This is a genomic window from Chloroflexus sp., from assembly GCF_034431535.1.
In the GTDB taxonomy this organism is placed as follows: domain Bacteria; phylum Chloroflexota; class Chloroflexia; order Chloroflexales; family Chloroflexaceae; genus Chloroflexus.
On the sequence record NZ_DAOUDC010000073.1, the window covers coordinates 57,672 to 98,180 of the forward strand.

36 protein-coding genes, 1 tRNA gene and 1 pseudogene (1 of these 38 cut by a window edge) are annotated in these 40,509 nt (G+C 59.7%); 13 read left to right on the plus strand and 25 right to left on the minus strand.

All coding sequences use genetic code 11. The features are described 5' to 3' along the window. From U9R61_RS18200 to U9R61_RS18220, 5 genes are all read right to left on the minus strand, one after another. Nucleotides 1–210 carry the start of a Calx-beta domain-containing protein gene (locus U9R61_RS18200; RefSeq protein WP_322490235.1) on the minus strand. Its footprint begins 1,212 nt before the window's first position, so the window shows 210 of its 1,422 coding nt (coding positions 1–210); it begins with the start codon at nucleotides 208–210; the stop codon falls past the left edge of the window. After that, nucleotides 176–2,929 (minus strand): sensor histidine kinase, encoded by a 2,754-nt coding sequence (locus tag U9R61_RS18205; RefSeq protein ID WP_322490236.1) that lies wholly within the window; start codon nucleotides 2,927–2,929, stop codon nucleotides 176–178. The genes U9R61_RS18200 and U9R61_RS18205 overlap by 35 nt, the downstream gene beginning before the upstream one ends. A 129-nt stretch (nucleotides 2,930–3,058) precedes the next feature. After that, nucleotides 3,059–5,230 carry a GAF domain-containing protein gene (locus U9R61_RS18210; RefSeq protein ID WP_322490237.1) on the minus strand — a complete coding sequence of 724 codons (2,172 nt, stop codon included), beginning with the start codon at nucleotides 5,228–5,230 and terminating at the stop codon, nucleotides 3,059–3,061. Further along, nucleotides 5,227–7,221 carry an adenylate/guanylate cyclase domain-containing protein gene (locus U9R61_RS18215; RefSeq protein ID WP_322490238.1) on the minus strand — a complete coding sequence of 665 codons (1,995 nt, stop codon included), beginning with the start codon at nucleotides 7,219–7,221 and terminating at the stop codon, nucleotides 5,227–5,229. Before U9R61_RS18215 ends, U9R61_RS18210 begins: the two co-directional genes overlap by 4 nt. A 136-nt stretch (nucleotides 7,222–7,357) precedes the next feature. After that, nucleotides 7,358–7,433, minus strand: a tRNA-Gly gene (locus tag U9R61_RS18220). Nucleotides 7,434–7,504: 71 nt separating this feature from the next. Between U9R61_RS18220 and U9R61_RS18225 the strand changes: the two genes are divergently transcribed. Continuing rightward, nucleotides 7,505–8,302: a hypothetical protein gene (locus U9R61_RS18225; RefSeq protein WP_322490239.1), complete on the plus strand. Its 798-nt coding sequence runs from the start codon at nucleotides 7,505–7,507 to the stop codon at nucleotides 8,300–8,302. Nucleotides 8,303–8,382: 80 nt separating this feature from the next. Here the strand turns inward: U9R61_RS18225 and groL are convergent, their stop codons facing one another. Together groL and groES are read right to left on the minus strand one after the other, a co-directional pair. Continuing rightward, nucleotides 8,383–10,023, minus strand: coding sequence for a chaperonin GroEL (gene groL, locus U9R61_RS18230; RefSeq protein ID WP_066783060.1), 1,641 nt, complete (start codon nucleotides 10,021–10,023; stop codon nucleotides 8,383–8,385). Between the two features lie 47 nt (nucleotides 10,024–10,070). Next, nucleotides 10,071–10,373, minus strand: coding sequence for a co-chaperone GroES (gene groES / locus U9R61_RS18235; protein ID WP_322490240.1), 303 nt, complete (start codon nucleotides 10,371–10,373; stop codon nucleotides 10,071–10,073). Between the two features lie 322 nt (nucleotides 10,374–10,695). On the opposite strand from groES, the gene U9R61_RS18240 reads away from it, so the two are divergent. Further along, a complete protein-coding gene (locus U9R61_RS18240; protein ID WP_322490241.1) occupies nucleotides 10,696–11,445 on the plus strand; it encodes a TIGR02206 family membrane protein in 750 nt (249 codons plus the stop codon). Here U9R61_RS18240 and U9R61_RS18245 read toward each other — a convergent pair. From U9R61_RS18245 to U9R61_RS19990, 7 genes and pseudogenes are all read right to left on the minus strand, one after another. Continuing rightward, nucleotides 11,406–12,899: a CHAD domain-containing protein gene (locus U9R61_RS18245; RefSeq protein ID WP_322490242.1), complete on the minus strand. Its 1,494-nt coding sequence runs from the start codon at nucleotides 12,897–12,899 to the stop codon at nucleotides 11,406–11,408. The two genes, U9R61_RS18240 and U9R61_RS18245, sit on opposite strands and share 40 nt — an antisense overlap. Before the next feature lie 100 nt (nucleotides 12,900–12,999). Beyond that, nucleotides 13,000–13,608, minus strand: coding sequence for an inorganic triphosphatase (locus U9R61_RS18250; RefSeq protein ID WP_322490243.1), 609 nt, complete (start codon nucleotides 13,606–13,608; stop codon nucleotides 13,000–13,002). 334 nt (nucleotides 13,609–13,942) lie between these two features. Beyond that, the gene (locus U9R61_RS18255; protein WP_322490244.1) at nucleotides 13,943–15,151 is read right to left on the minus strand and encodes a hypothetical protein; all 1,209 of its coding nucleotides are present in this window, start codon (nucleotides 15,149–15,151) and stop codon (nucleotides 13,943–13,945) included. Between the two features lie 126 nt (nucleotides 15,152–15,277). Next, nucleotides 15,278–15,481 (minus strand): hypothetical protein, encoded by a 204-nt coding sequence (locus tag U9R61_RS18260; RefSeq protein WP_322490245.1) that lies wholly within the window; start codon nucleotides 15,479–15,481, stop codon nucleotides 15,278–15,280. Further along, on the minus strand, nucleotides 15,447–16,040 hold the full coding sequence (locus U9R61_RS18265) for a hypothetical protein (protein ID WP_322490267.1): 594 nt from the start codon (nucleotides 16,038–16,040) through the stop codon (nucleotides 15,447–15,449). The genes U9R61_RS18260 and U9R61_RS18265 overlap by 35 nt, the downstream gene beginning before the upstream one ends. 60 nt (nucleotides 16,041–16,100) lie before the next feature. Continuing rightward, nucleotides 16,101–16,568 (minus strand): annotated as a pseudogene (locus tag U9R61_RS18270) (serine protease); the annotation flags it as partial. Beyond that, nucleotides 16,528–16,887: a trypsin-like serine protease gene (locus U9R61_RS19990; RefSeq protein WP_416208871.1), complete on the minus strand. Its 360-nt coding sequence runs from the start codon at nucleotides 16,885–16,887 to the stop codon at nucleotides 16,528–16,530. The gene U9R61_RS19990 and the pseudogene U9R61_RS18270, both read right to left, overlap by 41 nt. A gap of 214 nt (nucleotides 16,888–17,101) precedes the next feature. On the opposite strand from U9R61_RS19990, the gene U9R61_RS18275 reads away from it, so the two are divergent. Together U9R61_RS18275 and U9R61_RS18280 are read left to right on the plus strand one after the other, a co-directional pair. Further along, complete coding sequence (locus tag U9R61_RS18275) at nucleotides 17,102–17,320, plus strand: Franean1_4349 family RiPP (RefSeq protein ID WP_322490246.1); 219 nt, start codon at nucleotides 17,102–17,104, stop codon at nucleotides 17,318–17,320. Between the two features lie 35 nt (nucleotides 17,321–17,355). Beyond that, nucleotides 17,356–18,828, plus strand: a complete 1,473-nt coding sequence (locus tag U9R61_RS18280; protein ID WP_322490247.1) for a PP2C family protein-serine/threonine phosphatase — start codon at nucleotides 17,356–17,358, stop codon at nucleotides 18,826–18,828. A 778-nt stretch (nucleotides 18,829–19,606) separates the two neighbouring features. Here the strand turns inward: U9R61_RS18280 and U9R61_RS18285 are convergent. Beyond that, nucleotides 19,607–20,569: a CobW family GTP-binding protein gene (locus U9R61_RS18285; protein WP_322490248.1), complete on the minus strand. Its 963-nt coding sequence runs from the start codon at nucleotides 20,567–20,569 to the stop codon at nucleotides 19,607–19,609. Further along, nucleotides 20,553–21,683 carry a lipocalin-like domain-containing protein gene (locus U9R61_RS18290; protein ID WP_416208872.1) on the minus strand — a complete coding sequence of 377 codons (1,131 nt, stop codon included), beginning with the start codon at nucleotides 21,681–21,683 and terminating at the stop codon, nucleotides 20,553–20,555. Before U9R61_RS18290 ends, U9R61_RS18285 begins: the two co-directional genes overlap by 17 nt. A 305-nt stretch (nucleotides 21,684–21,988) precedes the next feature. On the opposite strand from U9R61_RS18290, the gene U9R61_RS18295 reads away from it, so the two are divergent. Next, nucleotides 21,989–22,453 (plus strand): hypothetical protein, encoded by a 465-nt coding sequence (locus U9R61_RS18295; RefSeq protein WP_322490250.1) that lies wholly within the window; start codon nucleotides 21,989–21,991, stop codon nucleotides 22,451–22,453. A 123-nt stretch (nucleotides 22,454–22,576) separates the two neighbouring features. Here U9R61_RS18295 and pyrC read toward each other — a convergent pair whose 3' ends face one another. Then, on the minus strand, nucleotides 22,577–23,572 hold the full coding sequence (pyrC, locus tag U9R61_RS18300) for a dihydroorotase (RefSeq protein WP_322490251.1): 996 nt from the start codon (nucleotides 23,570–23,572) through the stop codon (nucleotides 22,577–22,579). Then, nucleotides 23,569–24,501 carry a TerB family tellurite resistance protein gene (locus U9R61_RS18305; RefSeq protein ID WP_322490252.1) on the minus strand — a complete coding sequence of 311 codons (933 nt, stop codon included), beginning with the start codon at nucleotides 24,499–24,501 and terminating at the stop codon, nucleotides 23,569–23,571. Before U9R61_RS18305 ends, pyrC begins: the two co-directional genes overlap by 4 nt. 209 nt (nucleotides 24,502–24,710) lie before the next feature. Here U9R61_RS18305 and U9R61_RS18310 point away from each other — a divergent pair, with 209 nt between their 5' ends. Next, the gene (locus tag U9R61_RS18310) at nucleotides 24,711–24,941 is read left to right on the plus strand and encodes a hypothetical protein (protein WP_322490253.1); all 231 of its coding nucleotides are present in this window, start codon (nucleotides 24,711–24,713) and stop codon (nucleotides 24,939–24,941) included. Here the strand turns inward: U9R61_RS18310 and U9R61_RS18315 are convergent. Both U9R61_RS18315 and U9R61_RS18320 read right to left on the minus strand, forming a co-directional pair. Beyond that, a complete protein-coding gene (locus U9R61_RS18315) occupies nucleotides 24,906–27,665 on the minus strand; it encodes a TPM domain-containing protein (RefSeq protein ID WP_322490254.1) in 2,760 nt (919 codons plus the stop codon). The genes U9R61_RS18310 and U9R61_RS18315 overlap by 36 nt on opposite strands. 322 nt (nucleotides 27,666–27,987) lie before the next feature. Next, the gene (locus U9R61_RS18320; protein WP_322490255.1) at nucleotides 27,988–28,908 is read right to left on the minus strand and encodes a hypothetical protein; all 921 of its coding nucleotides are present in this window, start codon (nucleotides 28,906–28,908) and stop codon (nucleotides 27,988–27,990) included. Between the two features lie 269 nt (nucleotides 28,909–29,177). Here U9R61_RS18320 and U9R61_RS18325 point away from each other — a divergent pair, with 269 nt between their 5' ends. Beyond that, nucleotides 29,178–29,372: a hypothetical protein gene (locus U9R61_RS18325; RefSeq protein ID WP_066783033.1), complete on the plus strand. Its 195-nt coding sequence runs from the start codon at nucleotides 29,178–29,180 to the stop codon at nucleotides 29,370–29,372. Nucleotides 29,373–29,599: 227 nt separating this feature from the next. Here the strand turns inward: U9R61_RS18325 and U9R61_RS18330 are convergent, their stop codons facing one another. Both U9R61_RS18330 and U9R61_RS18335 read right to left on the minus strand, forming a co-directional pair. Beyond that, nucleotides 29,600–30,679, minus strand: coding sequence for an STAS domain-containing protein (locus U9R61_RS18330; RefSeq protein WP_322490256.1), 1,080 nt, complete (start codon nucleotides 30,677–30,679; stop codon nucleotides 29,600–29,602). An 83-nt stretch (nucleotides 30,680–30,762) separates the two neighbouring features. Continuing rightward, nucleotides 30,763–31,506, minus strand: coding sequence for an SDR family NAD(P)-dependent oxidoreductase (locus U9R61_RS18335; protein WP_322490257.1), 744 nt, complete (start codon nucleotides 31,504–31,506; stop codon nucleotides 30,763–30,765). A 601-nt stretch (nucleotides 31,507–32,107) separates the two neighbouring features. Between U9R61_RS18335 and U9R61_RS18340 the strand changes: the two genes are divergently transcribed. Further along, complete coding sequence (locus U9R61_RS18340) at nucleotides 32,108–33,160, plus strand: ParB/RepB/Spo0J family partition protein (RefSeq protein WP_322490258.1); 1,053 nt, start codon at nucleotides 32,108–32,110, stop codon at nucleotides 33,158–33,160. A gap of 686 nt (nucleotides 33,161–33,846) precedes the next feature. On the opposite strand, the gene U9R61_RS18345 is transcribed toward U9R61_RS18340, so the two are convergent. From U9R61_RS18345 to U9R61_RS18355, 3 genes are read right to left on the minus strand one after another with little or no spacing between them, the layout of a single operon-like run. Then, nucleotides 33,847–34,068: a hypothetical protein gene (locus U9R61_RS18345; RefSeq protein ID WP_322490259.1), complete on the minus strand. Its 222-nt coding sequence runs from the start codon at nucleotides 34,066–34,068 to the stop codon at nucleotides 33,847–33,849. Continuing rightward, entirely contained in the window at nucleotides 34,046–34,399 is a 354-nt protein-coding gene (locus U9R61_RS18350) for a hypothetical protein (protein WP_322490260.1), read from the minus strand. The genes U9R61_RS18345 and U9R61_RS18350 overlap by 23 nt, the downstream gene beginning before the upstream one ends. Nucleotides 34,400–34,435: 36 nt before the next feature. Then, nucleotides 34,436–34,597: a hypothetical protein gene (locus U9R61_RS18355; RefSeq protein WP_322490261.1), complete on the minus strand. Its 162-nt coding sequence runs from the start codon at nucleotides 34,595–34,597 to the stop codon at nucleotides 34,436–34,438. 161 nt (nucleotides 34,598–34,758) lie between these two features. Here U9R61_RS18355 and U9R61_RS18360 point away from each other — a divergent pair, with 161 nt between their 5' ends. From U9R61_RS18360 to U9R61_RS18380, 5 genes are all read left to right on the plus strand, one after another. After that, nucleotides 34,759–35,742 (plus strand): patatin-like phospholipase family protein, encoded by a 984-nt coding sequence (locus U9R61_RS18360; protein WP_322490262.1) that lies wholly within the window; start codon nucleotides 34,759–34,761, stop codon nucleotides 35,740–35,742. Between the two features lie 450 nt (nucleotides 35,743–36,192). Continuing rightward, the gene (locus U9R61_RS18365; protein ID WP_322490263.1) at nucleotides 36,193–37,713 is read left to right on the plus strand and encodes an MDR family MFS transporter; all 1,521 of its coding nucleotides are present in this window, start codon (nucleotides 36,193–36,195) and stop codon (nucleotides 37,711–37,713) included. 127 nt (nucleotides 37,714–37,840) lie between these two features. Then, the gene (galK, locus tag U9R61_RS18370) at nucleotides 37,841–39,013 is read left to right on the plus strand and encodes a galactokinase (protein ID WP_322490264.1); all 1,173 of its coding nucleotides are present in this window, start codon (nucleotides 37,841–37,843) and stop codon (nucleotides 39,011–39,013) included. A gap of 3 nt (nucleotides 39,014–39,016) precedes the next feature. After that, on the plus strand, nucleotides 39,017–39,967 hold the full coding sequence (locus tag U9R61_RS18375) for an alpha/beta hydrolase (protein ID WP_322490265.1): 951 nt from the start codon (nucleotides 39,017–39,019) through the stop codon (nucleotides 39,965–39,967). Nucleotides 39,968–40,102: 135 nt separating this feature from the next. Next, the gene (locus U9R61_RS18380) at nucleotides 40,103–40,321 is read left to right on the plus strand and encodes a hypothetical protein (RefSeq protein WP_322490266.1); all 219 of its coding nucleotides are present in this window, start codon (nucleotides 40,103–40,105) and stop codon (nucleotides 40,319–40,321) included. The last annotated feature ends 188 nt before the right edge of the window (nucleotides 40,322–40,509 follow it).

Here is a 40,509-nt window from a genome sequence, read left to right on the forward strand (position 1 = left end):
AAAGCTGAGATCAGCCGGAAATGGTTCGTAGGCGCTAAATGCACGAGCCGCGCTAATGCTCTTAAACGGCTCATTAGCCGGGGTGAGGAACCAAAAGACGAGTTGCACCTCGCACACGACCGGCAGCAGCGCGCATACCAACGCTGTCACCACCATCCAGCGCAAATAATCGCGTTTAGTTGGCCATTGGCTGTTGCCCAGCGACTGCACGGCTCTGCTCCTTTGCGCAACGCAACCGGATGGTAAAGGTGCTCCCCTGACCGGGGATGCTCGTCACAGCGATCGTTCCTCCTTGCAGCTCTATCAATTGACGCGCGATCGCAAGACCGAGTCCGCTGCCGCGCTGGGCTGAATTATTTCCGTCAACTCGTTGAAAGCGAGTGAACAGCCGCCCAATCACGTCTTCAGGAATACCGGGGCCAGTATCGCTAACTGCCACCCAAACGTCACTGCCTGCAATGCCGGCGCTGATCAACACACGACCTTGCGGCACATAGCGCCGCGCATTGTCGAGCAATTGGCTAAGCGCTTGCTTTAACAGTTCTCGATCTGCCAGTACCAATGGCAGATCTTCAGGCAAAGCAAGGGTGACTTGCACGCCACGCTCGCGAAACGCGGCATACAACGGGTGAAGCGCCGCTTCAACGATTGGCGCCAATTCAATCGCCTGCAGGTTGGTCTCGACTTGACCCGAATCGAGATTGGCCACCATAATTGCATTATTGACCAGATGGGTCATTTGGACGGTGCTCTGCCGGATCTGTTCTAACATCTCGCGCTGCTCGGCATCAGATGCTGGGATTGCTTGCCGCAGCAAGAGATCGGTATAACCACGCACGATGGTGAGCGGTGTGCGCAGTTCGTGGGAAATGGTCGCGATGAAATCGGTCTTCGCCCGATCGATCTGGATTGAAGCCGTGATATCGTGTAACACGATCACTTCGCCTGACAGTTTGTCATCGGCGAGGCGAACCGGTGACCTGCTGATCGTCAGAAAGCGGTCGCCTATCCTGATCATCTGATCAGGCTGACCAAACAATTCTGAGCGAGCTTCACTCCCATTGAGCGGTAATTGACGCAGGTGTAAGTGTAACTCACCGTTGACTGGCAACACCGGCTGCAACATCTGCTGAGCAGTAGGATTGAGTAATACAATCCGGCCCCGCGCATCACTGACAATCACCCCATCACTGATCGAGGCAAGAATGGCCCGTCGTTGTTCAGCATCGTATTGCGCCGATTCATACAACAGCGCATTCACCAATGCCACTGCGGTCATATTGGCGATCGCCTGCAAATGGGGCAATACTGATGTTGGGAAGGCGTCCGATTCGGGATGAGCAAAGATAAGCCCGCCGATCGTCGGCTGATCTTGCTGCAAGGAGATTGCCAACGCACTGGCAATCCCGATAGCCGTAAGGTTTGAGTCGGCGTAGGGCGTCAATAGAGCTTCACCCGGCATAGCCAATGTGGTGAGCCGGCGACTGGTCAGCGCCGCATAGCTCTTCGGTGCGTTAGGACGCAATCGGAATTGCCACCCGTCAGGCGCCGGCACGACCGCGATCGCTTCGATCTGAGGCAGCAGATCGGCGGCGCTGGCGGTAGCAATCTGCAAGATCGACTCGATGCGTAGTTCGCGATTGAGCTGCCGGCTCGTCTGATACAAATGCAACAAGTGGGCCGTCATCTGGTTAAAGGCCAACGACAGCCGTCCCAATTCATTCTCTTCGGCAATGACGCTCCGGCGGTCGAGCTGACCAGCGCTCACCGCATCAGCTACCGCCACCAGTTCATCCAGCGGACGGGTAATACGACGCGCCACCCAATATCCGACCAACACCGCAGCCAACGCTAAGGTCGCTGTCACTCCCAATACTGCGTTGCGGCTACTGGCCCACGCGCTCAAAATAAAATCACGTGACAGGCCGACGGCAAAATAGCCACTCTGCGCGCCGCGGATGATCAGCGGTGCATACACCAGTTGGTATTCGTAATCACCCACACGAGCGGTCGTCAGCAAAGAGCAAGCCGGCAAGTTGGCTCGTTCAACCGGCGTCACCACCCGACCGCTCAGATTGCCAATATCAAGGCACGTCCCGCGTTCATTAATCTCGGCTAACAGCGCGAGTTGGGCCGGATCAAGCCGCAACACCGGCAGAAAACTCACGGGGGCTGTCGTTGCCAACAGTGTGCCATCGCTATTCAACAAGACCGTTAATGCGGTTTGACTACGTTCTTGGAGGAAGGCCAGCGTGCGATCGAGCCGTTGCGCTACCAATAGACCACCGAGCAACTGGGGCGGTTGGTTATTATTGGAGCGTGCATAGATTGGAGCAACAGTAAAAAAGTGTAGCACATCGCTGCCATCAGGCTGGTGAAATGCAATCAACCCGCTGTATTTGTCACCAAGCACATCACCAGCGCCGATCGGCGTCTGCACGCCGCGCAGCACATTCTCGATCAGCGGCGAGCCAGCAAGGTTCGTGCCCACATAACGGACGGGGGCATCACTACCCGGCGCGCGTTCCCAATCGAGCAAGGCCAATCCGGTGGGGTCAAAGATGATGAGGCGATCCGGAGCGACGTTCTCATTGCTCTGGCCCAACGTCCACAAGCCGCGCAACGTCAAAGCCAGCCCATCTTCATCGCGCTGCGCTATCGCGTCAACCACAGCCGGGGCGCCGGTATCAGCATTGGCGGCGGTAAAGGCAATCTGGCCGAGGTAAGCAATATTGCTAATTTCGCGCAACGCGAAGGTTTCGGCAAAGTTACGTGCAACCTGCCCAAGCTGATTATTGAAGCGCTCTTGCCAACTACCGGCTACCAATGTCATAGCAATGCCGGATCCCACCAGCATGACGATGATCATCAGCAAGAGGTAGGGCAGGATGATAGTATATTGAATGCGTGAGCGCAGGATACGTATCACTTGCCGCACGGCATCCCCCCCCTGTTGAGCCATTGATTAGGTGTGCGGCGATGACTCATTGCCAGTATAGCCGATGATGGTCACATGGCTTATTAACAGTTTCGTCATCTCTCGTAGGATGAAGCGGGATCACTGCGCAACCGGTAACGCGAAAGCAAACGTGCTGCCCATTCCTTCCCGGCTGCGCAGCCAGATCTGGCCATGATGGGCCTCGACCGCTAATTTGCAAAAGGTCAGGCCAAGACCGGTACCATGCACTTTGTGCTGCTGCACTTGGCCAAATTTCTCGAAGATACGGGCATGGTATTGAGGCGGAATGCCCGGCCCCTCGTCGCGCACCCAATAGATCAGCCACTCACCGGCTGGTAACGCTGGCAATGATAAGGGGATCTGCGGATGCATCCCACCATTGATACTGACCGGCAGGGAAAGATGGCGCGCGCCAACCGTGACGCTGCCCCCAAAAGGCGAAAATTTGACCGCGTTATCGATCAGGTTCTGCAACACCCGCACGATCTTCTCACGGTCAGCTGCGATCGGCGGCAAGCCGGCGGTCAGGTCTTGGAACAAGGAAACCTGGCGCTGTTGCGCGTAGGCTTGCAACCGTTCGATCGCTTCATCAACGACTGCATAGGGCGACAGCGGCTCAAGATTCAGTGTCATCCGTCCCTGCTCCATCTTGCTGATATCGAGCAGGGTATTGACCATCTCGAGCATGGTTTGGCTACCTTGATAGGCAATGCTTAACAATTCTTGTTGTTGGGATGAAACCGGCCCGCCCAAACCGCGCTGCACCATCATAATCCCATTCATAATTGCGGTCAGCGGCGCGCGTAAATCGTGAATAAGCATGCCAGTATAATCTTCGCGCAGCCGGGCCAGCTCGCGGTCTTTTTCAATATTCTCAAACAGCGCCAGTTGGCCGATTTGCATCCCACCGGCATCGCGCACCGGTAGAATGGTATGGCGCAAATAGCGCACCGGCCCTTCCGCCAATTCGATCTCCACCACCCGGTGCGGCGCGCCATCATTCAGCCAGGCCGGCTCTTCGACTACCTGCGCTCGCGCCATCAATTCGGCGATCACGTCATCGATCCGGCGACCAATCAACTCGTCCCGCGAACGGTAGAACAGGCGCGCAGCCGCCAGATTGCTGGCCACGATCACACCGCGCATATCGGCCATTAAAATGCCGTCGCTGGTCGAATTGACAATCGCCTCGAAGCGGTCACGCACAGTGCTGACCTGTTGAAACAGGCGTGCATTCTCGAGTGCGATCCCGATCGTCGTTGCCATTCGGTTGAGCCGGATCGCTTCTTCCTCGGTGAAATGGCCGGTACGCTTATTGAGCAACTCGATCGCGCCAATAGTGCGACCTTTGACGACAATCGGCACACAGAGGATCGACTTCACATCATAGCCGATCCTATCGCTGACTGCACGGTAAAAGCGCGGATCGTTTTCAGGGTCATGCACAATTTCATACTGCTGGGTACGCGCCACATAGCCCACGATCCCCAACCCCGGCGGGACGCGCATCCCAACCAACTTCTCTTGCCCCTCTTCCAACGTCATCACAAACACCAGTTCTCCGGTCTCTTCGTCGAGCATCAGCAATGAACCGGCATCAACGCGGAAGAACTGGTTGATCTTTTCCATCACTAAATGGTAAATCTCACGCGGATCGAGCAACGAGTTGACCGCCGCCGCAATATCATTCAGGGTCGCCAACTCGGCGTTGCGGTGTTCCGCTTCTTCGATAGTGCGGAAAGCGGTGATGGCCGCCGCCAATTGGCTGCTCATCAGGCGCGCAATGCTCACCTCTTGCTCATCAAACCGGCGCGGTTGCTGAAGGGTCGCGAAGGCTAATGCGCCAATCACCCGATCTTGCGCCACTAGTGGAATGATTAAGAGTGAGCGCACCTGCGCCTCCAGCAGCGTCTGCAGCAAGCTGATCGCAGTTGGCGAGCGATTCCCCTGCTGCAAAATCTCAGCAATATCTGTAATCTGCAACGACTGGCGATGTTGCAAGGCATGTTGCATCAGCGGCAAATCGCGCAGCGGGATTGGCGGCGGCAACGAAACGCGCGGCGGAAAGGTGCTGACCAGCACTATTGTCTCGCCGCTAGCATCAAGCTGCAACACGCCGCAGAGCGATACGCCTAACCCTTGCACAAACTCGTTCAGCGCGAGCATCAGCAGCTCATCAAGAGTCGCCGCTGTCTCAATCGCGGTCGCGATGCGCAACAAGCCTTGCGTGCTCAACTCTGATTGTCCAATGGCAGGCAACCGCTCGTTCATAGTGATGATGAATAACTGGCCAGCCGGTAAATAGGCATCGGTTCATCACCGTTCTGCAAACTGACCGGCGTTAACGGATCGAGGGTAAATTGCCCAGAATGCGTCGTTTTCAACACAGCAGCAGCGACGACAATCTCATCGTTGCGTGCCAATTGGCACAACCGGCGCGCTTCGCGCATGGCCGCGCCCGTCCAGGCCATAGTTGTCGGTTGATCGCCGCCGATCACACCCACAGCCAATTGGCCGGTGGTAACACCACCAGCGATCACGAGATCGGCGCCAAACTGCTGGCGCCACTGCCCGCGCAGGCGCGCGATCGCGGCCTGCACCTGCTGTGCGGCCTGCAACGCCCTTGATGCATCGTCAAACCGTGGTTGCGGAAAACCGAAGACAGCACAAAAGCTCCGTTCATCAATTGCGACATACGCACCTTGGTGCTGATAGACAATAGCCCGGCATTCGGTGTGGAACGGGTTGGCAATATGTTCGATCAATTGATGCACCGTTAAATCAGTGAGGCGATCCACGCCGCGCAGACAAGCATAGAACAGGGTCGCATTGATAACATGTGGTTGTAGCGCCTGCATCGCTTTCGCTTGCTGCGCAAGCAGATCACGGATCACCTCCGGCGCAAGGTACATGCCTAGTAATTGGCGTGCCTGCATGATTTCCGGCGGCTCGATAATTCCTTCATAGCGATAGCGCACCATCATTGCTACGGCATGGGCTGCTAAGGCGGCAACGAGGGCTAAGGAACGCTGGCCGTAGCGATAAGGAGTTGGGTCAGCCAGAGTCAACACCCCTAACGGACGGTCGCCGTGAAACAGCGGCATTGCTAACGCCGAGCGCATCAATTCTAACCCCGGCGTGGGAATCCAGCGCGTATCACGCTCAATATCATCAATAATGGCACCGCGGCGCGTGCGCAAGACCCAGCCGGCCAACCCATGCTTGAGGATCGGCGCCGATGCGAGATTCAGCGGCAACACATCACCGCCGCTCAAAGTAATGCGGGCACGGATGGTGAACGACTCGGCATCAATCAGCAGCAACGTGCCATGGCTGGAATCGGTTACATCGGCAGCGATCCGTAACAATTGCACCAATGCCCGTTCGAGATCAGGCTGTTCGACCACGCTGGTCATCACCTGCTCGAACGCAGACAAGCGGCGTTGCTCGCGATCGAACCATTGCCGGTAGACTGAAGCTTGAAGATGGGCAGTGAACAATGCGGCCGCTTGCTCGATCCACTGCTGTTGCGCTTCATTCAAGCGCACATCAGCGCCGGCGATCATCAGGCACAATGCGCCAAGCGGAGTTCGCTGCACCCATAACGGCCAACTCGTGACGGTTAACGCTTGTGGCGAGGTTGTGGCAAGCAGGCTGCGCATCTGCACACTCGAAAAGCTCACGGAGCGGCGTTCGCGCACGGCGCGCCCGATCGCGCTGCCATCGATATCAAAGGTAACGGCCCGGTTCACGCTGGTCAAGCCCCAAACTGCCGAAGGGATCAAAATGCCGCGTTCGGGATCGTGTAACAGCAAAACCGCGCCCCGCACCGCTACTTGATCGGCAAGGCATTCGGCCACTGCGGCGACCATCGCGTCGCGATCATTCGCCGCGCTGAGCCGCTGAGTCAAGATCGCCAATACCGGCGGCTGCGGCACAGCCGCGATGGAGTCCGCGACGGTTTGCCGCAGCGCCACTAGTGGATCTCGATCGGTTACTGGCGGTATATCGGCTTGCAACACCAAAGCAGCATGACGGCGAGCTTCAGTGAGCGCATAGCGCAAACTCATCCATACCGCCAACGAAAGCGCCAACCCAATCACGCCGCCGAAGAGTAACGCAACTACAAAGGCGACTGATGGCGAGTCAACTACTTGCGGCACGACGATGCTGATCAGCGCATAGAGCAATACGCCAAGCGAAATGCCGCCGGGCAGAGTCAGGGCAAGGATGCGACGGATGTTGCTGCGTGGCAGGTACACAGGATCTCCGCGACTAAGCTGGAAACAAACTGTATCGCCATATCATAAACGTATCACGATAGTCAGAATTGCTTTCTATTATACTTGGTTTTAAGAACAAAGATGACCGGTTCACCGAACGTGACCGGTCATTCACTGGAGCGGGAGACGGGATTCGAACCCGCGACCTACACCTTGGCAAGGTGTCGCTCTACCAACTGAGCCACTCCCGCATTGCACAATCGCTATTATACACAAGTTGGCCGATTTGTCGAGTCACTATTGTAGCAATCCAAACACAGCAATGACTGACACACTCCTCATTCTCGACTTCTCCGGCACCCTCAGTCTTGGCGCGGTGCGCTTCGGTGAGACCCACCGCCTAGCAACGGCGCTTGCTGATGCGGGACTGCTGGCATTGGGCGTCACCGTTGATCGCTATTGGAACGAGTTGGTTGGACCGACATGGGTTGAAGGCAGCACGAGCCGCGTTGGGTTGGCGACGTTGCTGGCGCGCCAGTTGCGCACGCAGGAAACATCAGCAAGGAGCGCGGCACAATGCGCGCGGCGGTTTACCCAGATGTACATAGCAGCTTCTGTGATCGATCCGGCGTGGCAACCGCTGTTTGCGGCGCTCGGCGCTGATAGCCGGGTCACCACGCTTATTGCCACCGATCACTATGCCGAGGTGACGGCGCACATCGCAAACGAATTAGCGGAGCAAAGATGGACGGCGCGCGCCCTGCGGTTGCGCAACCAGCAGGTCGTGCAACAACGGATGGGCAACCTTGCCGGCAACGCAATGGCATTCATCGCCAACTCTGCCGATCTCGGCGTCAGCAAAGCTGATCCACTGTTCTGGCAGCGAGTGCGCGCCGGCTTGCGCGCCAATGTAAACCGGATTATCGTGGTCGATGACTTTGGCGCAAGCGAGAATGCCGCCGACTTTTACGCCAACCCAACCCGCGTTGAACGCCGTCGCCAGCAGACGATCGCTGCCATCGAGCAAACGTTTGCCGTGCCAGTGACGGTCGTGCAATTTGTGATCGGCCATGATATTGGCGTAACCGTACACCAAATATTGCAGCAGATAAACCCATAGAGCCGCACCGCGGTGCGGCTCTACACCATTGGAGGGACGCATATTCATGCGTCCCTCCAGCACAAGATACCCTTACCGACCTAGAAATCCATCCCGCCGCCCATACCGGCGCCAGCGCCAGCCGCCGGCTTATCTTCGGGGATGTCGGTGATCAGGGCTTCGGTGGTCAGGATCATGCCCGCGATCGAGACCGCGTTCTGCACGGCGCTGCGGGTAACCTTCACCGGGTCAATGATGCCCTGCTCGATCATGCTGCCGTACTGGCCGGTCAGCACGTTGTAGCCGATGGTCTTGTCGCCCTTCTCCTCCTGCATGCGGCGGACGTTGGCGATGATCACTGAGCCGTCCTCGCCGGCGTTGCGGGCAAGGATGCGCAACGGCTCTTCGAGAGCGCGGCGCAGGATCTGCAGACCGACCTTCTCATCCTCGTGGGCAACCTGCACATTGTCGAGCGCCGGGATAGCGTTGAGCAACGCGACGCCGCCACCGGGCACGATGCCCTCCTCGACCGCCGCGCGGGTCGCGCTCAGCGCGTCCTCAACGCGGTGCTTCTTCTCCTTCAGCTCCGGCTCGGTCGCAGCGCCAACCTTGATCACGGCCACGCCACCGGCCAGCTTGGCCAGCCGCTCTTGCAGCTTCTCGCGATCGAAGTCGCTGGTCGTGGTGGCAATCTGGGCGCGGATCTGCTCGATGCGAGCGCGGATGGCCGCCTCGTCGCCACGGCCCTCGATGATGGTGGTGTCATCCTTGGTGGCGATCACCTTGCGGGCGCGGCCCAGATCCTCGATCGTCGCGCTGTCGAGCTTGCGACCGATCTCCTCGCTGATCACGGTGCCGCCAGTGAGAATGGCAATGTCTTGCAGCATGGCCTTGCGGCGATCACCGAAGCCGGGCGCCTTGACCGCCAGCGCGTTGATGGTGCCGCGCAGCTTGTTGACCACCAGCGTCGCCAGCGCCTCGCCGTCAACGTCCTCGGCGATGATGACGAAGTTCTTCGTCACCTGCAACACTTTCTCAAGGACGGGGAGGATCTCTTGGATGCTGCTAATCTTCTTGTCGGTGATCAGGATGTAGGGATCGTCAAGCTCAGCCTCTTGCCGCTCGACGTTGGTCACCATGTAGCCCGAGATGTAGCCGCGGTCGAACTGCATGCCCTCGGTGTATTCCTTCTCGAAGGCAACGCCCTTCGACTCTTCGACGGTGATGACACCGTCCTTGCCGACTTTCTCCATCACCTCGGCGATCAGCTCGCCAATCTCGCTGTCAGCCGCCGAGTTGGTCGCGACGTGGGCAATGTCAGCGCGGTCGCGTACCGGTACGGCGCTAGCCTTGATCGCCGCCACCAGCGCCTCGGCGCCCCGGTCGAGACCACGCTTGAGCAGCATCGCGTTGGCGCCAGCCGCCACTACCTTCAGACCCTCGGTGACAATCGCCTGCGCCAGCACAGTCGCGGTGGTGGTACCGTCACCAGCGACATCGTTGGTCTTCGTCGCCGCCTCCTTGAGGAGCTGAGCGCCCATGTTTTCGAATGGATCCTTCAGCTCGATCTCCTTGGCGACGGTCACACCGTCGTGGGTCACGGTCGGCGAACCAAACTTCTTATCGATCGCAACGTTGCGGCCACGCGGGCCAAGAGTCGTCTTGACCGCATCGGCAACCAGATCAACGCCACGCTTAAGGGCGCGGCGCGCTTCTTCGTTGAAATAAAGCTGCTTTGGCATAGGATCTATAATCCTCCATTGAGAATAGCGCCGTTAGCGCGAGGTTGCTACTCTTGCACGATACCCAGAATGTCCTTCTCCGACAGGATCAGGTACTCGACATCGTCGAGCTTGAACTCGGTGCCGCTATACTTGGCGAAGATCACCCGATCGCCAGCCTTGACGCTCATCGGGATCAGCTTGCCGTTGTCGTCCCGGCGCCCCTCGCCAACCGCCAACACCGTGCCCTCCATAGGGCGCTCCTTGCTGGCCGTATCGGGCAGGAAAATGCCGGTCTTGGTCTTCTCTTCACGCTCAACCGGCTTGACCACCACGCGGTCGCCAAGAGGTCGGATGCGGAAATCCGCCATAGCTGCTATCCTCCGTTCGATATGCAATCCAATGAGTTGCGTAAGTTCCGTCGGTTAGCACTGTCAGATCGAGAGTGCTAATCCGTTGGTAATAGTACACAAGATCGGGCGGTTTGTCAAGTCATGTTTAGCACTCAACGCGAGGGAGTGCTAGCAGGAACGAGACGCGGCCGCATCCCTTGATTGAACCCTCAACGAGCCTGACTCCATACCCGCTGCACTTGTGTGGGATGCAGCAGTGCTCCTGCCGCACTCCACAGCTAAGTTCTGTTATGATAGATATATCCAGCATAGCAAGCGCAGATTTCATTGGAGGTGATCGATGGCCGATCTGTTTGGGTTGTACTGGGATGGGCCACCATTCGTGTTCTTTAGCCCGCCGCACTGGTTCGCGCTGGCGTGTGTGGCAGTCGCCTGCGGTTGGGTGATGGGCCCGGCCCGCTCGTTGTCAGCGGCGGCTAGACGGTACTGGCGCTATGCGCTGGCGGCGATACTGGCGATCAACGAGTTCGCCTATAACCTTTGGTTCTGGGTGCATGGTCTTTGGTCGATCCAATACATGCTGCCGCTGCACCTCTGCACGCTGTTTACATGGTTCAGCGTAATCATGCTGCTCACCCGCAGCTATCGCATCTTCGAGTTTACCTATTTTATGGGGATCGGTGGCGCGTTGCAGGCGCTGTTGACACCAGATATCGGCGTGTACGGCTTTCCGCACTTTCGTGCTTTCCAGAGCTTTATTTCCCACGGCGGGCTGGTGCTGGCCGCGCTGACGATGATCGCGCTGGAAGGATACCGCCCCACGTGGCGTTCGGTGGGGCGGGTGATTATCGGGGCCAATCTGTTGATGGCGGGTGTCGGCGTTGTTAATTGGCTGCTCGATAGCAACTATCTCTTTTTGGCCCGCAAGCCCTACACGCCAAGTCTGCTCGATGTGTTAGGGCCGTGGCCAATCTACATTGTTTGGATGGAAGTGATCGGGATCGTTACCATCCTCCTGCTCTACCTGCCGTTTGCGGTCGCCGATCTCCGTCAGAGATCGCCGATGATGGCGAGCAGAGTGCGCCGGTAGTCAGGGCCAGCCAGCCGTTCCCAGCACTTCGGCAATTCAGTGCGCAACGTGGCCCACTCGGCTTCACGCACAGCCAAATAGGTCGCGACCGCTTCCGGCGCGCGTTCAGTGTGCGCCGCCAGCAAGCCACGGGCAACGCTGATGTCATTCAAGGCGCCCAGATGGTCTTGGAAGTTGATCAGCGGGTTTAAGAGATTGCTCAGCCGCTCGCCGGCGATGTCGCTGACCAATTCGAGCGCATAGCGCAGCCGCTTGCCGGCAATGCGCATCGCATGCAGCGAGGCGTCGTCTTCTGGCAGACCGTTGCGGTCATACGAGCGCATGGCTTCGTAGTGGGCATAAAGCATGCTGCCAGCATGATCCTTCACCCGTGGCCGGTTGTCCCATTCAGCGGCAAAACAGGCAAGGCGGGCCAGCGCGCGCAGATCGCGCTCGTACTGCTTGCTGCCGAGATAGCCAACCAGCGTCGTGTGGACCTGCATACGCTCGGCGCGGATCGCTTCCATCACCGGCGCGAGGCCGGGCAGGTCACGCGGGGCCATATCATTCAGCAGTACATCGCGATCACGGGTTGCGCCGGCCTCGCGGGCCAATGTGCGCACCGCAACCGTCGCCTTGCGCGCCGCCTTGGCCGGCGCCACCGGTTCGAGCAGACGCAATGCGGCCCGAATCCGGCGCGTAGCCACGCGCAGATCATGCACTGCCTCGATCGTTTCGTCGGCCTCAACCGCCCGCGCCGTCTGTTGCAACCGCCGCACCTGCCGGCGCAGCACCACCCGCCCCAGTTCAGCGAACGGCACCTCGCCAGAGGTGTACCAGTACGGCAGCCGTTCGGTTGGCTCATCTTCGCCGGCCACTTCCTCAACCACCGTGCCTTCGCTCTGCACTACCACTTCGGGGCGCGGGCCGATCACCCGTTCCCATAGATCGGCCTTGGCTAATGCCCGCTCGCTATCCACTGCTGCATGCGGGCCGGCTGCAATTAGGCTCAGCCGGCCATTGCTAGCTGCTACCCGCACTTGCGTGGTCTGGCTCTGGCTGTAATCGAAGCCATCGGCCACCCGCACGATCGCCGCCAATTGCAAGGCCAATTCACGGTTGCGTTTATTGAGGCACAACACCGCCGGATCGAGTCGCGCACGCGGTTTGCGACGGTGGAGGGCGACAATTGCGGCGAGGATCGCTTGATCGGTCTCATCGCCCAAGTCGTGGCGCAGAATAATATCGCGCCCCACCAGATGGTGCTCTGGCGGGTCGGTCGTCAAGCCGACATTGTGCAGCAACGCGCCGGCTTCAACCAATTGGCGGGAGGAAGCCGGCAACTTGCGCGACTGCGCGACTGCATCGAAGAGGGTCAGCGCGTGATCGGCCACTTGGCGGGCATGTGCCCGATCGACCCGATACGCCTCTAGTAACTGCTCAACATAGCCGGCAAGATTGGTTGGAGTTGCCATCTTACCCTCGCGTATTCAAAGGCGGAAAGGATGCGTATTGACTAGCGGCTCGCCGCTCAGCGATAGCGCTGACCGGTCTTTCCGCCGTAGAGTGATGACACTACCGCTGTAACAGTGCCATCCCCCGCTCAAGCTTGCTCTGCCGTTCAGGGGTGATCTTCATCAGGGCGCGCAAGGCGTTGGCTAGTTCGGTGAGATCGTAGACCGATCCAGCCGGTAACACTTCCAATTCAAGCTCACAGATCGGCGCCTGCTTCTTGCCGGCATAGATGGTGCCGCGATCAAGACACATTTCGACCCGATCTTGGCCGTCGCGAACCGCGTGGATAATCCGGCGGCTGGTTTCAATCTTCAAGAGCGGTCGCACCGGCGCCCCTAGTAAGAGGGCTTGGGCCAGATCGCGGGCCGGGCCAGCCGGCCAGTGCGCCGGATCGGGATCGTCGCCGGGAAACTCAAACTCGGCCCGATGGTGAACGCCGTTTTCATCAACCCGTGCCGGCCCCTTGAGCGTGATGATCGAGCGGTTGCCAATTTGGCGCACGCGCAAACCGTAGCGCGCCAGCGCCAGCCGGCCATCGACGCTATCGTAATAGATATTGCGCTGTTGTTCGCCGGCCAGCGTGCGCAACGTGTACGGGCCAAGCGCGCTCAGCGCCGCCAAACGATCGAGGTCGGTGGCGCTGATTTTGTATTTGGCTTCAATTTCCATAGCTAGCTCCTCAAAACCTGCCGCAGCAACGCATGGCTGCCCCTCTATTGTAGCCGGTTTAAAGAGGGCCTGTGAAGGGGAGGATGACAAAAATTAGGCCGAGGTATGGCAACTGTCGGCGGCTACCGTCGTTTTTGTCCTCACATCATTCCCCACCGCCGCTGCCACTATCGCCACTTCCGCCACTATCAATGCCGCCGCCACCTAAATCGCCCCAACCGCTATCGGATGAAGCTGAAGCAGGAGCAGCGCCCCAACTCCATACCGTCACTGAGCGCCGGTCGGTATCCCAATCATCGTGATCGTTGGTATGCGCGGGCGCTGTGCTGCTTGACTAGTGGCTGGGTGTTGGCTGCAATAGGCGCTGCATCCATCGTTGCGCTATTGCCGCCGCTTCCGCTTCGATCGCGTGCGCCTCGGCAATCGCCGCCGGCGCCGAAGCGTCGGTAAGGGTTGTGTCAAACAAAAGTGCGCGCAAGCGTTGGAACGAGCCGCTGGTGTCAACCTCACTTGATCGCGCTGCTGCCTCGGCCAAAGACCAGTCGAGCCGCCACAATTGCTGGGCCGCTGCTTGCAGCGCCTGCCGGAATGCCTGTAAGTGAAATTCGGCAACCATTGCCGGCGCCGGCGAAGCTATTGGCCCAACCGGTTGGTAGACTGAAAAACCGAGTGATGGCGCGCATAACGAACGCTCAAAGTCTTTGAGTTGCTGTTCGAGCCGGTTCAGTTCTTCTGCCGGCGTATACGCCGAATTCCAAAGACCAGCATGGCCGCGGCGGAGGCGCAGCAAGGCGAGGTGCATGTCTTGAAACAGCAGTTTTTGAGTGGAATCGGGTTGCGCGGTACCTGCATGAGCGCATACCCGCTCAACGGCGGCGATGAAACGTTGGGCCAGTTGGTCAAGCTCAGCGTCTTGTGAACGTTGGACCGCCGTTGCTTGCGGGAATGCGGTATGACCGGGAGGATAGTTAGACCGTTGGTTGGATCGCATCTTGATGCTCCATAACACGATAGAAAAGAGGATCGCGGCCAATATCGGGCCGAACGGAAAGATGATCCACTGCACCCAACTCACATTAATCAATAGCTGCGGGTTTACAGAGGCTTCCACCGCTGCCAACGCCTCACTAATGTCTTGGCTCAGATTCGGCGATGACAACGGCTTACTAAGGTGATCGCGCAAAATTTGCCGATACCGACCATCGAGCTGCGCGCGCCACCGTTCGCCATAGCGCAGTGCGCTGTAGTTATCGGCAATCGCCACGAAGATCGCGATCAGCTCAACCGGTGCCTTGCCATCATCGCGCACGAAGCCATCGCGCTTGAGCAACTGGATAAAATCGGCATCGTTGCCACGCGCTTTCACGTACACCGCAACAATTGCGCCGCGCTCGATTAGCGGCGCGGCGGCTTGTCGGATCACATCGGGTTGACGGATTTGGTTAAGCGGATCATCAATAAGGAAACGGCCTTGCGCAAACGCTGGAACAGCAAGCAACCATGCGAGGAGGAGACCGATCAAAGGAGCTGTGAAGCGACGCATTCAAATCCCCCTACTAAGGTGGTAGCTAAACACCTCCTACTCGCTACTATATACGACCATCGAACCAAATTGTTTCCGATCGCGTAGGGATACAGCCGCGCTGTATCCCTACGCTCTCACCCTATCTCACTGTTTAAGGATCATCGGCAAATAACGCACCGCTGGGCCGGTAATGGTTTGCATACCACTTACACCGTACCACAACGGCGTCGCGCCATTGTACACCCCGTAATTGGTAATGCGCAGCACATCGCCAAGCTCGCCGGCAGCGAGTTGAATAGTTGCAAACACTTCATCATTCGCCGGCAGTTCGCTTATTGTCCATCGCACTTGATTCCCCCGTTTGGACACCGCCCTCCTCGATCGCCACTGGATTCACGCCCGCCGGCAAGTCAACCACTAGCTCCAGATTGGTCAGGCCCGCATTCGGCCCTTGCCCAAAATTGCTGATGGCAAAATGCACCGGATAGATCGAGCCAACTTCTACCACTGGCGGGTAGATTGCGGTCACATACAGACGCGGCTGATCGATCACGGTCACGACAGGGTCGTGGCCCGAACTGATGACCAGTCCATCATCACTATCAGCCACTACCTGATAATCCCCAGAAATAACACTCGCCGCCGCCTGTACCTGATACGACAGTTGCGACACCTCTCCCGGCAACAGTTCATCTAATAACCACTCGATCGTATTCGTATTGCTATCGTAGACCCCGCCATCGCTGATGCTGCCGCTCACCAACGTCGCACTCGCCGGCGCTTCCACCGTCACCACTACATCAGTCAGCGGCAGTGCACCGCTATTCGCTACCAGCACCGCGTACTCGAAGGGAGTACCCGGCGCAGTGGTTGAGATGCTCAACGGCAGGCCAACTGCAGCCGGCAATAGCAGCTGCCAGATGTCAACATGCGCGGAGCCGGTGATCTGCGCCTCGATCCAATCGGCAAAGAACGCGGTGAGAGTATAGACGCCGGGGTAGTGCGGCCAGCCGCAACCGGTACCGAAGCTGACAATGCCAGCATGCAGAAAGCCGCCGGAGCCGTCCGACGCCATCAATGGCCCGCCGCTATCGCCTTGGCACGTGTCAACGCCGCCAGCCGGAAAAACGCCGGCGCAGAGATGGATCGAGCTGAGCGCGCCATCATAACGTTCGTTGCAGATTGCCAAATCAACAATTGGCAATTCAGCCTTGTGCGCCACGTCGGGGAAATCAAACCCGGTTTGCGGCAGGCGGTTGCCCCAGCCGGCGATATAGGCTGTCTGCCCCGGCGCAAAGCGGGCCGCATCCGCCGGCGTTGCGATCCGGATGGGTGTGATGCCGGTCACCGGTTCGGTTAAGCGGATCAATGCCACGTCATTGTAGAGCACTGCATCAGAGACATAGAGAGGGTGGACAATAATCTCTGCTGCATCGCGGCGTTGAGTGGCGGTCGCTTACGAAAGATCTTGCTGGCCAACCAACTTCTACTTGAACGGCCGCCGGATCGGCCACATTCCCTGCCCCATCGGCCAAGCAATGCGCTGCCATCAACACCCATGAGATCTCGGTAAAGACGCCGCCATCATGAATCAGCGCACCGCCGCAGACTGATGACGCTTCATCCACAATTGTGGCATCTAGCAGTGCCACCAACCACGGATAGTCACCCGGCGCAACCGGATCGCCGCCAACAACCGTCAACTGCGGCGGCGTACCCTCTCGCGAAGCAACACTTACCGGCAACAAACCCATAAGGAAAATAAGGGCGAGCAGTGCGATACGCTGTCTTATACGTGGATAAAGTCCTCTCAGTAATGATAACGTTAATATCTATAATACTAGTCAAAACGACACACCGTGTCAAGAGGGCGCTATCACGAACATGCTGCATGCTAAAGGTCAAAAAGTGGTATACTCGTGAACGCGCAGCGATTACGGTATACAGCAACAAGGAGTCCACTTCCTCATGAGTGTTGATTTTGAACGGCTGATCGGCAAAGCCGTCCTCGACCCTGCTTTTCGCAAGCGGCTGCTTGCCGATCCAGATGCCGCCGCCAAAGAAGCTGGCTTACAACCCGATCCGGAAGAGCTGGATCGGCTGCGCAAAGCGCTCGCCGATCCAGCGCAACGCAGGCAGCTCGAGCAGATTGATCAGCAGACAGCTTCGCTCAGTGGGTGGAGCTAGTGGTTAGGTGAGAGATTGAGCGTTTGCAGCACTCTATGAAACCACGAGATGCCAAAGTTGTGAATGAACTACTTGGGCAGATCGATGCCCAGAATGAGCAGTTGCGCCTGCGCAAAATTTTGCGGATGCTCAACAATATTGTTGTGCTGCTGACGGTTGTCGCGTTGCTGATCATGTTGATCCCGCCCTTTTCCCTCCCGTTGTACTATGCGATTGTGGTAACATCCTTAGCAGTCAATGGATGGATCGAATGGCTGACCCGCCAAAAACGTGAACGAATTGGCGCTATCTTGCTGGTTATTTGGACAAATATCGGCGTTTTGTTAATCATAGCAGCGAATGCGATCGAACGCGATCTGCTTCGCATGACGATGTTCGCCGAAACGACCCCGTTATTCGTCGTTCTCGCTGGATTGTTGTTGGGGTGGCGGTTCGCCGGTATTATTACCATCGGGAATCTGGTGGCTATCTTTACCGCCTACATTGCAATCTTTACCGTAAACCCCACACCACGCGGCATTTTTGAAGAATCGACTGGTTTCTTTATTCCTATTTTGATTTACACTATTCTGGTATGGGCGGCAATCTTTTTTTACCAGTGGCAACTCGCTGCTTCGCAGCAACAGCTCAACCAAGCCCGGCTGCAATTGATGCAAGACCAGATTATTCGCCACGAACTAGAACTTGCCCGCAATATCCAACAACGTCTGTATCCGCCGCCGCCGACCAAATTAGGGAATATCCAGATTGTCGCTCGTTCGGAACCGGCCCGCGAAACGAGCGGTGATTTCTATGATTTTGTCCAACTGCCTGATGGTCGCTTAGCGATTGTGGTGGCTGATGTCACCGGCAAGAGCATTCCAGCCGCGCTGATGATGGTGATGGCCCGTTCGCTCTTGCGTTCGCATATTACGGTCTACCAATCGCCGGCATCAATCTTGCACGCTACGAACGAGCTGCTCTGTCGTGATGACTTGCAAGCCCAATATGTGACTGCGTTTCTCGGTATACTCGATCCGGCGACTGCCACGCTCGTGTTTGCTACTGCCGGCCATCCCTTCCCCTATCTCCGCCGTGGCGACCAGATTCACGAGGTTGGCTGCGCAAGTTTGCCGCTCGGCGCTAAAACCGGTCTTGAATACCAAGAAATGACGCTTACCCTCCAACCGGGAGATCAGGTGTTTTTGTTGACCGATGGCTTCTTCGAGGCCCGTAATGCTCAGCGTGAGCTGTTTGGGTTTGATCGGCTGCGGACTCTGATCCAACAAGCAGACGCTGCGAATCCTCAACGAGCGCTCGATCAAATTTGGACTGCTGTCACCGAGTTTCGTGGTACGTTAGAACAAAGCGATGATATGACGGCAGTGATCATTCATACGCTGGCCGAACCACATGCTGTTGCTGTCAACAACCGAACACATGCGCTGGCAGACTGCGCAGACCAAGCTAGCTCGCCTGATTATCAGATTACCGTCCTCGTTACAACATCCGGCATGCCAAACCCTTGACGGCGAATCGCACCGGCTGTTGGCGCTATGGCCATATTGGCTGGCTTCCCGCTGGCCGCTTCCGCTCCCCATTCTTTCTTGTGCAGCACTCGCCACGCTGTGCGGCAGTTGGGCCGCAACCTTGCGTGATGCATGCTGTGATGGCGAAATTCCGGCTTATGCCGGACGATTGGCGCGTGCGTTGGGGCGGCGGTCGTGGCGGATGTTTGTGCGGCTTGGCATCAGCCATCACTTATTGCACGCCTTGGAAAGCCGGATGCTCGCCGCCTACCGGCGCGAACTGGCGGCGCGGGTCGTCGATGGTTGCTGGCAACCCTGCCAATTGCAGGCATTGACTGCGCAATGGGTGTGCGATCGTGCTGCCGGCTGGCACGTCGCGCAGCTTGCGCCTCTCACGTTGGCCGGCCTGACGCTAGATGATCCGGCTTGGCGAGCGCTAACGGGTGCGCTCAACCGGTTGATATTGGCTCGCCAGTTGCGAGATGATGCGCTTGATCTAGCTGTCGATCTGAACGCCGGACGGGCCGGGTGGTTGATCCACCTGATTGCCGTGGCGATTTGGCGCGATGATGGCAACCTTAGCCCGCTTGATCAACAGCGCATCGCCGGACGATGGCTGCTCGACGACGGCCTCCGCTGGCGCGTTGCCAAGCTGCATGCGCAGCTTGGCGTTGGCGCTGCGCAGGCATTGACTCCTTATATCGGCGATCTGCCGCGATTGCATGACGTGATTGCTGCCGAACAACAGGCCGGGCAAATTGTGTTCGCCAGTGTGCCTTCATTCGATTTCAGCGCAACGCGCGCGCCACTGCGCGATTCGCTCGGCGCTGTCGATGCAGGCTTCAAGGGCGGCGCTAGCCTCAGCGAGGGCTTGCTCGTGCCCGATCAGCACCAGCCGGCAGAGCGGTGCGGGCCGTTGCGCGAGCCGCAGCGCGCTTAAGCGCAGCCGTCCTGTCACCAGATGCACTTCATCGGCCCACGGCGAGTCGGTGCAGTAGACGATCCCTTTGGCGCGAAAGATGCCCTTTGTCGCTAGATCGCGTAAGGTTTGCTCAAGCGTTGATCGGCGCAACGGCAGATCGGCTTGCCAGTTCAGCGCGTGAAATTCAGCATGCTGGTGAGATAATTCGGACGGCAAGCGGCCATCGCTGCGCGGGCTAAAGATGAGATCAGGTGCGACTTCGCCGTAGCTGGCCGGTACAAGCAGTGCGCGCTGGTTGATCTCGCGCACGCGCGCGGTGGCGCGCTGGATGGTTTGCTCATCAACCAGATCGCTGTGGGTCATCACGATCAGGTCGGCGATCTGGATTTGGCGCACTGTTAACGGTGTCGCGGCCAGCGCCTGCTCGTAATCGGCGGCTGACACTAGCGTCACCAGCGCATCGAGCGGAATATCCACCATGCGGAGCTGGCGCACAATCGCTCCCGGCTCGGCGAGGCCACTCGTCTCAATCGCGATGGCATCGAGCGAGCCGCTGCTTGCCAGCGTTTCGATCGCCAAGATCAAATCGCTGCTGGCCACGCAACACACACACCCACCGCTTAGTTTAATCAACTGGCCGGCGCCGCTCTGCTCTAGCAACGCGCCGTCAATCCCGATCGCGCCAAACTCGTTGACAACCACGCCGATCCGGCGATCGGCGCGATCCAGCAACCGGCGCAACAGCGTCGTTTTGCCGCTGCCGAGAAAGCCGCTGATCAGCGTGATTGCCGGCAGCGCCGGTTCATTCCGTGTCAGCATAGCCGGTCAATTCCACATAGCCGCGCCCGGCCATTGTGCCGCTCACCGTCACCGCGCCTTCCCAATAGACCACGGTCACTGGTAATTCTTGATCACGCATAGCCGGCGTGATGACGAGATCTAAGCCATAGCGCGGCACGCGCAATCGCCACTCGGAAGGGTAGACGGCGCCACTGCGCGAACTGTGCCATGTATCGGTCACAGTCAGCTCGACATCGCCGGGTCCGAGGATGATCACCGTGTCGTCGGGCAAGAGTAAACTGCCGCCGACAAACGGCGAGGGGCGGCCATCAGCTTCGCGCAGTTGGTAATACATCAGATCGTGCCCGCTCTCAAGCTGCAACGCAAACCAATCCCACCCGGTCAGCCCCTCTTCGAGCGCGCTGGTGCCCCACTCGCGATCCATCCACGTTAGGCCGCGCACGGGGTAGATCGTTTCACCAATGCGGATCGTGCCCTCGCCGATCATTCGGGTCAACGAGTAGTACGCCGAAGCGTTGCCAACCTGCGATCCCTTCTGGCTGAGGCCGGCATTGCCTTGCAACACCGGCGGTCGGCTGTTGGCGGCAATCAGGTCGAGGGCGATTTCATCTTGGGCGGCGCGAAGATGCATGGTCATACCCTCTGGGCCGCTGCCTTCAACCGACCAATCGTTCAGAAAGACGCGGAATGGCTCGCCGCTGGCGCCGGCTAATCCAGCAGCAGCGCGACTAAATCGCTCGAAGGCGTAAAACCGGCCGCCATCGATGTCGCTCAGAGCAAAATGGGCCATGTACACGTCGCTCGTAGCCCACGCCGATTCGCGGGCCGACGGATTGGGGCTAAGCGCGCGGCGGAAGAAGGTCAACTGAAAACCAAAGCGCCGGCCATTCTCGGCGGTGAGGTTGCCGGTGTAGTACCACCATTCGGTTTGAAACGTCGGGTGCGGGCCGTGGTCAGCAGGGAAGACGAAGGGTCGCGGCGTCGTGACGCGCTCAAACCCTTTGCTGTTATCCGCGTTGACCGCCTCGATCGCACCGATGCTTGCCCGCACGGTTGGCTGGGCTGGCGCGGCGCAGGCAGCTAGCCCGAACACAATGGTTATGATGAGCAAAATTGAACGAAAAAAGCGCATAACATTTGGCGAGTTGCAACGGTTTCATGTATAGAGGGCCTATGGGTAGTGTACCACGGATCGATTGGCGGAAGCGAGCAGAACTAGTAGGAAATGGATCTTGCCAGCGTATGCCATGCGACGGCGCACACCCTTCCTGTCGTGGCGAGGGGGCGTAGCCCCCGCAGCAATCTTCCGCTTCGGCGCAGACCAATGGCGTACAGGCATATCTTCCGCTGAAGCAGGAGATTGCTTCGCCTCGCTTCGCGCGGCTCGCAATGACAGGTGGAAAGCGGCTCACAATGACAGGCAGAAAGAGGATCGCGATGCTCGAACCTGATGATGATGCGCGGGTGCTGGTGGTGATCGTGCCGCGACCCCGCGACCTCGAACTAGCCCGCGGCGCGGGGTGGTATCGGCTACCGCTGAACCACGCACCACCCCGCCTCGCCGCTGACTATCTCGCCTTCTACCAGCCGGGATCGTTCGGCGCCGAGCGGTGGCGGGTGCAGCGTTACGCTGCCGTGCTGCGCTATCAGATTGTGCAGCGCCGTGATCTCTTGCCCGACGAACCTAACCATCCCCGCGCCGGCGAACGCTACTACCGGATTGATTTAGGGCCGCTATGCGAGTTGGAGCAGCCGGTGCCGGCAGCGCGCCTGCGCCGGATCACCTTCATTGCTACGACCTTTGGCCAGTTGCGGCGGGCGATCGATGTGACCGATCTGTTTATGCCGCCGCCACCACCTGACGTATGGGGCGGCGGGTTGGCGGGCAAGGCGATCACGTAAGGCGCAGCAAAGGTGCGAAGCGATATCAAGTGAGCGTGACAAAGCGTCTTGTACCATCCCCTCAAAATCCTTTGCACCTTTGCGTTAAGAATCTCTGCGCCTTGGCCCCCTCTGCGCCTTACCTTACTCGTTCACCACCCGCCAGCGCAGCCTCTGGCCAGCGGCGAAGGGTACAACATCGCCGTAGCGGGCCGGCACCTGCCACAGCTCTTGCACCAGCCGCACCGTGCGCGCCGGTGGGGTCAAGTCGTGGATACGGCACGCATTGCCGCTGACAAACGCCGGCAAGCGATCAAGCGCGTCATGGCGCTCAAACAGCTCAACCAGCAGCGGCAACAGCACCGGCGCCGAAAAGACCCCGGCAGCACAGAAAGCGGCCTCTTTGCGGTCAATTGGGTGCGGGGCCGAGTCACTGCCGAACATCAACTTGGGATGGGCAGCCAACGCCGCCGCCAGCAGCGCATCGCGATCCGCAGGACGCTTCGCAATGGGCTTGCAAAAGAGGTGCGGTTGCAACAACCCGCCGGCTACATCATCGAGCGTGATCATCAGATGGTGCAGGGTTACCGTTGCGAACAGATTGGGATAGCGATCGAGCAGATCGAGCGCCGCCGCGGTCGTGATATGCTCCATCACAATCCGCAGGCGCGGGAACGCGCGCGCCCACCGCTCGTAGACGGGCAAAAACTCGGCTTCGCGATCAAGCACAAAGCCGTGGCTCTCGCCATGCACCAGCAACGGAATGCCCAGTTCTTCCATCAGCGCCAGCGTTGGCTCAATCGCGGCCAGATCGCTCACCCCGCCAGCGCTGTTGGTCGTCACTCCTTCGGGGTAGAGCTTCATCGCAAACATCTCATCGCGCAGCGCTTGTAACGTGGTCGCATCATACGGACGGAAAAAGAGCGTCATGAGCGGCAGAAACGGGTAGGGTTCAGTCGCGGCCAGAATCTCAGCCCGATAACGGGCCAACCGCTCGGCGTTATCCACTGGCGGGATCAGGTTCGGCATAATCACCGCGCCGGCGAATTGGGCAGCGGAAAAAGGCGCAACAAGGCGCAACATCGCGCCTTCGCGCAGATGCAAATGCATGTCAAGCGGCGCGAAGAGGGTCACCGTCATAAGCGTTTTCCGGGTTGGCGCGGTAGACGCATCCGCGCCGCTACAAAGCGATCGTGAGGCAGGTTAATCGCGGCAGTAATCCGGCTAATCTCGGTGCTCTCGGCGCCGGACAGTTCGCCGTCGGCGATTGCCACTGCAAACAGCGCATCGAGAAACCGTTCGCGCTGCTCAACCGTGGTCGATTCGGCAAATTCTTTGGCGAGACGGAAGAAATCGAGGCTGGCAGCACTCTCGGCCAAAGCCACCTCGGCCACGAGTGTGGCGCGGGCATGGTCGAGATGCCACCACTCTTCGAGAATCGCAACAATCTTATCGTGCTCAGCCGGAGTCACCTCTGCATCAACGCGGGCAACCCGCGCGAGCAAACCACCGGCCAAGGCCAACACATACACTTCTTGTTGATCAACACCCAACTCATCAATATACACGCCGAGGCGCATATGCAACGCATAATAAATCCGGTTGCGTAAAAACTCTGGCAACAGATCTTCGCGATTGGGGCCGCGGGCGCGAATGCCAAGCGCCAAGCGGAAGGCGCGACCGAGTTGGTGCAGCAGGCTATGGTTATTGTGATCAAGCGCGGCATGAATTTCTTGGGCGACTGCGCGCTCGGCGGGTGTCAGCACCCGATCAGCGGCGAGCAAGCGATTGATAGCATTGATAGCAATCTGACGCTCAGCGGGAGTCGCAATCAGATCGCGCAGATCGGCGATCAACCGCGCCCGTTCGGCAGCCTCCACCGGCGAATGGAGATAAATCTCCAGCTCAGCCCACTCTTCGGCTGTCAAGGCGAGATTGCCGCTCGTTTGGCCCAACTCGGCCAATAACCGCTTCAAATCGTTGATCTCATCCAGCGTCAATTCACCATCGGCCCACGCTGCCGCGATAATCACCTTCGCCAGCGCCATTGCTAGGGGATGTCTGGCCATAGTCGTCTCGCTCAATCCCAAACTGCGTCGCCCATAGTGCGCCATCAACCCGGCTAAGCCGTCTTCAGATTGCAGTATACAACTACTGTACAGTGTAACGCCTGTATTGTACAATAAGGAGAGATTATCTACCGGTAAAGAGGCCGGGGAATGCAACGCCGCTGACCCAGAAGGGTCAAGCGGCGTGTGGTTTTGAAGGAGGAAGATCAATGAAAGCCAACCTCACCTGCCCCCGCTGCGGCCAGCCACTCACCTCTGAAGGCACGTACCTCCGGTGCATGGCACACGGCCTCTTCTTCCGCTACGGCCCCCGCCGGTTGCTGGCGGCGCCGCAACCGGAAGGGCATGACGGCTATCTTATGCCGTGGCAAACGCTGACGGAAGCAACGCCGGAACGGTTGGCATTACCAGCCGCCGCCACCACCGCGCCTGCCAAATGAGCCGCCGCCGCCGCCGCGGCCAAACGAGCCGCCGCCGCCGCCGCGACTGCTCCAGCCACCGCTACTCGACGAGGAGCCACCCCACGAGCTGCGCCGCGATGAGCTGCTCCAACTCCGGCTGTGCCCCCAACCGCCAGTAGCGCGCCCAATCGTCGAAGTGACACTATCGGTTGCTTGCTGCGATGGCAACGGCGGTTGCAGCGTCATGAGCAGTTCATCCGCTGCGGCAATAATTGCTTTTGCTTCGGCTAATGCTGCGTTCAGGGCCTGTTCACCGTTGATCGGCAACCGGATTTGGTTAAACCGCTGCTGTAACGCAGTATATTTGCCGCTTATCGAAGCCGAGCCACCAAAAAGCGACGTCGTACGCAGCCGCTCAATCCGATCCAACCGGTCACGGGCCTGCTGCAATGCTTGATTGAGTTGGGCGCGCAACGCTTCCAGCCGTTGCACATCGGCGTATGCGGCTTGATAGGCTGCCAGCGCCATCTGCAAGATGACTTGATAGCGTTCAATCGCCTCGGTCAGCGCCTGCCGGCGGGAGGCATCTTCTCGTTCCTCGGCTTGGCGCAACAGGGCAAATGCCTGCTGCACTTGTTGCCGCACCTGCTCGATCTGCTGGATCGTTGCCGGGGCCAGATCAGCGTCATGCACCGAGACGTAATGCACCAACTTCTGCACTTCGGCAGTCGCCAACTGCTGCGCCTGTTGAGCTCGTTCGCGCAGGCGAGCAGCCTGTTCGGCTTCATCACGCGCACCGGCCAATGCCTGATCGGCCAACCGGTCGGCCTCTTGCGCATCTTGTACGAGTCGCAGCCAATCCGGCTTCGGTTTGGCGGCTTCGGCTTGCGCGGCTTGCAAGAGAGTGGCCGCGCGCGCCAGCAAGGTATCGGCTTGCGGACTGACATCGGTATCGTGGGCGGCCACAAAGGAGCGGCCAGCGTTGATCGACCGCTCAGCTTCAGCTAACAGATCACGGGCAATCGCGCGAGCATGCTCGAGCGTGCGCAAGCGGTCGGCAATCGCGCCGATCAGCCGCTCGACGTGATTAAGCTCTTGCTCGGCGGCATCGAGATACGAGCGCGCAGCCAAAAACTCTTGCGCTTCCATGGTGTTCACAGCTTTCGCCGCTTCCCAATGCTCAAATGCCCGCTCAGCCGTCGCCTCAGCCTCGCTGCCGTTGCCGCGAATATCCGCCCACGTACTCTCGGCAAACTCATCAACCAGATCGAAGGCTTCACGCCCTTGGGCAATCAGGTCGGCAATCTGCGGCCCGCGCTCAGCCAGCGCCGCGATGCGCCGCTCGTTCTCGGCCCGGATCGCCGGCAAATCAAACCCTTCTTGGTGGGCGCGCTCCAACGCTGCTTCCGCTTCCGCAATCGCCGTTGCAGCCGCCGGAACATCGCCCTGCTGCAACGCGGTGGCCAAGCGATCAAGCGCGGCGCGGGCCGCATCCAGCGCAGCATGGCAGGCGTCCATGCGATAGCCTTCAGCAGCCAATGAATCGGCGGTGAGGCGACCCCGCGCAATCGCCGCGCGCGTTGTGGCGTAACGATCCAAAATATCAATCAACGTCTGCCCCATCACCGACGCCGCTTGGGCCGCCGCGCTCGCCGCTGTCGCCTCAAGTTGCTCGAGCTGCGCCATAGCCTGCACCAGCTCGCGCTGCACGGGGGCTAAAACGGCGGCGTGATCGGCCAGCTCATTGCCAAACTGTGGCAACCGCTCAGCGACGCCGGTCAGGACTTTTTTTGCCTGATCGACATCCTCCTGTGCTTGGCGAGCCAATGCATCGAGTTCGGCGCGGCGTTGCTCAAGCGCGTGCAACCGCTCAGCGACCACTGCCGCCTTTTCCTGCAACTGTTCATAGGCCGCGGCAGCCGCAGCCAACGCCTCTAACGACGGCTTCGCTTCGCGGTTCAGTTGCTCGCCGATTTCATCAAAAGCGACCTTGAGCTCGGTAAAGGCGCTGCGCCCCGCTTCCTGCATCTGGGTCAACTCAGCCACTGCCGCCGGCGAGTACGAAACGCGGTCGTATTTGGCCTTTTCCGCGGCATTGGCAAACCGCTGGCCGAGCTGCACCACCAACCCTCCCGCTTGTTCGCGCGCATCGCGCAAACGCTTCTCGGCGGCCTGCCGCGTCTGCCGGCGGCGGCGCAATTGGTACGCACCCGCCCCAGCCGCCGCCGCACCGGCCAAACCCAACCCGCCGATCACTACCGGCGTCAAATCGGTATTGATCGTCACGCCGCCACCGGGCCGGGGCGGATTCACAATCGACTCTTCGATCGCCGACAAGGCGCTGGTCACGCCACGGGTAAAGTCACCGGCGGACAGACCGGTATTAAGCTGGGTCAAGCGGATCGTCTCGAAATTATTGTTCACCGCCAGCGCCGCATTCCACTCATCGCCGAAAGCAATCGAGCTATAACGGTTATTGACCGCAACATAGATCGCAATCAAATTCGAGCGCACCGAACCATCGTTGCGGCCAAGTCCATCGGCGATCAAGCGACGCTCGAAATCGGTCTCGCTACCGTTATCGACTACATACACCGCCACTTGCGCGCCGCGCCGGATCAGCGGGCCAGCAGCGGCTTGCACCGCTGATTCGTTCAACCGGCCACCCGGATCGAACAATATCAGCCGGCCTTGGGCCAATACCGGCGTAAGCAGCAGCAGGCCAAGCGCCAACCCAACCAACCAGCGAATGCTCCTACCCATGGGCATACTCCTTCGCCCACCGAAGACGCACCGATCCCGCACACTATCATTCTACCTGCTTAACAGTACGTTTGAACAGCATAGATCGTTGCATGAGGATCATCACCATCCCACAAACCTTTGCGATCTTCGCGTGCTTTGCGGCTTTGCGTCTCTGCTCGCGTTGTGGCTTTGCGTTGACGCCCTCACCCCCCAGCCCCCTCTCCCGCCTAACAGCGGGAGAGGGGGAGCGCAGTGCCGACAACGAGTGTGATCGGCTACATGTTCTGTCAACCACGGGGTACGGGCGGCTCGCCCGCAGCGCGGCTCTCACCATCTTATGTTATGGTCTGGGCGTCCCGCTCCCCGGCGACGGCAGCTCACGGAAATCGGCAGGAGGCGTAATCCGGATCGAACCATTGATCTCGCTGAGTTGCACATCGAGCGCAAACGAGAAGGGTTGCGCTTGGCCTTGCGGATCGGTAGCAGTGCCAGAGAAAGTAATGGTAAGCTGGCGCAGATAACCGTCTTCGCACACCCAAACCTGCGCTGTCGCATCACTGATCGCACTCTCAGGCAACTGCGTCGGGAGGCCGACGGCGCCGAGGCTGGTGAATAGGGCCGTCGTCGCCTCGCGATCACCGCGATACTCTTGGCAACGCACACCGTCACGCTCAGCGGTCGCACCAGCGGTAAAGCGGCTGAAATCGGCGCCGGCGCTGCCCACTGCGCTCAACGTCGTATCAACTTGCGCTGGCGGCGTTGCAATCACGCTCTGTTCGGGCGCCAACCGGTACCAGGCATCATCAGGCGCGCCAAGAAAGGTCAGCGGGCCGCGGGCGTAGCTTACTCCTCCCACGGTCATCGCCTGCAAACCGCGAGTCACGTCAGCGCCGAGAAATGCCCCCAGAAAGCCGCGCAACGTAAACGAGACGTCAGCGCCGGCGAATTGTGCATCAAGCCCCAGCAGTTCGGTGGTCGCACTACCCACATTGAACCCGCCAACTAAACCGCTGCCGCGCAACACCAATTGCATCCGGTAGGTGTCAATATTAGCCGTTTGGCGAATTGCCGCCGGAATCGCACTGCCCGCCGGTACCGCGGTAGCGGTTGGAGTTGGGATAGGCGTTGATGTTGGTGAAGGGGTTGGCGAGGGAACTGGTGATGGTGTGGCCGTTGGCGGCAACGGGGTCGGCGTTGGTGCCGGCGGCGCAGCGCAACCGGCTATAAATACGGCAATCAGGATCAGCACCAGCAGACGCACAACGATAATCCTTTCATTTCGAGCAGGCGATGGGTTGGACCAAATATCAGGGCACAGCATCGCTGTGCCCGTATCATAGCATCACGGCTTGATTATAGCAGCGAAGGATGGCAGACGACAAGACAAACTCGCTAGCCAAACGCGAGCTGGCGCGGTATCATAGTCACAGAGACATCGCTGTGCAACGTCGGTAAGCAGCCTCCGTTGTTGCATTCTGCGTATAATCGAAGTATGATATGTCAAAAGCGTACATAGACAGGAGGCGAACGATGGATTTCTGGATTATGGTCGGGATCGTTATTTTTGTCTTTATCGGGCAAGCCGTCCTGTGGTCGTGGGTCATTATCCAGCGCAACAAAGTCGCTCCCGACGTCAAGATTTTCAACTGGCGCGAACTGTCGCAAGCGTTTGACCGCTGGCTCGCCGAGCGCCAACGCCGGCGGCAGAACCGCTCGTTCCGATAAGCGAGCCGCGTTTCAAACCAGATTAGCAACTGTTGCTTACCGCAGAGGACGCTGCGACGGATTGCGGTGTCCTCTTTATGTGCATAAAGCGGCGGTGCGGCTGCCGCACGCCCTACCAGCGTGATCTGCATCCGGCGTCCGTCAAGGGTGCAACCGTTTTGGAAAACTACCGCACTCCGTATGTGGCTGCGATCACACGCTCTGCGTCCCCTGCGGTACACAGCGCTTCACACACCCAACCGCTCGCGCCGCAACGCTGACGCCAGATCAGCCGCCGTCGCTACATCGGCCAGTTCGATGCCAAGCGCCACCATCGTCTGTGCCACTTCGGACCGCACCCCGACCAACGTCACCTCTGCGCCGAGCAGGCGGGCGGATTGCACTAGCTTAATGAGACCAGCAGCCACTGTAGTATCGACAAACGGTATACCGGTAATATCAAGCACCAGATGGCGCGCATCATACTGATCGATGGCTTGCAGGGCCGTTGACTGTGCCAGCCGGATCCGATCATTATCCAGCTCACCCACCAACGGCATCACCAGCGTCGCGCGACCCACCGGTAAGACCGGCATGCTCAAGCCGCGGATCAAATCGCGCTGCCGTTCATTCTCAGCCAGTAACCGGCTCTGTGCAGCCATTTGCCGCTCAACTTCAGCCAACGCCTGTTGCAATTCCGCCGTACGCTCCGCAACCCGCTCTTGCAAACTAGCCCGTTCCTGCTGTAAATCGGCATTCACTTGCCGCAACTGGGTAATCACCCCGATCAACCGCTCGTGGAACAGCCATAGTTGTAAGAGCAAAATCGCGCTAATCCCTAGCACGCCGGTAAACAGAAACAGCATTTCCAGCATATCAGGGATAGGTGGAAAAAGGCGTAATTGCAAGCCAAGGATCATGGTGACGACGACTGCAATCCACGCAATAATCAGCAAGCGGCGGAGGATCGGGCCGCTAAGGAACGGCAACATGGCGACAATCGCGATCACCGGCCCAAACGCCATCAAACTAGCGATGTTCGGCAAGATCACTGCGCCGACCAGACCGTACAGCACCAGCGCGATGAATGACGTCATCAACGAGACGCGCACTTGCCCGCTACGCGCCTGCGCCCATGCCTGTAACAGCCCGACGACCAACACCCAATCGAGGATCATCAACGCAATCAGGGTAGCGGTCTGCCAGATGAGCGCAGAGATCGTGGCGACACCGGCAATCACTCCCACGATTCCAGCTACTATCAAAAAGAAGCGTTGCAGTTGACGAACTTGCCCCAGCGACAGCGTTGAGATAAACGGTTCGTGCATAGCGTCCTCGATCGCGTCGTTGCTCCCGATAGCACCGCCATCCTACCATATTTCAACAAACGCGCTGTAATCTCACTTTTGCTTCAATCCATCGTAATCCCACCATCGACATCGAGCGTCTCGCCGGTGATAAAAGCTGCTTCTGCCGAAGCGAGCAAGACCGCTGCCGCCGCCACTTCAACCGGTTGGGCAAAACGGCCCAGTGGGATCATCGCTTGCGCCCGTTCGCGTTGAGCCGGCGTCATCGCACCGAGCAGCGGCGTCTCGACCGGGCCGGGACAGATGGCGTTGGCGGTGATGCCGTGCGGGGCCAGTTCGCGAGCCAATGCCTTGGTCAAGCCGATCGCACCGGCTTTGGCCGCGCTGTAAGCTGCGCTGCCGAGAATGCCGCCGCCGCGCTTGCCGGCCACCGAGGCGATGGTGATCAGACGGCCATACCCGTTGGCGATCATCGCCGGCACGACTGCGCGGCACGTGTGGTAGATCGCAGTCAGGTTGATCGCTAGCGTCCGTTCCCATTCAGCGGGGGCTAGTTCGAGGAACGGCACCGAACTGATGATCTCGGCGTTGTTGACCAGAATGTCTATCTTGCCCCACTGGACCAGCACATCGCCGATCACCGCTGCCACTGCGGCGGCATCGGCTACATCGACTGCGGCGCTCAGCGCGGCGGGACCGAGCTGAGCCGCCGCTTCAGCGACCAGCGTTGCCTCGCGGTCGAGGAGAGCAACGCGCGCGCCGTGTTCGGCGAGGGCGGCAGCGATGGCGCGGCCAATCCCGCACCCTGCGCCAGTGACAATCGCCGTGCGTTCGGTGAGATCAAACATACGACACCTCAAAAGTAAAGGCGCAAAACGAGCAAAGGCGGTTAACGCAAAGACACAAAGGGAGCAAAGACGCTAAGATTGTAACGCAAAGGCGCGAAGGAGCGCAGAGGGCGCAAAGGTTTTTAATAAGTAAGGCACGAAGTAGGCTGGGATATGTACACTTGGGATCTACCGGCAATCGGCTGATCCTGTGAGGGGGTGCGTTTTTTACCGCCGAGAGCGCTGAGGACGCAGAGACGGAGGCACGATGTCGTTACGCGGGCGCGCCGCGCCTGAAGCAATCTCCTCACAGCCCCCTCCCAGCCTCCCCCCGCTGGGGGGGAGGCGTCAAACTCTCCACCCCCAGCGGGGGAGGGGCTGGGGGTGGGGGCACGTTTTTACCGCCGAGGACGCAGTGGAGGAGCCACGCAAAGACGCAAAAGGCACAAACAATAAAAAACCCTCTGCGCCCTCTGTACCCTTTGCGTTTGAATCCTCTGCGCCTTGCCGGCGGCCAAGTTGCCAGCATGGCCCAAGCCTGCTATACTTGACACACTTGTTCGGATAGCGTGTGCAATGACCGGTCAGCGCCGGTCATTGCGTTGTCAAGGGGGAACCCGCGATGCAATTGCTTTATCTCGATCCGCGCCAGCTCGACGTAGACCCGGCAGGTGTGCGCGAGGAGCCGGGGGATGTGGCTGGGTTGGCGGCGACGATTGCGGAATATGGTCTGTTGCAACCGATTGGGGTGACGCCGGTGGGAGGCGGCCGGTACCGGGTGGTCTACGGCGGCAGGCGGCGGGCCGCGGCGATCCAGCTTGGGTTGAGCAAGGTGCCCTGCATTGTGCTCGATAGCGATGACCCTGATTTGCTGTTGCGCCAGTTGATCGAGAATGTGCAGCGCCAAGACCTCAACGATATCGAGCAGGCCCGCGCCTTCGCCCGGCTGCGCGATCACGTCATTGCCACCCGCGGCAAGCTGCCCGACAACGAGCTTGACGAAGCGGTCGGGCAAGCAGTCGGTCTCGGCGCGCGCACGGTGCGCCGCTACCTCGGCCTGCTCGAACTGCCGGAAGAGGTGCAGCAGATGATCCGGCGCGGCGAGCTGAACGTGACCCAAGCCCAGCACTTGCGCCGCATCACCAAGACCAAAACCCAGATCGATCTAGCCCGCTTTGCGGTCGAAGAGGGCATGTCAGCAGCCGAACTGAGCCGGCTCACGACCTACTTCGCCGCCAACCCAAATCTGACCCTCGACGTCGCTTTGCAAGCGCTGGAGCAAGGCACCGAACTGCGCACCAAAGCCGCGCCAGCCGGTAGCAGCGGCGGCCCGCTCAGCCATACGCCGGCAACGGCGGTCGAGCTGCCTGAACACGACGATGTGTGGGAAGACGAAGATGAGGCGGCGGACGGCGAGTATTTGACGGTGGTGGAAGAGACGATTGAAAACCAACCCAAGAACAAATCTCGCGTCTTCCGCATCCGTTCGCTCGACCAAATGGTTGACGAGAGCGATCGCCTCGTGCGCGCCGTGCATGACGGCGACCTGCTGAAGTGGATCGAACGCGACGAGGGGGCGGCATTCAAGGTCAGCCTGCTGTTACGCCAGCTCGAAAGCCTCACCCGCGCCCTACGCGACATCGCCCGCCAGCGCAACATCCCAATCGAACCATAACTGTACGGGGATGGTCGTCGCCATCCCCGTGCCGGCCTACCGTTCCATCGTCATCCCCGTAGAGATGCATGGACGTGCGTCTCCAAACCGATGCCACCCCCGAATGGCATACCGGGTGCGCCGGCGGGAACGGCATGGCCGGGGGTGATGCAGAAATGGGCGGATGCGCTGATTGATGCATGTGATGCGATCACGGTATCGTATGGAGACGCACGGCCGTGCGTCTTTACAGTTACTGGATCACGTGATGGCCTCGCCCTAACGGTCGCTTGATCAACGGATGGTACACACGGGTTGGACACCGAACATATTCGTAGGCGTCGTGTTGGGAAAACGGGCCGGCAAAAACACATACCCGGGCCGAGCGTCAGCATCGCTGCCTACCACAGGGCGCGGGGATGATGATTGTTTGGCTCGCGGCGCCGCGAACCGGAAACCAGCCTGTTGTTCTCTGTCGCTACCTCGGCGTTGCAATAGGCGGTCACAACGCATTTCCGGCCGATACAGAGCGCAAGTGGCGAGCCGAAAACCCCTATTGTCGTTGTCGGGGTTGTTGTCGTTGCGATACGCGCAGCGACCGTTCGCGCGATAGCGGCTGGCTCCACGCCGATTAGATCACACACTGTTGGCAGCTTAGTATAGAGCCTTGCGCGACACCTCAGCATCGAACGCGGCACAACCCTTGCTCAACGCGGCTCATCGTTGCCGCCGCGCGGTTGCGCGCCCACCCGTTGCATCCAATCGCCGAGCCGCGCGCCGATCTCGGCCACAAGGCACCCGGCATATTCGTATTGGCGAAGGTTGAGCAGCTTGAGATCGTGGGCTAGCCGTAGATAGAGCCGCACTTGTTCAAGCCGCGTATCGGCGCGTAACAACAGATCGCGCTTATCGCGCGTTTTGCAAGCCAAAGCGAGTCGCCGCTACTGCGCGCACATCAGCCAACCATGCATGCAAGACGGCTTTATCGTTGTGAAAGAGCAGCAGATCATCGGCGTACCGCACATGGCGGTAAAATTGCGCCGCCTGCGCCGTTTCGACCACAGCCAACGGCACATAGACCTCTTCAAGGCTCAGCTCGCGCTGCTCTCTGCCGAGGGCCGAAATCTTCGGCAGCCGCTCCATCTCGCTTTCCAGCGCAGCAAGGTAGTCGCGGCGGAGTTTGCTTTCACCAGCGGGCAGCCGATTGGTCAACCAATCATCGATCCACTGCAACGCACACTGGCCCCACGGTGCCTGCACGGCCCCTAACGCCAGCAGCGCCGCCGCCAGCGCCGCTTACCACCATTGGCCCTGCGCCAGCAACTGGCGCAGCTTTTCATTCCACGGCAGATCGGCCAACAGCAGATCGATCAAGGCCGGATACTGCACAACCAACGACGCCGCCAACCCAACCGCCGTCGCCACAAGGAGGAAAAGCACGATGCGTTTGGTCACCATAGCGCTACCGCGAGGCTACAACGAAAACGATGGTACAGGTGTTGGTGATAGTTTAGCAGAAGATGGCCGCCCGCGCATCCCCAGTGTGCGCACATTCATTATCCCTGTAATGAGGCATGGCCGGGATCACAAATCGTTCCCGGCATTGTATAATTGATGGCATGAACAACAAAACCACATGGCTCAACCGAATCCGCGCGCGATTGCAACGGCCGGCGGCCCCGCCGGAAGAACGGCGGCTGGGGTTGGCGCTCAGCGGCGGCGGCGGCAAGGGGGCCGCTCATATCGGTGTCTTGCAGGTAATGCAAGAGCTGGAGATACCGATTGATTTGATTGTCGGCACGTCAGCGGGTGGAGCGGTAGCGGTGCTCTATGCCGCCGGGTTTGATTTGGCCGCCATCCAAGAGATGTTTCGCCAGAGCGCGCTGCGCCGGATTGCCACGCCTGATCCGACCGGCACTGGCATCATCGGCCAGCGCCGGCGTGAAGAGCTGCTGCGCCGTTTGCTCGGTGATCGCACCTTTGCCGATCTGCGCATTCCTTGCGCCGTTGTTGCGACCGATCTGGTCAGCAGCGAGCTAGTGGTGTTGCACGAAGGGCCGGTGGTGCCGGCGTTGTTGGCGACCACCGCGCTGCCGGCGCTCTTCCCGCCGATGCCCTACGGCGACATGCTGCTGGCCGATGGCGGCATTCTAAATAATCTGCCGGTTGATGTCGCCTACGAGATGGGGGCGCAGCGGGTGATCGCGGTCGATTTGCGCGACGCCAACGCCGATTTCTCGCTCCAACCCGAAGAGAACGATAACCTGTTCGCTCGCCTGATGTTTGCGCCTAAGCAATTCGCTGTCGCCCAGCGCGCGTTGAGTTTACTGATGGCGGAGGCGACGGAACTGCGTTTGCAGCAGTATCCGCCTGATCTCCTCATTCAGCCTGATGTGAGCAGTATTGCGACCCTTGACTTGACGACGCCGGAAAAGGGGTTTGCCATCGGGGTGGTAGCCGCTCGCGAGCTGGCCGGCGAGTTGACCGATTTGCGTTTGTGGCGCAAAGGCACCCAATTGGCCGCCCAACCCCAACCTGCCCGTCCGCCGCGCTCGCCCGCGTTGCCGGCGTACCGCCGCGTGACCACTCCGGTGACGCTGTGATGCTAGACTAGAATAGCTACGCCGAACAGTAGGGCCAGAGCGCAGCTCTGCCCGCCGCGAGGCGAAGCAATCTCCCGCGAGGACGGGAGCAATCCGCTCAGGCCTGGAATGCGCTGAAGGAGGAGATTGCTTCGGGCGCTGCGCGCCCTCGCAATGACAAGATGCCGCGCCCCTGCTCCTCCGCGTCCTCAGCGTGCTTTGCGGTAAACCTCGTACCCTCACCCCTGCCCCGCTCTCGCTAGTTGGATGCCCCCACCCCCTACCCCTCCCCCAGCCGGGGAGGGGTAGGGGGTGGGGGCGGTCTATTGTTTGCGCCTTTTGCGCGTTTTTGTGGCTATTTCCAATACTACGCATTCGCTCATCCCCTTGCGCTGATGGCGATTTTGCGGTATCGTTGAACAAGGCAATATTTGATCAAGCATCATTTTACGTCAACACAAGGAGTACCGTGTGAGTCGCCAGCGCACTGTCTTGATCACGCTCGGCGTGATGATGAGCATGTTTATGGCCTCGATGGAGTCGACCGTCATTGCGACGGCAATGCCGAGCATTGTGCGCGATCTCGGCGATATTGAGAGCTTTAGTTGGGTGTTTGCCATCTATATGCTGACCAGCACCACCGCTGGGCCAATCTTTGGCCGGTTGTCGGATCTGTTTGGCCGGCAACCGGTCTATATGGCGGCGATTGCGATCTTTAGCCTTGGTTCGCTGTGGTGCGGTTTGGCGACGACGATGCCGGAGCTGATCGCGGCGCGAGCGTTGCAGGGGGTGGGAGCGGGCGGTTTGCTGCCGCTGGCGTTTATCATTGTCGGCGATATCTTTACGCTCGATCAGCGAGCCAAGGTGCAAAGTCTCTTTGCTGGGGTGTGGGGCATTAGTTCGGTGATTGGTCCCTTGATCGGCGGCTTTTTGGTCGATCAGATCTCGTGGCATTGGGTGTTCTGGGTCAATCTGCCGCCGGCAGCGATCGCGGCGGCGCTGGTGTGGGCAGCGTGGCGCGGCGTGACGCCAGCCGCCGGCGCGCGTCCGCCGATCGATTACGCTGGCGCAGCGTTGCTGAGTGTGGGGGTGGTGTTGCTCTTGCTCGGCCTTGAGGCGCCGGCTTCGCTGGCCGGGATGGTGATGCTGAGCGCAGCGATCGCTATACTGGCTGGGCTGGTCGTGGTCGAGCTGCGCGCGCCGGCGCCGATCTTGCCGGTGCGGTTGTTGCGCGACCGGATGTTTGCCGTCGCTTGCGCGCACGGCATTCTGGCCGGCGGGGTCTTGTTTGGCAGTATGAATTATGTGCCGCTGTTTGTGCAGGGCGTGTTGGGTGCGAGCGCGACTGAGGCCGGCACAACGCTGACGCCGATGATGCTGGGGTGGGTCTTTACCAGCGTGATCGGCGGCAGGCTGTTGTTGCGGTATAGCTATCGTACGCTTACCATCGGCGGGATGGCGATCTTTGTGGTTGGCACGTTCATGATGGCCCGCATCCGGCCCGATATGAGCCGGTTGGAACTGGCGATTGCGTTGGGACTGATGGGGATCGGGATGGGCGCGAGCATTCCGTCGTTCTTGATTGCGGTGCAGAGCACGGTGACGCGCAATGTGTTGGGTGCGGCGACGGCCAGTTTGCAGTTTTCGCGCACAATTGGCGGTACGATCGGCGTGGCCGCGCTCGGCACGCTGTTGGCGAGCCGGTTAACGGCGGAATTGACAGCGCGCGGCTTGCAACCCGACGCTATTCCCGTCGATGCGCTGATCGGCGAGGGGGTCAACGCAGTGACGTTATCCGACGAGCCGCGCCTCGCGCTGACAGCGGCGCTGGCCGCCGTCTTCACGGCGCCGTTGATCTTCGCGCTGGCCGCGCTGACCGTGACCTTCCTTGCCCCGGCGCATAGCCCCGACGATCTGCGCCGGCAGCGCGCGCACAATGATGAAGTCAGAGCAACTCCGCCGCACGCCGTGTTGACAGGCGCCAACGAATAACGTACAGCCGCACGGCTACGTAGCTCCCTCGTTGTCGAAACAATCGTTTTGTATATCATTGGACAGCGCAGCGCAAAAAGGTGCTATACTCCGCAGCAGGCATTGACGCCGCTGAGGAGTAATCGCTATGTTTGAATTGTCTACCCTCTACGCCGCGTTTGAGCGGTATTTCGGCCAGCCTCCCACCCGGATTGCGCGCGCTCCGGGCCGGGTGAATCTGATCGGTGAGCATACCGACTACAACGACGGCTTCGTCTTTCCAATGGCGCTCGATCGGGCGACCTACGTCGCTGCGCGCCCGCGCTCTGATCGAATCGTGCGGGTGTTTAGCGTTAAATTCCGTGAAGAGGATCAGTTTGACCTCGACCAGATCGTGCGTGACGAGCAACGCCAGTGGGTCAATTACATTCGCGGCGTGGCCAAAGGCTTGCTGGCCCGCGATTTGCCGTTACGCGGCGCCGATCTCTTAATCGATAGCGATGTGCCTGCCGGTAGCGGTCTCTCATCGTCGGCGGCGCTGGAGGTAGCGGTTGGGTACACTTTCCAACTGCTCAACAATATCAATCTGCTCGGCGAAGAACTGGCGCTGCTGGCTCAAGGCGCTGAGCATTCGTTTGTCGGGGTGAAGTGCGGGATTATGGATCAGTTGATCGCTGCGTTGGGCGAAGTCGGCCATGCGCTGTTGATCGATTGCCGTGACCTGAGCTACCGTCCAGTGCTAATCCCGGCCAATGTGCGGGTGGTGGTTTGCGATAGCGGTGTGCGCCACCGGCTGGCCGGTTCAGAGTACAACCAGCGCCGGGCCGGCTGCGACGAGGCAGTGCGTTTGCTGAAGCCAGCCTTGGGCAAGATCCAAGCCCTGCGCGATGTGCGCTTGACCGATCTGGCCAAGTACGGCCATCTATTGCCACCCGACCTGCTACCGCTCGCTCGCCATGTCGTCAGTGAGAATGAGCGCACGCTCGCCGCCGCCGATGCGCTTGCCGCCGGTGATCTGGTCAAGATGGGCCAGTTGATGGTCGAGTCGCACCATAGTTTGCGTGACGATTACTGGGTGAGCGTCCCCGAACTCGATACGCTGGTTGAGTTGGCGTTAGCCGCGCCGGGTTGTTACGGCAGCCGGATGACCGGCGGCGGCTTCGGCGGCAGTACGGTGTCGCTAGTGGAGGCCGATCGGGTTGATGAATTTGTCGCTGCAATGATTGCCGGTTACGCCATTCGTACCGGTCGCACCATGCAGCCGCTGGTCTGCACCGCCGGCGCCGGCGTCTCGTGTGTCTATGCCAGTGAGGAGGAGTGAACGATGCTCGGACAACTCTTCACCCCGCTTTCGACCGCGACAGTGCCGTTGATCTACGGCCTGAGCCATCGCGCGCTGCTGCGGTTAGGCGCGACCAGTCACGAACGGCGCTTGGCCGGGATTCGCGCCCATTACTATCTCATGCCGGCGCGCGGTGAAGGCAACCTGCCGGTGCTGCTCTTGCATGGGATCGCCGACCGCGCCCAAACGTGGTCGTTCGTGATGCGGCAGCTCACTGCGATCGGCCCGGTCTACGCGCTCGATCTGGCCGGGTTTGGCTTGAGCGGCTTCCCGTCTAGCCAGCGCTATGCTACTATCGAACAGCAGACGGCGTTGGTGCAAGCGATGATCCGCGAGGTGATCGGGCGACCAACCCTGATTGTGGGTAACTCGATGGGAGGCTGGATCGCGGTGCGAGTGGCGCTCGCCACGCCGGAACTGGTCGCCGGCATCGTCTTGCTGGCGCCGGGAGGGGCCATCTTGCGCGGACGTGAATCGTGGGAGCCGTTCCTGCACACGATCGAGCTACCCGATGGTCGTACCGTGCGGAAAGTGCTGCGCCAGATGTATGGCCGCCCGCCATTGCCGCTCTACTTTGCCGGCGAAGGGTTGCGTTCCATTTTCCGGCGCGACCCGGTGCGACAATTCGTCGCCGCGCTCGACGAAAACGCGCTTTTGCGTCCAGACGATCTGCGCGCGCTGCGGGTGCCGGTGGCAATGATCTGGGGCGAAGACGATTACTTCATTCCGCGCGAATCACGTGATTTCTTCTGCGCCAATCTGCCGCAAGCGCGTGTCGCATTCTTGCCCCGCTGCGGTCACATGCCGCAACAACAACGTCCGCGTGAAGTAGCGGCCTTCATTCGCGATTTCGCCCGCGAGCTGGCCGCAGCCTCAACCCCACAACGCACCGGCGGGCAAGAGACGGCGACGCCAAGCCGATCGGCCACCTGAGCATGCAACCAAACGCGGTATAATACCCTTTGGATACGCTCGTGCTGAGCACAATAACCACCGCATTAAAAGCGGTGGTTCTTTGTCTAAAACCTGCCGTATTACCATATAGTACCAGTATAGGAGCCGCCAACGATGATCTTCTCTGGTATTCGCGAAGCCGTGCTGCTCGAAGTGCAGCGGATTGATATTCACGGCACCATCTTCTACGACGTCACCTTCCACCACGAAGGCGAAACCCAAGCGATCCGGGCTCGGATTGGGGCCGAGAGCGTCTACCCTCATCCACAGGCAGGTGATCCGGTGCGAGTGAGTTACATTATGGGGGTGGTTACGCAGATCACGCCTCGCTAGACAACGAATGGGGAAACGAATGAACGAATGCGTGAGCGAAGGGTGGGGTTGCGGGGTGGTGGTGGGTGCGTGTGTGGTGGCAGATCGTGCTCGAGAGCACAACAACCAGTGAAGGGTGGGGTTGCGGGGTGGTGGCGGGTGCGTGTGTGGTGGCGGATCGCGCTCGAGAGCACAACAACCAGTGAAGG

Bases quoted from the DNA above. Each gene is read 5' to 3' on its own strand.
- U9R61_RS18275 (WP_322490246.1), top strand. From the start codon at position 17,102: ATGAGTGTTGATTTTGAACGGCTGATCGGCAAAGCCGTCCTCGACCCT.
- U9R61_RS18375 (WP_322490265.1), top strand. From the start codon at position 39,017: ATGCTCGGACAACTCTTCACCCCGCTTTCGACCGCGACAGTGCCGTTG.
- U9R61_RS18335 (WP_322490257.1), bottom strand. From the start codon at position 31,506: ATGTTTGATCTCACCGAACGCACGGCGATTGTCACTGGCGCAGGGTGC.
- U9R61_RS18225 (WP_322490239.1), top strand. From the start codon at position 7,505: ATGACTGACACACTCCTCATTCTCGACTTCTCCGGCACCCTCAGTCTT.
- U9R61_RS18340 (WP_322490258.1), top strand. From the start codon at position 32,108: ATGCAATTGCTTTATCTCGATCCGCGCCAGCTCGACGTAGACCCGGCA.
- U9R61_RS18325 (WP_066783033.1), top strand. From the start codon at position 29,178: ATGGATTTCTGGATTATGGTCGGGATCGTTATTTTTGTCTTTATCGGG.
- U9R61_RS18355 (WP_322490261.1), bottom strand. From the start codon at position 34,597: ATGGTGACCAAACGCATCGTGCTTTTCCTCCTTGTGGCGACGGCGGTT.
- U9R61_RS18280 (WP_322490247.1), top strand. From the start codon at position 17,356: ATGAAACCACGAGATGCCAAAGTTGTGAATGAACTACTTGGGCAGATC.
- U9R61_RS18250 (WP_322490243.1), bottom strand. From the start codon at position 13,608: ATGGAAATTGAAGCCAAATACAAAATCAGCGCCACCGACCTCGATCGT.
- U9R61_RS18290 (WP_416208872.1), bottom strand. From the start codon at position 21,683: ATGCGCTTTTTTCGTTCAATTTTGCTCATCATAACCATTGTGTTCGGG.
- U9R61_RS18255 (WP_322490244.1), bottom strand. From the start codon at position 15,151: ATGCGTCGCTTCACAGCTCCTTTGATCGGTCTCCTCCTCGCATGGTTG.
- U9R61_RS18285 (WP_322490248.1), bottom strand. From the start codon at position 20,569: ATGCTGACACGGAATGAACCGGCGCTGCCGGCAATCACGCTGATCAGC.
- U9R61_RS18245 (WP_322490242.1), bottom strand. From the start codon at position 12,899: ATGGCAACTCCAACCAATCTTGCCGGCTATGTTGAGCAGTTACTAGAG.
- U9R61_RS18240 (WP_322490241.1), top strand. From the start codon at position 10,696: ATGGCCGATCTGTTTGGGTTGTACTGGGATGGGCCACCATTCGTGTTC.
- pyrC (WP_322490251.1), bottom strand. From the start codon at position 23,572: ATGACGGTGACCCTCTTCGCGCCGCTTGACATGCATTTGCATCTGCGC.
- U9R61_RS18380 (WP_322490266.1), top strand. From the start codon at position 40,103: ATGATCTTCTCTGGTATTCGCGAAGCCGTGCTGCTCGAAGTGCAGCGG.
- U9R61_RS18360 (WP_322490262.1), top strand. From the start codon at position 34,759: ATGAACAACAAAACCACATGGCTCAACCGAATCCGCGCGCGATTGCAA.
- U9R61_RS18310 (WP_322490253.1), top strand. From the start codon at position 24,711: ATGAAAGCCAACCTCACCTGCCCCCGCTGCGGCCAGCCACTCACCTCT.
- U9R61_RS18330 (WP_322490256.1), bottom strand. From the start codon at position 30,679: ATGCACGAACCGTTTATCTCAACGCTGTCGCTGGGGCAAGTTCGTCAA.
- U9R61_RS19990 (WP_416208871.1), bottom strand. From the start codon at position 16,887: ATGGGTTTGTTGCCGGTAAGTGTTGCTTCGCGAGAGGGTACGCCGCCG.
- galK (WP_322490264.1), top strand. From the start codon at position 37,841: ATGTTTGAATTGTCTACCCTCTACGCCGCGTTTGAGCGGTATTTCGGC.
- U9R61_RS18305 (WP_322490252.1), bottom strand. From the start codon at position 24,501: ATGGCCAGACATCCCCTAGCAATGGCGCTGGCGAAGGTGATTATCGCG.
- U9R61_RS18315 (WP_322490254.1), bottom strand. From the start codon at position 27,665: ATGGGTAGGAGCATTCGCTGGTTGGTTGGGTTGGCGCTTGGCCTGCTG.
- U9R61_RS18210 (WP_322490237.1), bottom strand. From the start codon at position 5,230: ATGAACGAGCGGTTGCCTGCCATTGGACAATCAGAGTTGAGCACGCAA.
- U9R61_RS18295 (WP_322490250.1), top strand. From the start codon at position 21,989: ATGCTCGAACCTGATGATGATGCGCGGGTGCTGGTGGTGATCGTGCCG.
- groL (WP_066783060.1), bottom strand. From the start codon at position 10,023: ATGCCAAAGCAGCTTTATTTCAACGAAGAAGCGCGCCGCGCCCTTAAG.
- groES (WP_322490240.1), bottom strand. From the start codon at position 10,373: ATGGCGGATTTCCGCATCCGACCTCTTGGCGACCGCGTGGTGGTCAAG.